Source organism: Methylobacterium sp. AC315 (assembly GCF_979253755.1).
In genome coordinates, this window is record NZ_CEEDEA010000005.1 from 277969 (window position 1) to 333176 (window position 55208).

Annotated in this window: 60 protein-coding genes (2 of these 60 only partly in view); 23 read left to right on the forward strand and 37 right to left on the reverse strand. The window is 68.5% G+C overall.

All coding sequences use genetic code 11. From position 1 onward, the window contains the following. The 7 genes from AC0IY0_RS11550 to AC0IY0_RS11580 form a co-directional block, all read left to right on the forward strand. Window positions 1-459, forward strand: partial view of a (5-formylfuran-3-yl)methyl phosphate synthase gene (locus AC0IY0_RS11550; RefSeq protein WP_471763838.1) — the 3' portion only. 243 nt of this gene lie to the left of the window's left edge; only the last 459 of its 702 coding nucleotides appear in the window; the start codon falls outside the window, past its left edge; its stop codon occupies window positions 457-459. Continuing rightward, window positions 456-1028 carry an amino acid kinase family protein gene (locus tag AC0IY0_RS11555; protein ID WP_471763839.1) on the forward strand — a complete coding sequence of 191 codons (573 nt, stop codon included), beginning with the start codon at window positions 456-458 and terminating at the stop codon, window positions 1026-1028. Before AC0IY0_RS11550 ends, AC0IY0_RS11555 begins: the two co-directional genes overlap by 4 nt. Beyond that, window positions 1025-2584, forward strand: coding sequence for a DUF6513 domain-containing protein (locus AC0IY0_RS11560; protein ID WP_471763840.1), 1560 nt, complete (start codon window positions 1025-1027; stop codon window positions 2582-2584). Before AC0IY0_RS11555 ends, AC0IY0_RS11560 begins: the two co-directional genes overlap by 4 nt. Before the next feature lie 3 nt (window positions 2585-2587). After that, entirely contained in the window at window positions 2588-3178 is a 591-nt protein-coding gene (locus tag AC0IY0_RS11565) for a DUF447 domain-containing protein (RefSeq protein WP_147938556.1), read from the forward strand. Window positions 3179-3293: 115 nt separating this feature from the next. Next, the gene (locus AC0IY0_RS11570) at window positions 3294-3827 is read left to right on the forward strand and encodes an SRPBCC family protein (protein WP_471763841.1); all 534 of its coding nucleotides are present in this window, start codon (window positions 3294-3296) and stop codon (window positions 3825-3827) included. 47 nt (window positions 3828-3874) lie between these two features. Continuing rightward, window positions 3875-4837, forward strand: a complete 963-nt coding sequence (locus AC0IY0_RS11575; protein WP_471763895.1) for a YncE family protein — start codon at window positions 3875-3877, stop codon at window positions 4835-4837. Window positions 4838-5280: 443 nt separating this feature from the next. Beyond that, window positions 5281-5547, forward strand: a complete 267-nt coding sequence (locus AC0IY0_RS11580; RefSeq protein WP_471763842.1) for a hypothetical protein — start codon at window positions 5281-5283, stop codon at window positions 5545-5547. Between the two features lie 133 nt (window positions 5548-5680). Here AC0IY0_RS11580 and AC0IY0_RS11585 read toward each other — a convergent pair whose 3' ends face one another. The 8 genes from AC0IY0_RS11585 to AC0IY0_RS11620 form a co-directional block, all read right to left on the reverse strand. Then, on the reverse strand, window positions 5681-5881 hold the full coding sequence (locus tag AC0IY0_RS11585; RefSeq protein ID WP_147906753.1) for a hypothetical protein: 201 nt from the start codon (window positions 5879-5881) through the stop codon (window positions 5681-5683). Window positions 5882-5952: 71 nt separating this feature from the next. Next, complete coding sequence (locus AC0IY0_RS11590; protein WP_147906752.1) at window positions 5953-7125, reverse strand: lipase family protein; 1173 nt, start codon at window positions 7123-7125, stop codon at window positions 5953-5955. 94 nt (window positions 7126-7219) lie between these two features. After that, window positions 7220-7420, reverse strand: coding sequence for a hypothetical protein (locus tag AC0IY0_RS11595; RefSeq protein ID WP_147906751.1), 201 nt, complete (start codon window positions 7418-7420; stop codon window positions 7220-7222). An 80-nt stretch (window positions 7421-7500) separates the two neighbouring features. After that, window positions 7501-7956, reverse strand: coding sequence for a response regulator (locus tag AC0IY0_RS11600; RefSeq protein WP_147906750.1), 456 nt, complete (start codon window positions 7954-7956; stop codon window positions 7501-7503). Window positions 7957-8147: 191 nt separating this feature from the next. Continuing rightward, window positions 8148-9020, reverse strand: a complete 873-nt coding sequence (locus tag AC0IY0_RS11605) for a dienelactone hydrolase family protein (protein ID WP_147906749.1) — start codon at window positions 9018-9020, stop codon at window positions 8148-8150. A gap of 83 nt (window positions 9021-9103) precedes the next feature. Then, window positions 9104-9508 carry a hypothetical protein gene (locus tag AC0IY0_RS11610; RefSeq protein ID WP_147906748.1) on the reverse strand — a complete coding sequence of 135 codons (405 nt, stop codon included), beginning with the start codon at window positions 9506-9508 and terminating at the stop codon, window positions 9104-9106. A 119-nt stretch (window positions 9509-9627) separates the two neighbouring features. Next, on the reverse strand, window positions 9628-10122 hold the full coding sequence (locus AC0IY0_RS11615) for a DUF192 domain-containing protein (protein WP_187193689.1): 495 nt from the start codon (window positions 10120-10122) through the stop codon (window positions 9628-9630). Window positions 10123-10197: 75 nt separating this feature from the next. Further along, window positions 10198-10803 carry a cold-shock protein gene (locus tag AC0IY0_RS11620; RefSeq protein WP_419830479.1) on the reverse strand — a complete coding sequence of 202 codons (606 nt, stop codon included), beginning with the start codon at window positions 10801-10803 and terminating at the stop codon, window positions 10198-10200. Between the two features lie 347 nt (window positions 10804-11150). Here AC0IY0_RS11620 and AC0IY0_RS11625 point away from each other — a divergent pair, with 347 nt between their 5' ends. After that, the gene (locus AC0IY0_RS11625; RefSeq protein WP_471763843.1) at window positions 11151-12164 is read left to right on the forward strand and encodes a heparan-alpha-glucosaminide N-acetyltransferase; all 1014 of its coding nucleotides are present in this window, start codon (window positions 11151-11153) and stop codon (window positions 12162-12164) included. Between the two features lie 232 nt (window positions 12165-12396). Here the strand turns inward: AC0IY0_RS11625 and efp are convergent, their stop codons facing one another. Next, window positions 12397-12963, reverse strand: coding sequence for an elongation factor P (gene efp, locus AC0IY0_RS11630; RefSeq protein WP_147853941.1), 567 nt, complete (start codon window positions 12961-12963; stop codon window positions 12397-12399). A gap of 234 nt (window positions 12964-13197) precedes the next feature. On the opposite strand from efp, the gene epmA reads away from it, so the two are divergent. The 5 genes from epmA (at window position 13198) to AC0IY0_RS11655 (ending at window position 17596) form a co-directional block, all read left to right on the forward strand. Next, window positions 13198-14253: an EF-P lysine aminoacylase EpmA gene (gene epmA / locus AC0IY0_RS11635; RefSeq protein WP_471763844.1), complete on the forward strand. Its 1056-nt coding sequence runs from the start codon at window positions 13198-13200 to the stop codon at window positions 14251-14253. After that, a complete protein-coding gene (locus tag AC0IY0_RS11640) occupies window positions 14250-15293 on the forward strand; it encodes a lysine-2,3-aminomutase-like protein (protein WP_471763845.1) in 1044 nt (347 codons plus the stop codon). The genes epmA and AC0IY0_RS11640 overlap by 4 nt, the downstream gene beginning before the upstream one ends. A 17-nt stretch (window positions 15294-15310) precedes the next feature. Then, entirely contained in the window at window positions 15311-15922 is a 612-nt protein-coding gene (locus AC0IY0_RS11645) for a glutathione S-transferase family protein (protein WP_419831080.1), read from the forward strand. Window positions 15923-16111: 189 nt separating this feature from the next. Then, window positions 16112-16759: an RraA family protein gene (locus tag AC0IY0_RS11650; protein WP_147906742.1), complete on the forward strand. Its 648-nt coding sequence runs from the start codon at window positions 16112-16114 to the stop codon at window positions 16757-16759. 9 nt (window positions 16760-16768) lie between these two features. Then, the gene (locus AC0IY0_RS11655; protein ID WP_147906741.1) at window positions 16769-17596 is read left to right on the forward strand and encodes a YdcF family protein; all 828 of its coding nucleotides are present in this window, start codon (window positions 16769-16771) and stop codon (window positions 17594-17596) included. Here AC0IY0_RS11655 and AC0IY0_RS11660 read toward each other — a convergent pair. The 6 genes from AC0IY0_RS11660 to AC0IY0_RS11685 all read right to left on the reverse strand — a co-directional run bounded on the left by AC0IY0_RS11660 (window position 17533) and on the right by AC0IY0_RS11685 (window position 20601). After that, complete coding sequence (locus AC0IY0_RS11660; protein ID WP_147906740.1) at window positions 17533-17841, reverse strand: DUF3253 domain-containing protein; 309 nt, start codon at window positions 17839-17841, stop codon at window positions 17533-17535. The two genes, AC0IY0_RS11655 and AC0IY0_RS11660, sit on opposite strands and share 64 nt — an antisense overlap. Continuing rightward, the gene (locus AC0IY0_RS11665; protein WP_147906739.1) at window positions 17838-18599 is read right to left on the reverse strand and encodes a DUF599 domain-containing protein; all 762 of its coding nucleotides are present in this window, start codon (window positions 18597-18599) and stop codon (window positions 17838-17840) included. Before AC0IY0_RS11665 ends, AC0IY0_RS11660 begins: the two co-directional genes overlap by 4 nt. Window positions 18600-18681: 82 nt before the next feature. After that, window positions 18682-18966, reverse strand: coding sequence for an acylphosphatase (locus AC0IY0_RS11670; RefSeq protein ID WP_147938543.1), 285 nt, complete (start codon window positions 18964-18966; stop codon window positions 18682-18684). A 56-nt stretch (window positions 18967-19022) separates the two neighbouring features. Continuing rightward, the gene (locus AC0IY0_RS11675) at window positions 19023-19871 is read right to left on the reverse strand and encodes a formate/nitrite transporter family protein (RefSeq protein WP_147938542.1); all 849 of its coding nucleotides are present in this window, start codon (window positions 19869-19871) and stop codon (window positions 19023-19025) included. A gap of 145 nt (window positions 19872-20016) precedes the next feature. Next, window positions 20017-20448 (reverse strand): gamma-glutamylcyclotransferase family protein, encoded by a 432-nt coding sequence (locus AC0IY0_RS11680; RefSeq protein ID WP_471763846.1) that lies wholly within the window; start codon window positions 20446-20448, stop codon window positions 20017-20019. Window positions 20449-20478: 30 nt separating this feature from the next. Beyond that, window positions 20479-20601: a hypothetical protein gene (locus AC0IY0_RS11685; protein WP_471763847.1), complete on the reverse strand. Its 123-nt coding sequence runs from the start codon at window positions 20599-20601 to the stop codon at window positions 20479-20481. A 3-nt stretch (window positions 20602-20604) separates the two neighbouring features. Here AC0IY0_RS11685 and AC0IY0_RS11690 point away from each other — a divergent pair, with 3 nt between their 5' ends. Continuing rightward, window positions 20605-20733, forward strand: coding sequence for a hypothetical protein (locus AC0IY0_RS11690; RefSeq protein ID WP_471763848.1), 129 nt, complete (start codon window positions 20605-20607; stop codon window positions 20731-20733). 110 nt (window positions 20734-20843) lie between these two features. Here the strand turns inward: AC0IY0_RS11690 and AC0IY0_RS11695 are convergent, their stop codons facing one another. From AC0IY0_RS11695 to AC0IY0_RS11705, 3 genes are all read right to left on the reverse strand, one after another. After that, window positions 20844-22847: an acetyl-CoA carboxylase biotin carboxylase subunit gene (locus AC0IY0_RS11695; protein ID WP_419830485.1), complete on the reverse strand. Its 2004-nt coding sequence runs from the start codon at window positions 22845-22847 to the stop codon at window positions 20844-20846. A 104-nt stretch (window positions 22848-22951) separates the two neighbouring features. Then, a complete protein-coding gene (locus AC0IY0_RS11700) occupies window positions 22952-23392 on the reverse strand; it encodes a hypothetical protein (RefSeq protein ID WP_147854217.1) in 441 nt (146 codons plus the stop codon). A 162-nt stretch (window positions 23393-23554) separates the two neighbouring features. Beyond that, the gene (locus AC0IY0_RS11705; RefSeq protein WP_147938539.1) at window positions 23555-24145 is read right to left on the reverse strand and encodes a L,D-transpeptidase; all 591 of its coding nucleotides are present in this window, start codon (window positions 24143-24145) and stop codon (window positions 23555-23557) included. 182 nt (window positions 24146-24327) lie between these two features. Here AC0IY0_RS11705 and AC0IY0_RS11710 point away from each other — a divergent pair, with 182 nt between their 5' ends. Continuing rightward, window positions 24328-25257 carry a histone deacetylase family protein gene (locus tag AC0IY0_RS11710; RefSeq protein ID WP_147938538.1) on the forward strand — a complete coding sequence of 310 codons (930 nt, stop codon included), beginning with the start codon at window positions 24328-24330 and terminating at the stop codon, window positions 25255-25257. Window positions 25258-25843: 586 nt separating this feature from the next. Further along, complete coding sequence (locus AC0IY0_RS11715) at window positions 25844-26461, forward strand: LysE family translocator (RefSeq protein WP_471763849.1); 618 nt, start codon at window positions 25844-25846, stop codon at window positions 26459-26461. Between the two features lie 18 nt (window positions 26462-26479). Here the strand turns inward: AC0IY0_RS11715 and ribB are convergent, their stop codons facing one another. The 5 genes from ribB to AC0IY0_RS11740 all read right to left on the reverse strand — a co-directional run bounded on the left by ribB (window position 26480) and on the right by AC0IY0_RS11740 (window position 32429). After that, window positions 26480-27556 carry a 3,4-dihydroxy-2-butanone-4-phosphate synthase gene (gene ribB / locus AC0IY0_RS11720; protein ID WP_471763850.1) on the reverse strand — a complete coding sequence of 359 codons (1077 nt, stop codon included), beginning with the start codon at window positions 27554-27556 and terminating at the stop codon, window positions 26480-26482. 155 nt (window positions 27557-27711) lie between these two features. After that, entirely contained in the window at window positions 27712-28809 is a 1098-nt protein-coding gene (gene aroC, locus AC0IY0_RS11725; protein WP_471763851.1) for a chorismate synthase, read from the reverse strand. A gap of 682 nt (window positions 28810-29491) precedes the next feature. After that, window positions 29492-30115 carry a DUF3578 domain-containing protein gene (locus tag AC0IY0_RS11730; protein ID WP_147906729.1) on the reverse strand — a complete coding sequence of 208 codons (624 nt, stop codon included), beginning with the start codon at window positions 30113-30115 and terminating at the stop codon, window positions 29492-29494. Window positions 30116-30128: 13 nt separating this feature from the next. After that, window positions 30129-31220, reverse strand: coding sequence for a catalase family protein (locus tag AC0IY0_RS11735; RefSeq protein ID WP_471763852.1), 1092 nt, complete (start codon window positions 31218-31220; stop codon window positions 30129-30131). 69 nt (window positions 31221-31289) lie between these two features. Further along, window positions 31290-32429: an anhydro-N-acetylmuramic acid kinase gene (locus AC0IY0_RS11740; protein WP_147906727.1), complete on the reverse strand. Its 1140-nt coding sequence runs from the start codon at window positions 32427-32429 to the stop codon at window positions 31290-31292. 124 nt (window positions 32430-32553) lie between these two features. On the opposite strand from AC0IY0_RS11740, the gene tyrS reads away from it, so the two are divergent. After that, window positions 32554-33825: a tyrosine--tRNA ligase gene (tyrS, locus tag AC0IY0_RS11745; RefSeq protein WP_471763853.1), complete on the forward strand. Its 1272-nt coding sequence runs from the start codon at window positions 32554-32556 to the stop codon at window positions 33823-33825. A 355-nt stretch (window positions 33826-34180) separates the two neighbouring features. Here the strand turns inward: tyrS and tatC are convergent, their stop codons facing one another. The 6 genes from tatC to argS all read right to left on the reverse strand — a co-directional run bounded on the left by tatC (window position 34181) and on the right by argS (window position 40562). After that, entirely contained in the window at window positions 34181-34981 is an 801-nt protein-coding gene (gene tatC, locus AC0IY0_RS11750) for a twin-arginine translocase subunit TatC (RefSeq protein ID WP_147906725.1), read from the reverse strand. Next, on the reverse strand, window positions 34978-35553 hold the full coding sequence (gene tatB, locus AC0IY0_RS11755) for a Sec-independent protein translocase protein TatB (protein WP_147938531.1): 576 nt from the start codon (window positions 35551-35553) through the stop codon (window positions 34978-34980). The genes tatC and tatB overlap by 4 nt, the downstream gene beginning before the upstream one ends. Before the next feature lie 86 nt (window positions 35554-35639). Then, on the reverse strand, window positions 35640-35915 hold the full coding sequence (locus AC0IY0_RS11760; protein ID WP_147906723.1) for a twin-arginine translocase TatA/TatE family subunit: 276 nt from the start codon (window positions 35913-35915) through the stop codon (window positions 35640-35642). 172 nt (window positions 35916-36087) lie between these two features. After that, complete coding sequence (gene nagZ / locus AC0IY0_RS11765; RefSeq protein WP_471763855.1) at window positions 36088-37095, reverse strand: beta-N-acetylhexosaminidase; 1008 nt, start codon at window positions 37093-37095, stop codon at window positions 36088-36090. Between the two features lie 310 nt (window positions 37096-37405). Further along, window positions 37406-38761: an SPOR domain-containing protein gene (locus AC0IY0_RS11770; protein ID WP_471763856.1), complete on the reverse strand. Its 1356-nt coding sequence runs from the start codon at window positions 38759-38761 to the stop codon at window positions 37406-37408. 49 nt (window positions 38762-38810) lie between these two features. Further along, the gene (gene argS / locus AC0IY0_RS11775; RefSeq protein WP_471763857.1) at window positions 38811-40562 is read right to left on the reverse strand and encodes an arginine--tRNA ligase; all 1752 of its coding nucleotides are present in this window, start codon (window positions 40560-40562) and stop codon (window positions 38811-38813) included. A 290-nt stretch (window positions 40563-40852) separates the two neighbouring features. Between argS and AC0IY0_RS11780 the strand changes: the two genes are divergently transcribed. Then, window positions 40853-41275 (forward strand): hypothetical protein, encoded by a 423-nt coding sequence (locus tag AC0IY0_RS11780; protein WP_471763858.1) that lies wholly within the window; start codon window positions 40853-40855, stop codon window positions 41273-41275. A gap of 24 nt (window positions 41276-41299) precedes the next feature. Here AC0IY0_RS11780 and AC0IY0_RS11785 read toward each other — a convergent pair whose 3' ends face one another. Continuing rightward, window positions 41300-42556, reverse strand: a complete 1257-nt coding sequence (locus AC0IY0_RS11785) for a deoxyguanosinetriphosphate triphosphohydrolase (protein ID WP_147906718.1) — start codon at window positions 42554-42556, stop codon at window positions 41300-41302. A 146-nt stretch (window positions 42557-42702) separates the two neighbouring features. On the opposite strand from AC0IY0_RS11785, the gene AC0IY0_RS11790 reads away from it, so the two are divergent. Then, a complete protein-coding gene (locus tag AC0IY0_RS11790; protein ID WP_147856233.1) occupies window positions 42703-43029 on the forward strand; it encodes a HesB/IscA family protein in 327 nt (108 codons plus the stop codon). Between the two features lie 151 nt (window positions 43030-43180). After that, window positions 43181-45118, forward strand: coding sequence for a hypothetical protein (locus AC0IY0_RS11795; RefSeq protein ID WP_471763859.1), 1938 nt, complete (start codon window positions 43181-43183; stop codon window positions 45116-45118). A gap of 55 nt (window positions 45119-45173) precedes the next feature. Here the strand turns inward: AC0IY0_RS11795 and AC0IY0_RS11800 are convergent, their stop codons facing one another. Genes AC0IY0_RS11800 through AC0IY0_RS11810 form a run of 3 tightly spaced genes read right to left on the reverse strand, consistent with a single transcriptional unit; the run spans window position 45174 to window position 47661 of the window. Then, window positions 45174-45908, reverse strand: a complete 735-nt coding sequence (locus tag AC0IY0_RS11800; protein ID WP_471763861.1) for an ABC transporter ATP-binding protein — start codon at window positions 45906-45908, stop codon at window positions 45174-45176. Continuing rightward, on the reverse strand, window positions 45889-46626 hold the full coding sequence (locus AC0IY0_RS11805) for an ABC transporter permease (protein WP_147906715.1): 738 nt from the start codon (window positions 46624-46626) through the stop codon (window positions 45889-45891). The genes AC0IY0_RS11800 and AC0IY0_RS11805 overlap by 20 nt, the downstream gene beginning before the upstream one ends. A gap of 51 nt (window positions 46627-46677) precedes the next feature. Next, entirely contained in the window at window positions 46678-47661 is a 984-nt protein-coding gene (locus AC0IY0_RS11810; RefSeq protein WP_147906714.1) for an ABC transporter substrate-binding protein, read from the reverse strand. Between the two features lie 194 nt (window positions 47662-47855). Here AC0IY0_RS11810 and AC0IY0_RS11815 point away from each other — a divergent pair, with 194 nt between their 5' ends. Next, the gene (locus AC0IY0_RS11815) at window positions 47856-48233 is read left to right on the forward strand and encodes a 4a-hydroxytetrahydrobiopterin dehydratase (protein WP_147906713.1); all 378 of its coding nucleotides are present in this window, start codon (window positions 47856-47858) and stop codon (window positions 48231-48233) included. Window positions 48234-48248: 15 nt separating this feature from the next. Here AC0IY0_RS11815 and AC0IY0_RS11820 read toward each other — a convergent pair whose 3' ends face one another. From AC0IY0_RS11820 to AC0IY0_RS11835, 4 genes are all read right to left on the reverse strand, one after another. Continuing rightward, complete coding sequence (locus AC0IY0_RS11820) at window positions 48249-48470, reverse strand: hypothetical protein (RefSeq protein WP_147906712.1); 222 nt, start codon at window positions 48468-48470, stop codon at window positions 48249-48251. A gap of 180 nt (window positions 48471-48650) precedes the next feature. Further along, on the reverse strand, window positions 48651-51716 hold the full coding sequence (locus tag AC0IY0_RS11825; protein ID WP_471763862.1) for an efflux RND transporter permease subunit: 3066 nt from the start codon (window positions 51714-51716) through the stop codon (window positions 48651-48653). A gap of 22 nt (window positions 51717-51738) precedes the next feature. Continuing rightward, the gene (locus AC0IY0_RS11830) at window positions 51739-52839 is read right to left on the reverse strand and encodes an efflux RND transporter periplasmic adaptor subunit (protein WP_419830499.1); all 1101 of its coding nucleotides are present in this window, start codon (window positions 52837-52839) and stop codon (window positions 51739-51741) included. Then, a complete protein-coding gene (locus AC0IY0_RS11835; RefSeq protein ID WP_419830500.1) occupies window positions 52836-53927 on the reverse strand; it encodes an efflux RND transporter periplasmic adaptor subunit in 1092 nt (363 codons plus the stop codon). Before AC0IY0_RS11835 ends, AC0IY0_RS11830 begins: the two co-directional genes overlap by 4 nt. 105 nt (window positions 53928-54032) lie before the next feature. Between AC0IY0_RS11835 and AC0IY0_RS11840 the strand changes: the two genes are divergently transcribed. Beyond that, on the forward strand, window positions 54033-54596 hold the full coding sequence (locus AC0IY0_RS11840) for a TetR/AcrR family transcriptional regulator (protein WP_419830501.1): 564 nt from the start codon (window positions 54033-54035) through the stop codon (window positions 54594-54596). Between the two features lie 437 nt (window positions 54597-55033). Then, window positions 55034-55208 carry the 5' end (the start) of a hypothetical protein gene (locus AC0IY0_RS11845; protein WP_471763863.1) on the forward strand. The gene runs 527 nt beyond the window's last position, so the window shows 175 of its 702 coding nt (coding positions 1-175); its start codon is at window positions 55034-55036; its stop codon lies off the right edge, out of view.

The window sequence follows — 55208 nt, forward strand, 5'->3', positions numbered from 1 at the left end:
GGCACCGGGATCGACTGGGTGAAGGCCGGCCTCGCCCCTGCGCAACGCCGCGATATCAAGGCGCTCGCTGCCCTCGCTCAGACCGCCCCCGGCCGCCTGATCGCGGTCCTGTTCGCCGAAGACGGCTCGGCGGCGGACCTCGTCCCGGCTCTGGTCCGGGCAGGATTTGCAGGTGCGATGATCGACACGTCCGGAAAGGCCGGCGTCCGCCTGACCGACCTCGTCGAGCCCCAGGCGCTCGCGGCCTTCACGACGGCCTGCCGGAGCCACGGGTTGATGAGCGGATTGGCAGGTTCACTCAGGGTCACCGACATCGCGACCCTCAGCGTGCACCGCCCCGACTATTTCGGTTTCCGCGGCGGCCTGTGCCGCGACCTGGACCGGCGCAACGGTATCGACCCGCTGCGGGTCGCCGAGGCCGTGCGCGCCCTGCGCCCGAACCAACGGGACGCCGCGTGACGACAATCCTCAAGATCGGCGGCAGCCTGGCGGCGGATTCGGACCGCCGCAGCGCCCTTCTGGCGGATGTAGCGGCAGGGCTCCACGGACGCTGCGTCGTGGTGCCCGGCGGTGGTGCCTACGCGGATGCCGTCCGTGCCGCCCAGATCCGCGAGGGCTTCGACGATGCGGAGGCCCACCACCGGGCGCTGGCCGCGATGGGTCGCATGGCGGCGGACTTTTGCTCAATCGAGCCCCGCCTCGCACGTAGCCCGGCGCCTTGGGCAGAGAACATCGACACTTCCTGGGTCTGGGACCCGACGAACTTGCAGGTCGGCGACCCTGACATCCCCGAGACTTGGGACGTCACATCCGACAGTCTCGCGCTCTGGCTTGCGCTACGGATGCGTGCCGCACGCTGCGTGCTGGTGAAGTCGGCCGACGCCTCATCACAGGAGGATGCCGATGGACTTGCCCAAAGCGGGCTGATGGATGCCGCCTTCCCCGCTTTCGCTGCACGCTACGGCGGCTCGATCGCGATCTGGGGACCGACCCGGAACGTCACACTCCGCCAGCGGGTGGCTGTTTGAGCGCCCTCGAGCACATCGTATTCGTCACCGGTCGCCTCGCCCGGGCGCGGCTCGAAAAAGTCGCGGCCGGTTTGCCGGCGACGATCCGGTGGAGCATCGCGGATGCCGGCGTTAAGGTCGCAGCGCTGATGACGGAAGAAATCATCCGCCGCCGGATCGAGATTCCCGAAGGCGCGACCCGGATCGTCCTTCCGGGTCGCTGCCGGGCCGATACCGCCCGGCTGGCCGAGCATTTTCATGTGCCGGTCGAGCGCGGCCCGGACGAGGTGGTCGATCTGCCGGCCTGGCTGGGGCTCGCCGGGCGCAAGGTGGACCTTTCGAAGCACGACCTGCGGATCTTCTCCGAAATCGTCGATGCCTCGAAGATGACCCCCGACGAGATCCTGGCAAAAGGGCTCGACCTGGCCCGCCGCGGCGCCGACGTGATCGACCTGGGCGGGCTGCCGGACACGACCTTCCCGCATCTCGAGGATTCCGTCGCTGCCCTGAAGGGCGCCGGCCTTCAGGTGAGCGTCGATTCCTTCTCTCTGGACGAGCTCGCCCGGGGCGCCGGGGCCGGGGCGGATTACCTGCTCAGCCTGAACATCGACACGCTCGACCTCGCGTTCGAGACCGACGCAGTGCCGATCCTGGTGCCCCTGCGCCCGGACGACCTGCCCTCGCTCGACCGCGCGATCGAGCGGATGCTGAAGGCCGGGCGCCCGTTCCTGGCCGACCCGATCCTGGAGCCGATCCATCACGGCTTCGTGGATTCAATCGGCCGCTACCGCGACACCCGTGCCCGCTGGCCCGACATCCAGATGATGATGGGCACCGGCAACCTGACGGAGCTGACCGAGGCGGATTCGCTCGGCGTCACCGCTCTGTTGGTGGGAATGTGCTCGGAACTGTCGATCGGCAATGTGCTGATCGTCCAGGTTTCGAACCACACCCGCCGCACTGTCGAGGAGCACGACGCCGCCCGGCGGGTGATGTACGCGGCCAAGGCCGACTCCGCCCTGCCGAAAGGCTATGGGCGCGCGCTGTTGGCCCTTCACGACAAGCGCCCGTTCGTGCAGACCGCTGCGGAAGTTGCCCAGGCTGCAGGCGAGGTCCGGGATCCGAATTACCGGATCGCGGTCGCCGAGGACGGGATCCACGTCTACAACCGCGACGTCCACAGGGTCGGCACCGACGCGATGGCCTTCTTCCCCGATCTCGACGTGACGAGCGACGGCGCCCACGCCTTCTATCTCGGAGCCGAGCTCGCCAAGGCCGAGACCGCCTGGCGGCTCGGCAAGCGCTACGTCCAGGACGAGGCCCTCGACTGGGGCTGCGCGGCCGACGCTGACGTCGAGGACTCGACCGCGTTCAAGAAGGCCGGACACACCCGCCATTCCGGTCCCGACGCGCCTCCGCCCGGTACCCGCGATGCACGGCTGGTGAAGCCCGAGGCGGATGCCGACGCCCCAAAGACGATCTCGGAAGTCGAGGTCCGCTACGAGGCGCAGCCAGAGAACCCGCAGCCCGCAACCAAGCTGGTCTGCGGCCGACTGGTGCCGGCGGACAGGGCCTGAGCGATGCCGCTGATCCTCGAGACCATCGTCACCACGCTTGCGCCGTCCGGTGAGCTGCATCTCGTGCCGTTCGGGCTGATCGGCGAGGAAAACGGCTACGTGCTGGCGCCGTTCCGACCCTCGCCGACCATCGTCAATCTCGAGGCCAATCCGTGTTTCGCGGCGTCGAGCCCGAGGGACATCCGGGTCATCGCGGGTGCGGTAACGGGCCGGCGCGAATGGCCGACCGTGGCGTGCGCGGTCATTGCCGGCCGGCGGCTAGCCGACAGTTTCGGCCATGCCGAGTTCCAGGTCGCATCGGTCGAGGACCAGGAGACCCGGCCGCGCTTCCACGGCCGCCTCGTGCATTCGGCCGCCCACGCACCGTTCATTGGCTACAACCGCGCCCAGGCCGCGGTGCTCGAGGCGGCGATCCTCTCGACCCGGCTCCACATGCTAGAGCCGGACAAGGTGTTGACGGAGATGGCCTACCTCGCCATCGCCATCACGAAGACCGCGGGCCCGCGCGAGCGCGAGGCCTGGGGCTGGATCGAGGACAAGGTCGCTGAGGCTTTCGGGGCCGAAGCGCGCATTCTCGGTCGGGACGCAAGCTAGATCCGTATCCGAGAAATCGAATGCGGCTCTAACACTCACTTGTGACACGCACTCGGACGTAGAACCGGTATCTCGATGCCGGACCGCGCCCCGGAGGCGGGAGGAGCAGGACACGATGAAGAAAATGACCCTGGCCCTGGCGGCCACGGCCGCCCTGGTGGCGGCGACCGCGCAGGCCCACGGCCCGACCCGGCGCAAGATTTCCGAGTCGATCGAGATCAACGCCCCGGCCGACAAGGTCTGGGCCGTGATTGGTGACGTTAAGAACGCCGACTGGATGGAGAACGTCACCAAGACCGAGGTCAGCGGCGACGTGCCGAACAAGTTCACGCGCACCCTAACGCTGAAGAACGGCAACCAGATTCAAGAGACTAGCAACAAGTACAAGCCGGACGAGAAGCTTTTCTCGTACTACATCGAGAAGGTCGATGTAAAGGACCTGCCGGCCAACGACTATTCTGCTACGATCACGGTCGAGCCCGCGGGCGACGCCAAGTCCAAGGTCGAGTGGAAAGCCGCCTTTTATCGCGGCTACATGAACAACGATCCGCCGCCCGAACTCAACGACGAAGCCTCCGAGAAGGGCGTCGGTGCCTGGATCAAGGTAAGCCTCGCCAACTTGAAGGCCAAGGTCGAGAAGGGCTCGTGAGCCTGCGCGGGTTTCGCAAAAGCGTCCTGCGGTTTTGCGATAAAAACCTGCGCCGTCACCGCAAATGGGGCCAGGCGGCGTTCGTCGCCGGCCTGTCCCTGACCGCGACGCACGCCCGCGCCGAACAGGCGCGGGAAGCGATCGTGACGACGCAGCTGGGCGGCGCGGTCGAAATTGTCGATCTCGCAGCCGGCAAGGTGGTGCGTAGCATCAAGCTCGACGGGGCGCCGGCAGGAATCGCCCTGTCGCCCGATCGCAAGCGGGCGTACGTCACGCGGCCCGAAGGGCACGGTCTCGCGGTGCTTGATCTCGATGCCGGCCTCGTTGCCGCAGAAGTGCCGCTGCCGGGTGGACCCTTGGGCGTCGCTGCCGATCCCATGGGCGTCAAAGTCTACGTGGCGGATTGGTACGGGCATCGCCTGTTCGTTTTGACCGAGCGCGACGGCCACCTGATCCCCGATGGCGAGATCGCGGTCGGCGCCTCGCCCTCCGGTATCGCCGTCTCACCGGACGGTGCGACGCTCTATGTGGCCAACCGGGAGGCCAACACGGTCTCCGTGGTCGATGCCAGGACCCGCAAAGAAACCAAGGTCATCCCCGTCGGGCAGCACCCGTTCGGAATTACCCTGGATGCTGCCACTGGCCGCGCCTACACGGCGAACGTCACGAGCGACGACGTCTCCGTGATCGACCTGGCGGCCGGACGGGAGATCAGCCGGATCCCGACCGGTCGGCGACCCTATGTGATCGCCCTTACGCAAGGGCGCGGCTTCGTGACCGATCAGTATGCCGGCAGCGTCACAGCCTTCGATCTCACGACTCTCAAGCCGCTCGCGGATATCGACGTCGGCGATCATCCCGAAGGCATCGCGGCCGACGTTGGCGGTCGCCTCTACGTCGCCAATTGGGGTGACAACACGCTGAGCGTCCTCGATGGACGGACGCTGAAGGTTCTGACGACCATCCCGACCGGGAACGGCCCCCGCGCGCTCGGCGACTTCCTCAGGTAGTGCAGCTGCAAGATCGTGGGTCGCCCCCGCACCTTCATCGCCCCGTTCAAGGGTGATGGCCGCTTCGAACTGTTCGCAATGACGGGCGTGTAGCAACGGCGATTGTGAGTAGCGAAAGCACGTCACCGGGCATCCAGACCAACGACGTGGCGTGTGAGCCCTGATCGGTCGACCGGAGGCGTCCTTGAATGGAACGCCGTGCCGGATAACCCCGACACAGAGCGGCAGCGCGGCAAGCGGGGCACAGCCTCGCGATCGGAGCGCGCCGGATCACTGAGGTAGCCCGCAAGGCCGATCCGGTCCGCACGCATTGCAATCCGCGCCCTCGGCTCGATCGGCGACGTAGCCTGCCCAAGGCTCCGAGAGTCCGCGCCCAAGAACCGAGCAGGCCGCGTGTGAAATGCGCCGAGGAACCTCGAAACGGTCAAGTCGCTTGCCCTTGCATGCCGGACACGACACCCGCAAAGAAGAAAACGCTGGCGAAGCCGAAGCGGGCTATGCCCGTCGTGAAACCACCTGCCAAGGTCGGCATGGCTACGCAGCTCGCCGCGATCCAGGACCGCTACCGTCGCGCCATGACTGCCGCCCTTGATCACCCGCATCGCGAGCAAGGCAATCTGATCCGCATCGCCTTGGCCGCCCTGCTGGCCGAGAAAGCCGCGCTCGGCGTCGCGGACGGTGAAGAGACGGCTGAGGCTGCGGAATCGTAGTTCCTGGCGCCCGTGCGAAGGCAACCGCCCGCCGCGAAAGCGTCTTGCCCGACCATTCAGGTAAGACGCTCCCGATCTATGCCGGGCCTCCGCAACCATCCATTGGGTCTAATCCACGGAACGAACCGATCGCTCAGTCCAGCTGACGGTTTGGCGCCCGACGGTAGGCGATGCGGGCGATGACAAGGGCGCCACCGATCTGGAGAAAACCGGATTCACCGAGATCCGCCGGCGCATAATGCGCCTGGATCAGCAATCGTGTCAGCGCGTTCAGCGCAAGGAGAGTCAGGCAGAAGGCTGCTGCAGCGAGCAGACTGGCGACGAACTCGGGCATGCTTCGTTTCCCGTGTCGAACACGGACAGAGTAGCAAGCCCTACGCCAAGGGAAAGGCGGGTGTTTGTCGATCAGCGCTTTCTACCTGGCGAAGCCGGAGTGGCTGCCTGGGCCGCCGGCGCCGCCAGTCGGGGCGTTTCCACCGAGAGGCGCTTCACCGGCCACCCGTCGCTCCAGCGCTCCATGTCTGCGAGCCGCGGATTGTTCTTCATCGCATTCGCGTCCGAGCCGGCGAAGGCAGCGGCAGCGGCGATGTCGAAGGTCTTCCAGAACCCGAGGTAGTCCAGCGCGTCGACGCGGGCGATATTGATCTGTGCGACCAGCGTCTGCTGTTCGCCGGTCAACGCCATATCGGCGGACCAGCGGAACGGCGGCGGCTTCGGGGCGTCCTTGGCCGCGTCCTTTGGATCCGGCCCCGGCTTGATCGCGCCGCCGTCATAGGCTGTGTCGGTTCCGGCGGGAGCCGCGAGCGTGGCCGTCAGAGCGGGGAAGCCGTGATCGTCCGAGAGGGCGCGCACGAACAGCTTACGCTCCAGCGGTACGGCACTCGCTTCACGCAGCAGCCGTTTCGCCGCGAGGTCCGCCGCCCGGGTATCCTTGTCGCCGACCATGGCGATGAGCAGGGTGGAGGACTCGATGCCGGACAGCTCCGTCAGCGCGATTCCCCGCGATTTGGGGCCGCTGGCGATGCCGCCCGGCGCGGCCATGAAGATCAGCTTCGGGACGGGGAGGCCATGCTGCTTGGCGTCGGCGGCCATGTCCATGGCGAGCGGGGCGCCAGCCAGGTGCCCGATCAGGGCGACGCGGCCGAGATCGGGTTTGGCGTCCGCGTCCGAGGCCAAATCCGCCAGCGCCGCTTTGACCAGGCTTTCGGCGAGGCCGGGTGCGTCGGCCGGGCGCGTCCGGTTCACGTCCTGAAAGCGCGGGTACAGCACAAGCCAACCCTGGCGGGTGAGATGGTCGATCCAGCCGCCGTAGCTTTGCGGATTGACCACGCCCCATCCGTGCAGGAACACAACCACGGGCCGGCCGGCCTCCGGGACGGCGCCCGCAGCGTGGAACGCGAACGTCGTCGCGGTCCCACGCCCGAGCAGACGCTTCACGATCGTCGCCTTGCGGTCGCCGAAACCGCCCGCCCCCTCAGACGGCTGCGGCGGCGGGGACGCGGCTTGGGCAACGCTCAACCCCGCAAGCGCCAGGATCACACCGGCGGCAAACGATCCGCGAAGAACATTGAGACGCATGAGGGGCTCGACTGAGAGACGCGTTGCGCCGGCAGGTCAGAGCGCGCTGAATAGCAGATTCATTGGCCTTGGCGACTCATCCCGACCTGATCGGTCAGGCGCCGCAAGCGCGCTCGGATTCCGGACGGTCCAGGCGCTCGGCCAGCGCCAGGATCTCGGCTGGGACGGCATCGGCGATGGGCCTGTAGTGCGCGCGCAACTCGTCGGTCACCGTGTCGAGGAGATCGGCCTCCTGATGGGCGTCCCAAGAGCGCCGACGCAGGGAATCGGCGTAGTTGGCAGCGACGATGAGCATGATTGATCTGAGCTGCCGACGGAGTTGCTCGGGATCGGGCGTCTTGCGCCCCGGGAGTGCCGTACAACCCGGAGTAGGTCTCAGGTTTCCAGACCCGGCATAATTAATTTTCCGCCCGGTCCGATCACCGCCGGGCCGGTCGACGCCGACGGACGACCGGCCGCCTGCTCGACCCAGGCCAGAATATCCTCGGCGCGCCAGGGCTTCGGGATGAAGGTCGCCGACATGCGCAGGTCGCTCGGCTGGTCGCCCGCATCCCCGGAGGTCAGCAGCACCCGGACCCGCGGCCAGGTCACACCGATGATCCGCGCAAGTTCGAAGCCGCCGATCGGTCCGGGCGTACGCACGTCGGAGAACACGACGCTGACTTCGTCCGCGCGGTCGTTGAGGATGGCGAGCGCCCGTTCGGCAGTCTCAGCCTCGATCACCGTGAAGCCGGTATCCTCCAGGAGCGTGGCCGCGAGGAAGCGCTCGTCGGGTTGGTCCTCCACGACGAGGATGACGGGCTTCTGTCCGGGCTGTACCGAGTCGCTCATGGGCCGGGACACTCTACAGGGGCTGAACGGCGGTCGCGACGATCGGTTCAATGCTCCGATCGCAGCGAATGGCCGGACCCGCGCAGGCACAGATCCTCCTGCGACCCTGGCATATTCGGCAAGTTGTGGCCGTGTCCCGGGAAGCACAGCCATCCAGGAACATCCTGGTAAGACCGCCAGGATCGGTTTGATCAGCCGACGCCGTTGGCTTTCAGGAAGGCGAGAGCGCGGGTCCAGCCGTCCTCGGCGGCGTCCTTGCGGTAGCTCGGCCGATAATCCGCGTGGAATCCGTGCGGCGCATCCGGGTAGATCACCAGTTCGACGCTCCTGCCCGCCTGCCTGGCCTTGTCGCGCGCTTCCTCTGCGGAGGCCGGCGGGATGCCGGTATCGGCGCCGCCGTAGAGTGCAAGCAACGGCGCGTGGATCTCGGCCGCGACATCTCCGGCTGTGCGCGGCTGGATAGCAGTCCGATCACCGCCGAGGGGGCCATACCATGCGACCGCCGCCTTCAGGTCGCGACGATGCGCCGCGTACAGCCAAGCGTCGCGACCACCGCGGCACCAACCCATCACGCCGAGCCGACCGGCATCGCCCTTGGCAGCGGAGGCGGCCCAAGCCGCGGTGGCGTCGAGATCGCCGATCCACTGCGCGTCCGGCGTCTTCGAGATGATGTCCCGGATGATGATCTTGGGATCGGTCATGGTCGAGAGGTCGCCCTGCCGTGCATATAGTTCGGGCGCGACGGCGCAGTATCCAGCCTTGGCGAGGCGACGGCAGATGTCTTTGATGTACTCGTGAACCCCGAAGATCTCTTCGATCACCAGCACGATCGGAAACGGCCCCGCCCCATTGGGTACCGCCCGGTAGGCGGGCATCGGACCATCTGCCGCGGGGATCTTGACCTCGCCGGCCTCGATACCGGTGGCATCGGTGTGAATCGCCTGCGCCTCGACACGGGTCGTCGCGACAGTCAAGCCACTGATGAGACTGGTCATCACGAAGCCGCGCCGCGACAATGGCGGTGTCATCAGCCCGTCGAGTTCGGCGTGATTGCTGTCTGCCATGATCTTCCCTCCCGCGGTCCTACGTAGAGGGCTATCCGCCGGCACCGGCCATGGTCAAATGCGTCCGCAGCACACCCGAACCTTCACGCGCCTGCCGCCGCCAGTGCGCGCCTGACCGGCTTGGCCGCGACACGGACCGTCGCCGGAGCCGCGCGGGGCTTCAGCACGTCGGCAAGCGTTACGAAGCTGTCCGGCGTGGATGCGTTCACTGCTCGGATCCCGTAGCCCAATGCAAAGGATCGAGTTAGGTCGGCATCGCGCGCGATTCCGAATTGGTCGAGCGCTGCCAGGAATGCCTCGCGAAACAGGCTTGGCCGGCACCAGGACTTTTCGGCCATCTGCAGCGGCCAGTCCCAAAGGTTTTCGGCCCGCCGCGTCGTAAGGCCGTCCCGGCTGATGAAGTAACCCGTGCAACGGTGCTCTAGCCCGTCCGCGCTCACCGACCAATCGTCGTTGCCGAACAGCTCGGCATCGGCCACGTTGCTCATGGGGTCCTCCGCGCAAGGCCGGCACTCCGAAGCGCCGGAACAATTCCGGAACATTGGCCCGGAACATCCCGACGGTCAAGGCCATTGTTCCCGCTGCGTTCACGCCAGACCCAGTCGCCTCAGCGACCCTTGAACAAAGGGTGCTCGATCCGGTCACCGGCCTGGATCCCGAGCTTGGCGGCCGTCCCGGCATTGAGTTCGAGTACGGCAGAGACAGGGCTGCCGGACGGGATGATCGCGGTCGATAGCGGCTCGGTGTCGGCGGCGATCCGGCTCACGGTCCCGTCCGGACGAATGAACAGCATGTCGAGCGGCAGATAGGTGTTCTTCATCCACATGGTCACGGGTTCGGCGCGTTCGAAATCGAACAGCATGCCATGCTCGGGCGCCATGTGCCGGCGGAACATCAGCCCGCGGGATCGGCCGGCGTCGTCACGCATCACCTCGACGTCGAACCGCTTCGGCCCGGCCTTGGTGGCGATGGTCAGTGGCTCTGTCTTGGCGGCGTTCTGCGGTGATGCGCTCTGGGCAGTGGCCTGATGGACGGAAAGCGGCGCGACCAGGATGAGGCAGGCGATGGCCGCCGCTTGCGGGACGCGGAATAGAACTCTCAAGGACAGCCTCTCGGGAAATGCGGTCGCGGGCGGTGTGCCGACCGCAGATTCAGATAGCGCGCGCGAAATGGGGCGTCAGTGAGAGGCCGGGAGCGCCCCGTCGACGAGACGGATCTCGGCCGCCATGACGCCCTTGGAGCCGTCGCCGTAGCGCACCAAAACGGCATCGCCCGGCTTGAGCTCGGCGATGCCGTAGCGGCGCAGGGTTTCCATGTGGACGAAAATATCCGGCGTGCCGTCGCCGCGGGTCAGGAAGCCGAAGCCGCGCAGCCGGTTGAACCACTTCACCACCGCCGTCTCCAGGCCACTCGTTGGCGTGACCGAGACGTGGGTGCGCGGCATCGGCATCTCGGAGGGATGCACGGCCGCGGACTGATCCAAAGTCAGAACTTTGAACGCCTGCCAGCCGCGCGGGCGCTCCACCGCCTCGACGACGATGCGCGCGCCTTCGCTGGCCGCCTGGAACCCGTCCCGCCGCAGGCAGGTGACGTGCAGCAGGATGTCGGGGGCGCCGTCGTCGGGTACGATGAAGCCGAAGCCCTTGGACACGTCGAACCACTTGATGCGGCCGGAGACCTCTACGAGGTCGAGTGCCTCGTCCTCACCGCCGGCCGCTTCGGCGACACGGCTGTCCTCGGTCCGATTGGGATTCTGCGGCCCGGATCCGCGTTCATCAGACATGGCCGAGCAACCTACACCGAATCACGCCGCGCGCTCTCACAGCAAGATTAACGAAGTCCTGATTCCCGGAAAGCCCATATGACCGGCATAGGAGCCCTCGCGAGTTGCAATCTTGCCTGGGGGAGGCAGGTCCGCAACAGTCGATCGGTCGCAGGGAGAGCGGAATTGGGCGTCCTGTCGCCACCAAGGCATCTGGATCGCCCGCCATATCGCGTCCAATCAGGTTTTTGCGACCTTCGTGCGCCCGTGTTCACGTCTTCGAGAGCAGTTTCGATCGCGGCAAGGGCGCGGCGCGATCACGAGCAGCGGTGGCGTCCGAGGTCCAGGCGTGGTTTGAGCCCATCGCCATGTCGATAGCCCCCGCACTTCCCACGCCCCCTGAGACGACCACGCGCGCCGCGCGGTCAGGCCGCTACCCGATCATCGACGCGGTGCGGGCGGCGGCCCTCGTGGCGATGGCGAGCTACCACACGCTTTGGGACCTCGGCTTCCTGCGGCTGACGGCCGAGAATTACGCGCTGACGGCGGCGGGCCACCGGGCGGCTGAGACGATCGCCGGGAGCTTCCTCACGCTCGTCGGCGTCGGACTAGTCTTGATGAACGGGCGCGGCATTCGTGCGCGCCAGACCGTGCTGAGGCTCGCGCGGATCGGCGGGGCTGCGCTCCTCGTGACACTCGGGACCTGGATCGCGTTTCCCGACGCGTACGTGTTCTTCGGCATCCTGCACTGCATTGCCGTCTCGAGCGTGCTCGGCCTGCCGTTCCTCTCCGCCCCTGTGGCGGTGACGGCGCTCGCCGCGATGGCGGTCTTCGCCGCACCGCTCGTGGTGCACGGGTCTCTGCTCGATGACCCGATCCTGTTCTTCCTCGGCCTTGGTTCCGGGACGCCGCGAACCAACGATTACGTGCCGTTATTCCCGTGGTTCGGGTTCGTCTTGTCGGGGATCGTCCTCGGGCGGCTCGGCCTGCCGATTCTTGCGCGGTCCCGGCTCGGCAACTGGGCGCCGCGTTCGGCACCTGGGCGTGCGGCGACGTTCTTGGGGCGCCACAGCCTGATCGTGTATCTCGTGCACCAGCCCGTGCTGCTGGGGCTGCTCACCGGTCTCGTCACCCTGACGGGACCGAACCCGATGGCTGGTCTCCGCGCGTTTCGGGCCGATTACGTGACGATCTGCACACGCACCGGCGGGGAGCCGCCGCTCTGCCGCATCGCGGCCCTGTGCACCTCCGATGCGCTGATCAAGGAGGATCTTTTCCGGGAGGATGGTCGCCCCTTCAGCCCGGCAGAGCGGTTGCGGGCACAGGCCCTATCGCAGGGCTGCTACGGGTCGATCGAGGCGGCCTCTCGAATGCCGAAGTAGGATACGAACCGCGGCAGCCTTGCAAGACAGCGCAGGGTGCGTCCAACCCACTGCCTTGGTCCAGCGAAGAACGTATCGCGGGCTTCGAAGGAGCCGCTCAGGGATCGTCGAACGATCGGGAGAACTCCTGATCACCACCCGCTTTGCGTCGGCATCCCAGGATCAGGGCGCGGGCAAGATAAGATCTCCAGCCCACGCCATGATCGTCTCGCAGTCAGAATCCCCTAGCAAATCAATCCTTGGCGCGCTCGACGTAGGCGCCGTCCGCCGTCATCACCACCACGCGGGTACCGGCGGCGATGTGAGGCGGCACGGTGGTGCGGACGCCGTTCGAGAGGGTGGCGGGCTTGTAGGACGAGGAGGCGGTCTGGCCCTTGAGCACCGGCTCGGTTTCGGTGACCTCCAAGGTCACCCGCTGGGGCAACTCGATGGTCAGCGGCACGTCGTTATGGCTCGACAGCATCACGGCCATGCCCTCCTGAAGGTAGGGGGCGGCGTCGCCGACCACGTCCGCCGGTACAGCGACCTGCTCGTAGCTCTCGGGGTTCATGAAGTGGAACCCCTCGGCGTCGCTGTAGAGGAAGGTGTGCTCGCGATCCTCCACGAAAGCCCGCTCGACCTGCTCGGTGGTCCGGTAGCGCTCGGACACCTTCACGCCGTCCGTGATGCGGCGCATGTCGAGCTGGGTCACCGGGGTGCCCTTGCCGGGATGGATGTTCTCGACGAACAGGATCACGTAGAGCTTGCCGTCCTTGTCGACGACGTTGCCCTTGCGGAGCGTTGAGGCGATCACCTTCACGGAATTCGGTCCTGCATTGACAAGGCGGGTCGGCACGCGCCAAGCGCGTGCACTGGATCTCAGGCCTCGCCACTATCGCATCTGCGGCGTGGTTGCCAGCCGGCGAACCTCACCCGGCGGTCTCGGCGAAAGGCACCGATGCTTCCCCGCGGTGGATCGGAGGCCAGCCTCGCGCCTGGGTCGCACTCAGGGCGGCTCGCTCGTGCCTGGGGCCGGCCATGCTGGAGACCGATTGTGACCGGAGCTGTCTCGCCCTGGTGGGCGCCCGACCGCCACGCCGACCGCAGGCCTCGCCTGCTGCTGCGCAACCGGATTCTGGCCGCGTTCCGGGCCTGGTTCGCGGAGCGGGACTTCGTCGAGGCCGAGACCGCCTGCCTGCAGGTCTCACCCGGCAACGAAGCGCATCTCTCGGCCTTCGCCACCGAAGCCATCGGCGGCAGTGGCGCGCGGACGCCGCTCTACCTGCACACTTCCCCGGAATTCGCCTGCAAGAAGCTGCTGGCTGCGGGCGAGACGCGGCTCCTCAGTGTCGCCCGGGTGTTCCGAAACCGTGAGCGCGGCCCTCTGCACCATCCTGAATTCACCATGCTGGAATGGTACCGCGCTGGCGTGCCCTACACGGCGTTGATGGCCGATTGCGCCGAGCTTCTGGCGCTTGCCGCCGAGACCGCCGGCACACGCCGGTTCGACTACCGGGGCCGGGACGCCGACCCGTTCGCCGCGTGCGAGCGGCTGACCCTGGCTGAGGCGTTCGCGCGCTTTGCCGGCATCGATCTGCTGGCCACACTATCGCCGGATGGCGAGACCGACCGCGACGCCCTTGCCGGCGCCGTGGAGGCGGCGGACCTGCGCGTCGCCCCGGATGACACGTGGGCGGATCTGTTTTCGCGGGTTCTGGTTGCGCGGATCGAGCCGCATCTTGGTATCGGGCGCCCGACGATCCTGTGCGAATACCCGATCAGCGAGGCGGCCCTGGCCCGCCCGGTGCCGGACGATCCGCGGGTCTCCGAACGGTTCGAGCTCTATGCCTGCGGTGTCGAACTCGCGAATGCCTTCGGAGAATTGACCGATCCGGTCGCCTTACGCCGCCGTTTCAACGCGGAGATGGCGGTGAAGCTGCGCGTTTACGACGAAGCGTATCCGATCGACTCCGACTTCTTCGAAGCATTGGCCGTAATGCCCGACGCGTCGGGCATCGCCCTCGGCTTCGACCGCTTGGCCATGCTGGCCTGCGGCGCGAATCGCGTGGACGACGTGATCTGGACGCCGGTGGTGGAGACCCTGCCGTGAACCGCACGCTGCGCAGCGCCGCCGACCTCGCCGAGGCCGGCCTGCTGTCCGGCCCGGAGGCGGAGGCGCTGCACGATGTGCTGGCGCGCTACGCCGTCTCGGTCACCCCGGACATGGCCGAACTGATCGACCGGGACGATCCGGCGGATCCGATCGCCCGTCAGTTCGTGCCGCGGGCCGAGGAGGCCGTCGCCGCCCCGGAGGAGCGCGCCGACCCGATCGGCGACGAGGCGCACGCTCCGGTTGTGGGCATCGTCCACCGCTATCCGGACCGCGTGCTGCTGAAGCCGCTGCACATCTGCCCGGTCTATTGCCGGTTCTGTTTCCGCCGGGAGATGGTCGGGCCGGACGGCCTCGGCTCCCTGACCGACGCGGAGCTCGATGCCGCCCTTGCCTACATCGCGCAGGACCCGCGGATCTGGGAGGTCGTCGTCACCGGCGGCGATCCGTTCGCGCTCTCGCCCCGCCGGCTCGGCGCGATCGCCGACCGGCTGTCGGTGATCGCGCATGTCCGGGTGATGCGGATTCACACCCGCGTGCCGGTTGTGAAACCCGACCTCGTCGGCGACGATCTGGTGCGGTCGCTCAAGCGGTTCGGGCGCGCGGTGTTCGTGGCGCTCCACGCCAACCACCCGCGTGAGTTCACCGGGGCCGCTCAAGAAGCCTGCGCCCGGCTGGTCGATGCCGGGATCCCGATGGTCAGCCAGTCGGTGCTGCTGCGCGGGGTCAACGACGATCCCGCGACCCTCGAGGCGCTGATGCGGACCTTCGTGGAGAACCGGATCAAGCCCTACTACCTGCATCACGGCGACCTGGCTCCGGGCACCGGCCACCTGCGCACCAGCCTCGACGCGGGACAGGCGCTGATGCGCGCCCTGCGCGGCCGCCTCTCGGGTCTGGCCCAGCCGACCTACGTGCTCGACATTCCCGGCGGCCACGGCAAGGTGCCGGTCGGCCCCGGGTACCTGCGCGAGGCAGGCGACGGGACGCGGGTCACCGATCCGAACGGGTGCGAGCACGCCTACCCGCCGAAAGTCTGAGGGAGGTCTTGGTGACGATGCGCAAGCTCTGGGGGCGGCTCACCTCGGTGAACGTGCAGAAGGCCGTCTGGGGACTCGACGAGGCCGGACTCGCCTATGAGCGGATCGATGCCGGCGGTGCGCATGGCATCGTCGCCGATCGCGCCTACCGCGGCAAGAACCCGAACGGGCTCGTTCCGACCCTCGAGGAGGATGGGTTCGTTCTCTGGGAGTCGAACGCCATCCTGCGCTACGTGGCCTCGACAGCTCCGACCCTGGCGCTGCCGGCCGATCCGCGGACCCGCGCCCATGTCGATCAATGGCTGGACTGGCAGGCCACCACCTTCACGCCCGCGATGCGCGACGCGTTCTGGCAGCTCTACCGCTCGCAGAATCCCGACCGGACGGTGGTCGCCGCCTCGATGACGCGGACGGAGGCGCTGGCGGCCATGCTGGACGCGCATCTGACGGACCGAGATTACATGGTGGGCGACGGCTTCGGCATCGCCGACATCGCGCTCGGCTGCGCCGCTCATCGCTGGCTGAACCTGCCGGCCGAGCGCATCGAACGCCCGGCCCTGCGCCGCTGGTACGAACGGCTCGCCGGCAGGCCCGGTGCGGCTCGGGCGCTCGGCGAGCCGATCGCCTGAGACGCGGGCCGGCGTGACACCGCCAATCCGATGACGGTTGACGGAGCGTCTGTCCCACCGGATGTTTCTTGGGACCGGGCCGACGTTCGGCGCATCGAGGGATCAAGCGCGGCCTTGTCGGCGCGCCCGCGCGATCCACCTTGACGGCACCGCGCCGATCCGTCCGGCGGCCCCTCACGGAACATCCCGATGGCGATCGACCCGACCCTGCGCGATGCGCTCTCCGCCGTAACGCCGGCCAGCCTGGCGCGGGCATTGACGCGCGCCGGGATCAAGGCGTTCAGCCCGCGCGGCCTGACGGCACGGGGCGGCAGTGCCATCGGCCCTGCCTATACCCTCCGGATGATTCCGGCCCGGAACGATGCCGCCGGTGACCTCGCTGCCGCGATCGACGCCGTTCCGGAGGGTGCCGTGCTGGTCATCGATGCCGCGGGTTCCGGCCTCGCCCTCCCCTTCGGAGCGATCGTGGCGGCGCGGCTCGCCCAGCGCGGCGTCGCCGGCTTGATCACCGACGGCGCCCTGCCGGATCCCACCGGTCTGCCGGTCTGGTCCGCGCAAGAGGCCGGCAGCGAGACCCTCGCCCTGGTCGGCGCGCAGGAACGCGTCTCATGCGGCGGGGCCGCCATCCATCCCGGCGACATCGTGGTCTGCGGGTCCGGCGGGATCGTCGCGCTACCGGCCGACCTCGCCGAGCGGGTCGCCCTGGAGGCCGTCGAGCAACAGCGCCTGGACCTGTGGATCCAGCGCGAGGCCGAGAGGGGCGAAAACCTCGCCAGCCTGCTTCCGCCGGACGCCGCGGCCCTGGCCCGGTTCGAGGCCGAGACGAAGCCGGCTTGAGGCCTACCGATGTTCTTCCCGCTTTCGAAGGTCGTCTACTTTCTGATCACCCCATCGAATTTCTGCCTCTTCGCCGTCCTGATCGGCCTCGGTCTGGTGGCGGTGACGCGCCGGCGACGCTCCGGTCTGGGGCTCGCCGGTCTCGGCCTGCTGGGCCTGATACTGGGCGGTTTGTCACCGCTGTCGGACATGGCGATGTTGCCGCTGGAGCAGCGCTTCGCGCCGTACCCGGACGACGGGCCCGCGCCGACCGGGATCGTCGTGCTCGGCGGTGCCATCGAAGCGGGTCCGTCCGAGGTGCGGGATCAGGTCATCGTCAATGATGCCGGCGAGCGGCAGATCTACTTCGCCGACCTCGCCCGCCGTTTCCCCGGGGCCCGGCTGGTCTTCTCCGGCGGCAGTGGCTTCATCGGGGGCGGCATTTCGGAGGCCGACATCGTCAGTCGCCAGGCGGATGTCATCGGGCTGCCGCGGACGCGCATGATCCTCGAGAACCGATCGCGCAACACCTACGAGAACGCGATGTTCTCCGCTGCGCTGGTTCAACCGAAGCCCGGCGAGCGCTGGTTGCTCGTGACGTCGGCCTGGCACATGCCCCGGGCGATCGGGTGTTTCCGGAATGCGGGTTTCACGGTCGATGCCTTCCCGGTGGATTACCGGACCCGGGGCTGGGGCGACGTCGCCCATTTCCACGGCTTCGCTTCGGAGGGGCTCCTCCAGCTCGATCTGGCCGTGAAAGAGTGGATCGGCCTCGCGGTCTATCGCCTCGCCGGCTACACGCCGGATTGGCTGCCCGGGCCGGAGCCGGTCGCCGCACCCGGCAGCGCCAGCCGGTAGATCCCCCGGAAGTCGTCCGGGTCCACCGGCTTACCCTTGCGCAGGATCGCGACCCGGCCCGCATGGGCGAGCCGCACCGCCACCCGGCGCACCGGCTGCATCAGCGGGCCCCATCCGTCCGGATGCGGACCGCCCAGGGCCCTGGCCACCTCCGACGGGCAGATCGTCTTGCCGGCCCCACGCTCGGCCACGAGGCCAAGCAGGGTTTCCTCGATCGTTGCCTCGTCAGCTTTGGTCGTGGTCATATCCGTGCCTCTTCGGCGGGGGCCAGGAGCGGACCCTCGTGCGGCCCTTCACCGGCCTCCAGCAACGCCTTGCGGATCTCCGAGGCGAACTGTCGACGCCACATGATGATGACCACGGAGGTTGTCGAGGCGAGCAACACATATGGGCTGATGAACCAGCCGAGATAGGCCAGCGCGAAGAAGAACGCGCGCTGCCCCCGGGCGAAATGGCGCCCCGCGCTGACGTTCATCGCCGCCACCCGGCGGACGGCCCGCAGCATCTCGGTGTCGCTGGCGCCGGACCCCTTCGACGGCACGGCCCCGAGCAGGATCGCCGCGTAGTTGAACAGCCGGTAGGCCCAGGCGAACTTGAAGAACGCGTAGACGAACACGAATGCGAGGCCGGCGACCTTCAACTCCCAGGTGGTCCGGTTCGCCACCGTGCCGAACGGCAGGGTCGCGAACAGGTTGAGCACGTCGTCGCCGGAGCGCGACAGGGTCAGCACCGAGCCCAGCGCGATCAGCGAGGTCGAGGCGAAGAAGGCGGTCCCGTTCTGCAGCGAGGCGTTGATCTGCGTGTCGACCACCCGGTTGTCGCGGCCGATGACCTGCCGGGCCCAGTTGGACCGGTGGACGTTCATGATCTGGCTGAGGGAGACCATCCGACCGCGCAGGCGCCCGACCGACAGGCCGTACGCCACCCAGGCGAGGATGAAGTACACCAGGGCCCCGATATCGAGGGGCGAGAAGGCGGCGCTGCCGGTGGTCGGGTCGGTCATGATCTCGGAGCGCCAGGGAAGCGGATTCGGATACGGCCTGACGGCCATACCAGTCCGGCCCGCCGCGCAGAACCCGCCCGGATCAACCCCGCAGGATGTCGAAGCCGTGCGTCTCGGGCGGATCGCCGCCTTCCTGCACGATGACCTCGCCGACGCGGGCGTGGGGCGGGCCGGAGCGGCATAATGCGATCATCCGGTCCACCGCATCCGGGGCGCCACAGAACACGGCCTCGACCGAGCCGTCGGCGCGGTTGCGGACGAAGCCGGTCAGATCCAGCGCACGTGCTTCGGCCTGGGTCCAGGCTCGGTAGGAGACGCCCTGGACGCGTCCCTTGACGATTACTGAGACGGTGCAGGTCACGCTCATCGGATCGGCACCGCCTCGCAACAAGCCCGCGCGAACGGCGCGGGCTGCCATACAGCTTATTCGGCCGCCATCGGGCGACGCACGCCGGCGCCGACCCGGGCTGAACGCGTCTCGCCCGTACGGACGTGGGTCGAGTAGAGCATCAGGCCGGTGAAGGCGAGGCCGCCGACGATGTTCCCGAGCAGGGTCGGGATCTCGTTCCACAGCAGGTAATCCATGACGGTCAGGTGGCCGCCCATGAGGATCGCCGATGGGAACAGGAACATGTTCACGACCGAATGTTCGAAGGTCATGAAGAAGAACACCGTGATCGGCATCCACATGGCGATCACCTTGCCGGGCACCGAGGTGGACAGCATCGCCCCGATCACGCCGGTGGAGACCATCCAGTTGCACATCATCGCGCGCACGAAGAGCGTCAGCATGCCGGCGGCGCCGTACTTCTCGTAGCCGAGGGTGCGCGCCTCGCCGATGCCGGCGATCGCCTTGCCGACGGCGTTCGGCTCGGTGGCGAAGCCGAAGGTGAACACGATGGCCATCATCAATGCGGTGGTGAGCGCGCCGGCGAAGTTGCCGAAGAACACCAATGTCCAGTTCCGGGCGATGCCGGCCACGGTGACGCCCGGGCGCTTATCGATCAAGGCGAGCGGCGTGAGCACGCAGACGCCCGTGAACAGATCGTAGCCGAGCAGGTACAGCATCGAGAAGCCGACCGGGAACAGCAGCGCTCCGACCAGCGGCTGACCGGTGGTCTGGTTGATCGTCACCGCGAAGGCGGCCGCGAGCGCCAGGATCGCGCCGGCCATGTAGGCCCGGATGAAGGTGTCTTTGGTGGCCATGAAGACCTTCGATTCACCGGCATCGACGGCCTTCTTCACGAAATCGGCGGGCGCCAGATAGGACATGCGAACCTCTCCCGCGCACGCGGCCGCCGATCGCCGTTGACCGAAGGGCACGCTGCGCAATCACGACAGCTGACCGGGGCGAAAGGCTGGTGTGGCTGCCCCGGTCGATCGCGAGCAAGCAGGTTGCGTACCAACTGCCGCCCGTTCAGGCGGGCGGTCCGCGCATCCAGGTACTGAGTTCGCGGATATAGGCCGGCGGAAGCTGGGCGGCACGCGCGGCCGCCAGCACGGCGTCGAGGTATCCGGGTCTTGGCCGGCCCGGTGCGGTGGAGCGGCCGAGATAGATCAGGGCGCGCTTGGTGCCGGCGGCCGTGGTCACGGGCAGCGTCACCTTGGCGTAGAGCCCGCCCGCGACGCCCTCGTAGCGGTCCAGCGCCGGGATGTCGTCGAGCGCCAGCTCCCACAGGACTCCGTGCACCACCCGGGCGGGATCGCGCACCACCGAGGCGTAGCCCTCGCGCATGACGATGAAGCGATGCCGTTTCAGGCAGCCGCCGCCGATCAGCCGCGAGACCGGGCAGCGCAGGGCCATCGCGGCGGCATCCATGTTCGCGCCGTAGGCGAAGTAGAGGGGCATACCGCAGCGATCAGCGGCCGACCGGTCGAGTCACTTCCCCGATTCGCGCTCGTTGCGCTGCACGGCCCACTCGTTCGCCCGCATCGCCGCGTAGGCCACGGCGAGGGTGACGGCGGGAATCACGAACGTCACGAAGATTTCGCCCGAGCTCATGGCTTGAAGCTCCGCAGCACGCGCCTGCCGATCGCATGTAAGCCGATGCCTGCGGAAAGCCAGATCGCCGCGAAGAATGCGGTGGCCGGACGCAAGGTCGGCGCGCTCGCGACTCAAAACTCATGGCCGTGATCGGCGTTACGAACCCGATCACCACGAAAGCCACCGCGATGTTGTTCAGCGCGGTGGCCAGGAGCTTCGTCTGCTCGTTGTGAACCGCAGTCACGACGAGCGCGCTGCGATCAGGCGAATTCGAGGATCACCGCGTCGACCGCGAGGCTGTCGCCTTCCTTGGCGTGGATCTTCGCGACCGTGGCGTCGCGCTCGGCGCGGAGCATGTTCTCCATCTTCATCGCCTCGACCACCGCGATCGGCTCGCCGTTCTTCACCTCCTGGCCCTCGGTGACCAGGATCTGCTTCACGAGGCCCGGCATCGGGCAGAGCACCTGCTTGCCCGAGCCGGCCTGCTCCTTCACCGGCATCAGCGCGGCGAGTTCGGCTTCCCGGCGGGTGTAGACCCGGGCCTCGGCGGCTGCGCCGGCATGCTGCAGGAACACGCCGTTCAGCAGGCCGCGCACCTGGATGGCGACGCGCTCGGAGCCGATCGTTCCGATCCAGACCGGCTCGCCCGGGCGCCACGCACTCGCCACCGACAGCGCCGTGCCGTCATCGCGGGTGACGATCAGGTCCTCGCCCTCCGGCTCGATGGTCACCGCGTAGGATTGGCCGGCCAGGATCACGACGCGGTCCCGCTCGAACGCGAACAGGCCCGGCGCGCGCATCTGCCCGGAGATGCCGCGCTTGCGCTGGTTCAGCTTGTGGTCGATCGCCGCCGCCGCGGCCATCATGCGGATCGCCACCGCACCCGCGGGCTCCGGGGCGACGAAGCCGTTCGGGAATTCCTCGGCGATGAAGCCGGTGGAGAGCTCGCCCTCCTGCCAGCGCGGATGCGCCATCAGTGCGGAGAGGAACGGGATGTTGTGGCGGATGCCGTCGATCGCGAAGGCGTCGAGCGCGTCGCCCTGCGCTGCGATCGCCTCAGCCCGGGTCGGCGCCCAGGTGACCAGCTTGGCGATCATCGGATCGTAGTGGATCGCGATCTCGCCGCCCTCCTCCACGCCGGTGTCGTTGCGCACGATCGCGGTGCCCTGACGGCCCTCCTCCGGCGGCCGGTAGGTGGTCAGACGTCCGATCGAGGGCAGGAAGTTGCGGGTCGGATCCTCGGCGTAGACGCGGCTCTCGACGGCCCAGCCGTCCAGCTTCACCTGTTCCTGGGTGAGCGGCAGCGATTCACCCGCCGCGACCCGGATCATCAGCTCGACGAGGTCGAGGCCGGTGATCATCTCGGTCACCGGGTGCTCGACCTGGAGACGGGTGTTCATTTCGAGGAAGTAGAACGACTTGTCCTGGCCGGCGACGAACTCGACCGTGCCGGCGGAATCGTAGTTCACGGCCTTGGCGAGGGCGACGGCCTGCTCGCCCATCTTCCGGCGCGTCTCGGCGTCGAGCAGCGGCGACGGCGCCTCCTCGATCACCTTCTGATTGCGGCGCTGGATCGAGCACTCGCGCTCGCCGAGATAGATCACGTTGCCGTGCTTATCGCCGATCACCTGGATCTCGATGTGCCGCGGGTCGGTGATGAACTTTTCCACGAACACCCGGTCGTCGCCGAAGGACGAGGACGCCTCGGACTTGGCGCGGGCGAATCCCTCGGCGACCTCGCCCGACGAATGGGCGATGCGCATGCCCTTGCCGCCGCCGCCCGCGGAGGCCTTGATCATCACCGGGTAGCCGATGCCGTCGGCGATCTCGACGGCGTGCTCGGGGCTCTCGATCACGCCGAGGTAGCCCGGGACGGTTGAGACGTTGGCGGCGGCGGCCGCCTTCTTGGATTCGATCTTGTCGCCCATGGCGGCGATGGCGCCGGGATTGGGGCCGATGAACACGATGCCGGCGGCCTCGAGGGCCTTCGGGAAGGCCTCGCGCTCGGACAGGAAGCCGTAGCCGGGATGGACCGCCTGGGCGCCGGTCTGCCGGCAGGCCTCGATGATCTTCTCGATGACCAGGTAGGACTGCGCCGCGGCGGCGGGGCCGATATGGACCGCCTCGTCGGCCATCGCGACGTGCACCGCATCGCGGTCGGCGTCCGAATAGACTGCCACCGTCCTGATGCCCATCTTCCGGGCGGTCTTGATGACCCGGCAGGCGATTTCGCCCCGGTTGGCGATCAGGATCTTATCGAACATCGCTGGCGCATCACTTTCGAGATCGCCGGATTGCACACCGGCTTGACTGTCCCGATAGATCAGTTGCGCCGCGGACGGAAGCTGCGCCTTGGTCGAAGGGTCGCTCAGGCGGCGAGCGCGAAGGTGAGGCGCGGAGCCTGGGCCGCCTCACGGGTCCAGCGGTTGGCGTCCAGCGCGAAAGCCATCAAGGTCTCGGCGCTGCCTTCCGCCTCACGGACGATCTCCATGGCGATCCGGGCGCCGACCGGGCTCGGGCCGTCCCGGCCGCTAAGCGAGCTGGCGAGCCAGGCGGCGACATCCCGGTCGATGTAGCCGGTCGGGCGCAGGCCCCAGACGGCGAAGTCGACCACCGAAGCCACAAGAAAGTCCGCGAAGGCCTCGGAGCCGATCACGGCCCGCTCCAGGGCGATCAGCATGTCGGCTTCGTCGCGGCTCATGATCCCCTCCGGCAGAACCTCGCGCTTGAGGACCAGCAGGTCCTCGTCGCTGATCGCGCCAGTGGAAACGGCATGGTTGCAGAACTGTTGAACGGAGATCATGGTCATGGCTGCCTGCTCCTCCGACCTTTGCTGCGGTCGGTGTTTGTCCCGGTGTGATTTGAACTTACGGGACGGCACCCCTGCCGGAAGTTAACGGCAAGATCTGAACGGAAGTTCAGGTAAACACGGACCGAGCAAGCAGGCTTATTGGGACGTTGACCAGTTGCGTTACCGGACGATGACCGTGGCTCCGACCGGGGCACGATCGAACAGGTCCACCACGTCGATGTTGCGCATGCGGATGCAGCCCGACGAGACCGCTTGGCCGATCTTCTCCGGCTCGTTGGTTCCGTGGATCCGGTAGAGCGTGTCCTTGCCGTGATCGGACAGGTAGAGGGCGCGCGCGCCGAGCGGGTTCATCGGTCCGCCCTCCATCGCGTGAACGTGCGGCCAGCGCCGGATCATCTCGGCCGGAGGGTTCCAGGCCGGCCACTCGGCCTTGCGGGTGACCGTGGCTGTCCCGGTCCAGCCATAGGCCTCATCACCCACCGTGACGCCGTAGCGGATCGCCTTGCCGTCCGGCAGCACGAGGTAGAGCTGGCGCTCCCTGGTCTCGACGACGATCGTGCCCGGAGGCTGTCCGGTCGGATCGCTCACCTGGTAGCGCGCGAAGTGCGGATCGAACTCGGCGTCGGGCACGAGCGCCATGAACTCGGCGTCGCGGGCCGAAACCTTCGGGTCGGGCACGGCCTTGAACGTGCAGCCCGCGAGCAGGACGACGCAGGCGATGGCCGGGATGAGACGCGGGATGAGACGCATGCGGCTGTTCTCGGACCTCCTCCGCGCCGCCGGGCATGCGGCCCGGCCGCAATGCGCCCGCGGAAGATTCGAGCAACTATAACCAGGGCGGGCACGCACCCGTAGTCCGCGCGTTCCGCCCATGGCACATTGCCGGCTCTTGTTGCAGGCGCGCGACAGGACCGCACCCGGGAGCGACCGTCGTGACCACCCTGTACGTCAGCCATCCCGCGAGTTTCGACCACGAGGTGCCGGAGGGCCATCCGGAGCGGCCGGCGCGGATGCGTGCGATCGAGCGCGCCCTGGAGGACGAGCGCTTCGCCGGCCTCGTGCGGGTCGCGGCGCCCAGGGCGGAGATCGAGGTGGCCACCCTGGCGCATCCGCGCGAGTACGTGGACGCATTGGTGGCGGCGGTCCCGGAGCACGGGATGGTCGGGATCGATGCCGACACCATCCTGTCCGCCGGTAGCCTGGAGGCGACCCTGCGGGCGATCGGGGGCGCCAACCATGCCCTGGATTCGGTCATGGCCGGCGAATGCCGCAACGCCTTTGTGGCGATGCGCCCGCCCGGGCACCATGCGGAGCGGACCCGCTCGATGGGCTTTTGCCTGTTCAACCACGCCGCCATCGCGGCCCGCTACGCCCGGCAAAAGCATGGTGCCGAGCGCGTCGCGCTGGTCGATTGGGATGTGCATCACGGCAACGGCAGCCAGGACATCTTCTGGGACGATGGCAGCGTGCTCTACTGCTCGACCCACCAGATGCCATTGTATCCGGGCAGCGGCGCCGCCTCGGAGCGCGGCGAGAAGGACACGATCGTCAATGTTCCGCTGCGGCCCAACGACGACGGCGAGGTGTTCCGCGAGGCGTTCGAGGCCGGCATCCTCTCGCGGCTGGAGACCTTCCAGCCCGACGTGATCGTGATCTCGGCGGGCTTCGATGCTCACCGCCTCGACCCGCTGGCCAATCTCCGGCTGGAAGCGGAGGATTTCGGGTGGGCGACCCGCAAGTTGATGGACTTGGCCGAGCGGTCCGCCGGCGGCCGGATCGTCTCGGTGCTCGAGGGCGGCTACAGCCTGGAAGGCCTCGCCAAATCCGTGTCCGCCCATGTCGACGCACTCATGGGCCGGTAGGCCCAGACCTATCGAGATGTTCGAGCAAAGGTCGGCACAGGACTGTCCCGCTTGGCCAGTGACCCCTGGTCTTTGCCGAGGGCGTTCTGAAAACTGCCTCGTCATCCCGGGGCCGCGAAGCGGAGCCTAGGATCTAGAACCAGTGTTGGATCAGTGACTTGCGCCGTACGGGGTTCTGGATCCCGGGCTCGCCTACTGCGCCCCGGGATGACAGGGCAGCGGCTGAAATGTCCGCGGAACCCTGGGATCCGCGGAGGAAGCATAACCGCGACCGGTCTGTTCCTTCCCCGCCCACTTCTCGGCGGTCACCTTGGCGAGAGCTGGTCGCATGCCCTCGGACCTAGCCTGCGCCCTCCAAAACGCTTGGTCCCATGGCCGAAGCGCCTCGCGTGCAGAGCGATCCAAACACCTCGAAACGGCTGACCGGTAGGCCCCTCGCGTGTCCGGTTGCCGCCGGCATCCGGCACGCCATAGTCGGGTCCACCAACGGGCAGGCGAATCGCGCGATGTCACAGAGAATGATCGGCGCGAGACCGGAGGCGGCCCGCCCGGCCGCCGCAAGCCCGTTGGACCCGGGCTCGGCGCGATGACGTCGGCCGGCTTCCTCACCTACGCCTTGGCGCTCGGCGTCGCCGCCGCGGTGCCCGGCCCCGGCGTCGTCGCCCTGATCGCGCGTGCTCTCTCTTCGGGCTTCAAAGCCGCCATGGCCTTCGCGGTGGGGCTGGTCCTGGGCGACCTCACGTTCCTGTCCGCGGCGGTGTTCGGGCTGGCCCTGATCGCGGAGACTTTGGGCGAACTGTTCTTGGTCGTCCGGCTCTGCGCCGGCCTGTATCTCGCCATCCTGGCGGTCCGGCTCTGGCGTTCGGCCGGCCGGACCGACCGGGTGGAGGGCGGCCCGGCCGACCGGCCGCTGGCGAGCTTCGTCGCCGGGCTCACCGTCACCCTGGCCAACCCCAAGACGATCGTCTTCTACCTCGCCGTACTGCCGACGCTGATCGACCTTCGCACCATCACGACCGGGGACTACGCCACACTCGTCGGCCTGACCGGATCGGTGCTCGCTGTGGTGATGACGCCCTATGCCGCCCTCGCGGCACAGGCGCGGGATGCCTTGAGCGAACCTGCCTTCCGCGCCCGGCTGAACAGGGGCGCCGCCGCCATCATGGCAGGCGCCGCATTCTGGACCATCGCGCGCCGTGCCTGAGGCGCGTCCGGCCTCGGATCACCCCTCCAGCGGCTCGTCGCCCAGGAGTTCGATACCGAAGCCCGAGAGGCCGACATACGAGCGCGCCGAGGTCGCGAGGTTGCGGATCGACACGATTCCGAGGTCTCGCAGGATCTGGGCGCCGAGGCCGACCTCGCGCCACTGGCGGGCGCGCAGGGCCTCCGTGCCCTCCTCGGTGGCACTCTTCATGGGAACGCCCGCCGTGCCGTCGCGCAGGTAGACCAGCACCCCACGACCCTCGGACGCGAAGCGCTTGAGCACGGCGTCGATCTGCTTGCCGCCGCCGATCACGTCGGCGGCGACGTTGGAGCGGTGCAGGCGCACCAGCACGTCCTGGCCGTTGCCGATCTCGCCCATCACGAAGGCAAATTGCTGGATCGTCTCGAACGGCGTGGAGAACGCGTAGGCCGTCACGTCGCCGTGGTTGGAATGGACCGTGAAGTGCCCGACCCGCTCCACCAGCCGGTCCCGGGCCTGCCGGTAGGCGATGAGGTCGGCGACCGAGACGCGCTTGAGGCCGTGCGTCTCGGAAAAGGCCTCGATCTGCGGGCCCTTCATCACCGTGCCGTCGTCGTTTGCGAGCTCGCAGATCACCCCGACCGGGGGCAGTTCGGCGAGCTTGCACAGGTCGACCGCGGCCTCGGTATGGCCCGAGCGCATCAGCACGCCGCCGTTGCGGGCGATCAGCGGGAAGACGTGGCCGGGGCGGACGAAGTCGCCGGCGCCCATGTTGCCGTTGGCGAGCGCCCGCACGGTGTTGCAGCGCTGCTCCGCGGAGATGCCGGTGGTCAGCCCGTGCTTGGTGTCGACCGTGACCGTGAACGCGGTGCCCAGCGGCGCGTCGTTCGAGGCCACCATCGGGTCGAGATGCAGCCGGCGGGCCTCATCCTGGGTGATCGGCGCGCAGACGATTCCGCAGGTGTTGCGGATGATGAACGCCATCTTCTCCGGCGTGCAGAGCGAGGCGGCGACGACGAGATCGCCTTCGTTCTCGCGGTCGTCATCGTCGGTGACGACCACGATCTCGCCGCGGGCGAAGGCTGCGATGGCCTCGGTAACGGTGCAATGGGGCACGGATCGCTCTCTCGTCTCGCATCTCTCCGCCCCGCGCGGGGTGGACAGGCCCGGCTCGCCCGCGCCGGAAAAGGGTCCGGCGCGGGCGAGACTGTGAAATCGTGGATCCGAAGCGCTCGGTCGATCGCGGGGCGATCGGCCTCGGCTGCGGCGCGTCAGGCGGCTCCCACCTGTCCGCGATGACGTAGATAGTGATCGGCCAGCACGCAGGCCATCATGGCCTCCGCCACCGGGACGGCGCGGATGCCGACGCACGGATCGTGGCGGCCCTTGGTGATCAGGTCGACCTCGGCCCCGTCGCGGGTCACCGATCGGCGCGGCGTCAGGATCGAAGAGGTCGGCTTCACGGCGAAACGCACCACCACCGGCTCGCCGTTGGAGATGCCGCCCAGGATGCCGCCCGCATGGTTGGCCATGAACCGCGGGCGCTCGCCGTTGCCGCTGCGCATCTCGTCGGCGTTGTCCTCGCCGCGCAGGGCGGCGGCCGCGAACCCGTCGCCGATCTCGACGCCCTTCACGGCGTTGATCGACATCATGGCTGCGGCGAGATCCGCGTCGAGCTTGCCGTAGACCGGGGCGCCCAGGCCCGGCGGCACGCCCTCGGCCACGACCTCGATCACGGCGCCGACCGAGGAGCCGTCCTTGCGAATGCCGTCCAGATAGGTCTCGTACAGGGCGGCCGTCTCGGGGTCGGGGCAGAAGAACGGGTTGTTGCCGACCTCTTCCCAGTCCCAGCGCGACCGGTCGATGGCGTGCGGTCCCATCTGCACCAGGGCGGCCCGGATGGTGATGCCCGGAATCACCTTGCGCGCCACCGCACCCGCGGCGACCCGGGCCGCGGTCTCCCGGGCCGAGGAGCGGCCGCCGCCGCGATAGTCGCGGATGCCGTACTTGGCATCGTAGGTGTAGTCGGCGTGGCCGGGCCGGTAGCTGTCGCGGATCTCGGAATAGTCCTTCGAGCGCTGGTCGGTGTTCTCGATCATCAGCGCGATCGGCGTGCCGGTCGTGAACTGACGCCCGCCGGTGCGGTCGTCCGAGAACACTCCCGACAGGATCTTCACTTGGTCGGGCTCGCGGCGCTGGGTGGTGAAGCGCGACTGGCCGGGCTTGCGGCGGTCGAGTTCCGCCTGGATCTCGTCGGCCTCCAGCGCCAGCCCGGGCGGACAGCCATCCACCACGCAGCCGAGCGCGACCCCGTGGCTCTCGCCGAAGGTCGTGACGCGGAACAGGTGGCCGAAGGTGTTGTGAGACATGACGCGGCCCGTCTAGCGCGGGAGCGCCGGTGGCACAAACGGCAGGTGATGCATGCGATCGTTCAGTTCGCGATCAACCCGCCGGGCTGGCATTCGATACGAGCCTGAGGAAGCTCGCCGCATTCAGCGCTCGTTGGCCCGCTTCGCAAAATGTAGCGCCCCAAACCCGAGGATAAGCGCTGCCGCGGGAACGCTCAGCAGGACGAGGAGATTCACGATGCTCATGACACCAACTCCTTCAGGAAGCGCCGCACAGCGTAATATCGGCTCGCGCTCGCGATCCAGCAAACAATCGCGATGCAAACAACCCCGGGGATCGGAACGCTCGGCGGACTCGATGTGTACAAAACTGCAAAGATTGACGGAGTCCACCAACGGCGAAGATCGATCCAGCGATCGCATTGACATAATTTGCGGTCAGCTTTGTTCGCCCATTAACAATAAGAATGGTCCGCGGAGAGGGTCTGTTTTTGAAGAGCGATCTGTCCATCTATCGTGACTCGAGCTTATTGCTCGGCATTTTCACCTCACCAGAGCCCTATGGGAAGGTGAATTTCAGACGAATTCGTTGCCCGTCATTAGATCGCACTCTGTCGATCAGAGTTTATTATATGGCGATCGATTTTCTATAAACCGAATGTTTATTTCATGCATTTATCTATAATTCAATACGAATGGTTGTTTATGCGATTGAAAGGCCTTCTTTGGCCTCTCCCCGTTCGAGACCACCCCGCCCCTTGAGCGCCCGATAAGCCGCCACGCCCGCCGCCAGATCCGCGCGCAGCCGCCGCTCGTCGCCGAGGTCGTCGAGGGCGTAGGTCAGGCCGAGGATGTGCGCGGCCTCGTAGCCCTCCGGCAACTCGCCGGCGCTGCCGAGGGTGATGCACCGGTTCGGCAGGCGCTCGGCGAAGTCGGCGAGGCGTGCGCGCAGGGCATCCCCGCTGGCCCGCAGGTAGGCCTCGGCGCGCGGCCCGTGCTCGCGGATCGCGGCGACGGTCCCCTGCGCCAGCGACAGGTGGACGACCGGGCGGTGCGCCGGGAACAGGTAGACGAGATAGTAGCCCCGCGTCGCACTGGTCGTGACAGCCGGGTCGAACACCGCCAGCCACGGGACGGCGGCCCAACGGGTGCCCCGGCCGGGACTGCCCTTGACGAGGAACGGGCCATCGATCGGTTCGAGGGCTGCCCGCAGCTCATCCGGCGCCCCGCGTCGGATTACCGCCGCGAGGGGATGCCTGGCCGGCGGATCGAGGCGGGCGAGCGGGTATTCCTCGACGATCCGGCCCAGGGCGTGGCCGAGGCTCACCCACCCGCCGGCATCACGCCGGTACCTGCTCGATGGACGTCGGTTCCGTCTCCGGCGTCTGGTTGCGGCCGTGGCGGAAGTTGGAGAGCGCCTGATAGGTCTTGAGCCGTGCCCGCATCAGTGAGCCCAGGGGGCGATGCGCCGCCAGGCTGTGGGCCGGCCGGAAGGACAGCACGTCGTCGGCGTAGCGCGTCCGCGCCTCGGACCGGGCATCCTGGGCCGGCAGGACGAGTCGCGCCACGGTGCGGTAGGGGCTGGCCGCCTCGTTCCAGCGCTTCGATGCATCCTCGACCGGCATGTCGTCGAGGTTGGTGCAGAGTTGGACGCGGAGTTCGAAGACGGCCGCATCGCCCGCGAAGAAGGCACCGACCGCGTGCCGGAACGCGTCCGGGTCCTGGCCCGGATGCAGCTCCTCGTCGGCCAGGGCCTGCTGCCGCGCGCCGGCCGGGAAGGCCGCGATCTTCGCGACATGATCGCCGTAGCGGAGCGCGGCCTGGGAATAATACGGCTCGGCCAGCGGGTGCAGAGGCTGGTGTCCGAAGAAGTCCAGCAGCGCCGAGCTCTCGCCGGTCGCCGACTTCACCACCGCGTCGGCCGCCCTTGCGATGTGAGACACAACGGACTTTACGGCCTCCGGCGCCTTCGTGCCGGCTTCCAGCTGCTTCATGCTGCTCAGGAAGCCCTTCGCGTCCGGGTTCGGGAAAACCGGGCCCGTGGCGAGCACGAAATCCTGCGTGGCGGCCCCGTGGCCGGGTAGCGTCTCGCCCGGGACGCCCAGGACCTTGATCGCCATGCCCCGATGGGTCGAGACGCTGTCCTTCAGCAATTCCCCCGGCCCCTGCGCGAAGCGCACGATCACCGGATAGGTGCCGCCTTTGGCGAACAGACCCTGCTTCAGCTCGGGCGGGAGGTCGTCCGGCACCTGAAGCTCGCCCGTGACCACGCCGCTGACCTTGGCGTGCGACGCCCGCACCGCATGGCCGTAGCGCGCGGCCGTCGTCTCGCTCTCGCGGGTCATCGACGCGATGATCGCATCGATCGTTTCGGCCTCATCAGGCGCGGGCGTCTCGATGCCGTCGTGGTAGCGCAGGTAGGTCTCGGCCAAAGTCTCGGATCCCGATCGCCTCGATCCAAGTCCAACAGACGGGCCGTTCGTCGGGTTCGGGCCTCGCGATCAGGCAATCGGTCGCGCCAGCACCCCGCCGGTCTTCGGCTCGCTCACCCCGGTGGTCGAGGGGAACGTGATCGGGAGGCCCCGGAGGGAGCGGACCGCCAGATACGCGAAGGCCTGCGCCTCCAGGTAGGCCGACGACCATCCGATGGCGTCAGCAGTCGTGATCTCGGACCTCAGGTGATAGTTCAGGAGCCGCACCAGCTCGCCGTTGCGCGCGCCGCCGCCCGCCACGATCCAGCGGGTCGGGATCTCGGGGGCGTGGTCCAGGGCCCGGGCCACCGCCCGCGCCGTGAAGGCCGTGAGCGTCGCGGCGCCGTCCTCCGTGGAGAGCTGACCCGCCAGCTTGTGCGAGAACCAGTTCCGGTCGAGGGATTTCGGCGGGCGGCGAAAGAAGAACGGGTGCATCAGCAGCCAGGCGAGCAGCGGCTCGTCGGCGCGGCCCCGGGCGGCGGTACGGCCGCCGTCGTCGAGGTTCTTGCCCTCGCGCTCCTGCATCCACTCGTCGATCAGGGCGTTGCCGGGTCCGGTGTCGAAGGCGATCACGCCGCCCTTGGAATCGATCAGCGTGGCGTTGGCGACGCCGCCGATGTTGAGGATGCCGAACGGTCCGTCGAATCCGGAGGCCTGCGCCAACGCCTTGTGGAACACCGGCACCAGCGGCGCCCCCTGCCCGCCGGCCTCAATGTCGGCCCGGCGCAGATCGGAGACCACCGGGATGCCGAGCCGGGTCGCCAGCGCCTGCCCGTCACCGATCTGGATCGAGATGCGCTGGTCCGGCCGATGAATCACGGTCTGGCCGTGGAAGCCGATCACGTCGACCGTGCTCGCGTCCAGGCCGTTCTCGGCGAGGAACCGTTCGACGGCCTCGGCATGGGCCTGGGTGACGAAGGCCTCCGCCTCAGGCAGCCGGCCGGGCCGGTCGCCCGGATGGAGCACCGATTCCGCATCCTTGGTCGCCACCCGCAGGAGCGCCTTCTCGTCGTCGGAGTAGCCGCGATAACCGGTCGGCCCAAGCGGCTCGAGGAAGTTGTTGTGGCCCCTCACCACGTGGACCCGCTCGCCGTCGGTCTCGATCAGCGCGATGTCGACGCCGTCCAGCGAGGTGCCGCTCATCAGTCCGATCGCGCGCATCATCGCCATTGTGCTCGACCCCGTGCCTTTCGGCGAACGCCCTGCTAAGAGCGCGCCGTATCCTGAACCCCAGCGCGAGCTAGCACGCAGAGCCTTTGCCTGTCGCGCCGGCTGGCGACCCGAGACCGCAGCCATGAATGCCGAGAGCTTCGCGCCGAAATCCGACTTCCTGCGGATCCTCACCGAGCGCGGCTATATTCACCAGACCTCCGATCTCGCCGGGATCGATACCGCGGCGCTCGAAGGGCGGCTGACGACTTACGTCGGCTACGATTGCACGGCGCCCTCGCTCCATGTCGGGCACCTGCTGTCGATCATGATGCTGCACTGGCTTCAGGCCACCGGGGCTAAGCCGATCGCCCTCATGGGCGGCGGCACCACCCGGGTCGGCGACCCGTCCGGTCGCGACGAGAGCCGCAAGATCCTGACCGTCGAGCAGATCGACGCCAACAAGGCCGAGATCCGCAAGACCTTCGACCGGTTCCTGCGCTTCGGCGAGGGCGCCGGCGATGCCGTGATGGTCGACAACGCCGAGTGGCTGACCAAGCTCAACTACATCGAGATGCTGCGCGACATCGGCCGCCATTTCTCGGTGAACCGCATGCTGTCGATGGACAGCGTCCGGATGCGCCTGGAGCGCGACCAGGAACTGTCGTTCCTGGAATTCAACTACATGATCCTGCAATCCTACGACTTCGTGGAGCTGAACCGCCGCTACGGCTGCACCCTGCAGATGGGCGGCTCGGATCAGTGGGGCAACATCGTCAACGGCATCGATCTCGGCCGGCGCATGGGCACGCCCCAGCTCTACGCCCTGACCTGCCCGCTGCTGACCACCTCTTCGGGCGCCAAGATGGGCAAGACCGCCGCCGGCGCGGTCTGGCTCAACCCGGACATGCTCAAGCCGTACGATTACTGGCAGTTCTGGCGGAACACCGAGGATGCGGACGTGGTCCGCTTCCTGAAGCTGTTCACTTTGCTGCCGATGGAAGAGATCGCGCGGCTCGCGGCGCTGGCCGGCTCCGAGATCAACGCGGCCAAGACGGTGCTCGCCACCGAGGCCACGGCGCTGATGCACGGCCGCGAGGTGGCGGAAGCCGCCGCCGAGACCGCCCGGAAGACGTTCGTCGAGGGCACCCTCGCGGCGGATCTCCCCAGCGTCACCGTTCCGGCCGCCACCCTCGAAGCCGGACTCGGCGTGCTCACCGCGTTCGGGCCGGACATCGCCAAGCTGGTGCCCTCGACCAGCGAGGCGCGCCGCCAGATCAAGGGCGGCGGGCTGCGGGTGAACGATGCCGCCGTGACGGACGAGAAGGCGGTGCTGACGCCCGCAGACCTGACTCAGGACGGGGTGATCAAGCTGTCCTTCGGCAAGAAGCGTCACGTGCTGCTGCGAACGGCGTAGGGCTCCGACGAGGTGGCTGTTTCGCATCCCTCAAGAATCAAGAGTGATTGGGGCCGGTTCGCTCGACTGGACTCTCGGCCCGTGTGCTGAATGGTTGGGACGGGCGGGGCAGGACGCGCGCAACGGCACAAGCCTCCTCCTTGTCATCCCGGGGCCGCTTAGCGGAGCCCGGGATCCATACACGCTGACAGCTTAAGGCCTTGCACCGTTGGCGTTTATAGGTTCCGGGCTCGCCTGCGGCGCCCCGGAATGACACGGCGATCGATCTTGCCGTCTTGGCATCGTCGGCACGCCGGAGGTCACAGGTCAGCGGTGAAACGCATTCCGAACCGTTGATCGCTGCCGACGCCGATCCTTACGGATCCAACCCTTCCGCGGCCCGACGCGCCGCGCGCAGCTTCTCCACGCGCGAAACGGAGAACACCGAGGCCTCGTAGAGGATTAGCATCGGCAGCGCGAGCGAGAGCTGGGAGATGACGTCCGGCGGGGTCAGCACTGCGGCCACGACGAAGACGAGAACGATCGCGTAGCGGCGCTTCTCGCGCAGGAACGCCGCGTCGATGATGCCGATCTGGCCGAGCAACGTGAGGATCACAGGCAACTGGAACGCGATGCCGAAGGCGAAGATCAGCGTCATGATCAGCGAAAGGTACTCGTCGACCTTGGGCAACAGCTTGATCGTCGGCTCGCCGGCCACGCCGACCTGCTGCAGCGACACCGAGAACTTGATCAGCAGCGGCATAGCCAGGAAGAAGACCACCAGCGCGCCCAGGATGAAGAAGATCGGCGTGGCCACGAGGTAGGGCAGGAACGCCTTGCGCTCGTTCCGGTACAGGCCCGGCGCCACGAACGCGTAGATCTGCGTGGCGATCACCGGAAAGGCGAGAAACGCGGCGCCGAACACGCTGAGCTTGATGTTGGTGAACACCTGCTCGAGGAAGTGCGTCGCGATCAGTTCGGCGTTCTGGACCCCCACGATCGAGACGTAGGGGTAGACCAGGATGTTGTAGATATCCCGGGAGAAGAAGAAGCAGCCGAAGAACATCACCACGAAGGCCGCCAGCGACTTGATCAGCCGCGCGCGCAATTCGATCAGGTGTTCGAGCAGCGGTGCCCGGGACGCTTCGATCTCGGCCTCGTCGGCGTCGCTCATCATCGGGCAGTGGCGCCGTTCTTCGGGTCCAGGGGAGCGTCGTGCGGGGTCTGAGGTTCGGGCGGCGGTCCGTAGGGATCGTCGACCGAGCCCGGGACCGGAAGCGGGGCCTCAGGCGGCACCGCGTCGGTATGCGGCGCAGCGTCAACGGCACCGGGGTCCGCATTGGCCGGTGCGACGGCGTCCTGCTCGGCCTTGAGCTGCGCGGTAGCGTCGGCCAGGGAACGCGTGTCCGCGACCGGCTTCTCGGGGCCGAGGGGCTCGGAACCCTGGCGGGCGGCGACCCGGCCCTCCACCGCACCCTTCAGCTCGTCCCGGATCGTCTGGACCGGATTGAAGCCGGAACTCGCGGTGCGGACCGTGTTGCGGATGCCGTCGACCTCCTTGCGGACCTCGTCGAGTTCGGCTTCGCGGATCGCCTCGTTGAACTGCATCTGAAACTCGCCGGCCATGCGGCGCAGTTTCGTGGTGATCTGCCCGACGGTGCGCAGCGCCTTCGGCAAGTCCTTCGGCCCGATGACGATGAGGGCGACGCCGCCGATCAGCATCACCTCGCCCCAGCTCATGTCCAGCATGTCGTCGACGGTCCCGCTGCCCTGGGATCCGGACCTCGATCCGAACCCCGTCAGGCTCTACACCACAGCGCGCGCCCTGACAGTCCTCAGACCGGCTTACGCTCGCCGCCGGGCAGATGGCTCGCCGGAACCGCGGTCCCGGGGCTCGTCTCGGCGGCGTGGGGGATGGTGCGGACCGGCTCGTTCGGCGGAGCGACCGGCTGGCTGCTGACCGGCGGCGTCTCGTCCTCGGCCATGCCCTTCTTGAACGCTTTGATGCCCTTGGCGACGTCACCCATCAGGTCCGAGACCTTGCCGCGTCCGAACAGCAGCATGACGATGACGGCAACGATGACCCAGTGCCAGATACTCATGCTGCCCATGGCAACCTCCTGCGTGCGCCCACCTGGCCGCGCCCACTTGCCTGCGCTCCCATATGGGGGCGGGACGCCACGGCCGGTTGAAGAATTCCGGGCGAACCTAGGGATCGTACCGCCCGAACACAAGCAGAGGCGGCATCAGGGACAGTGGATGCCCGCGGTGGAAGGCCGCGGATCAGGCGGCGGTCGCGAGCGCGGCCGCGAACCGGGCCCGGGCTTCGGGCACGTCGAGCCCGTCGCCGGCACGGTCCAGGCATGCCAGGGCTGCAGCGGCCCGCCTCGCGGCGGCGCCGTCGAGAGTCGGTGCCGCCTCAGCGACGGCCCGCATCTCGTCCATCGCGCCGTTGCAATGCAGGCCGACATCGATCCCCGCCGTGAAGGCGGCTTCGGTTCGGTCGCGGAACGTGCCGGTGAGCGCGTGCATCGACAGGTCGTCGGTCATCAGCAGGCCGTCGAAGCCGATGGCGCCGCGGATCACGTCGCGGATGACGGTCGCCGACTGGGTCGCCGGGCGGTCGGGATCGATGGCCGTGAAGACGACATGGGCGCTCATCGCCATCGGTAGGTCGGCGAGCGCCTGGAACGGCCGGAAATCCTGAGCGGCTAGCGCCGCCAGGGTCGCCTCCACTACCGGCAGGCCGTGATGGCTGTCGCAGGCGGCGCGGCCATGGCCGGGCACGTGCTTCATCACCGGTAGGACGCCGCCGGCCATCAAGCCTTCCGCGACGGCCCGGCCGATCTCGGCCACCCGATCCGGGGACGATCCGTAGGCCCGGTCGCCGATGATGTCGTGCGATCCCGGCGCCGGCACGTCCAGGACAGGCGCGCAATCGACGTTGATGCCGACCTCGGCCAGGTCATGGGCCATCAGCCGGGCCCCGAGCCGCGCGATCGCGGTGGCACTCCCGTTCAGGCGTCCGTAGCGGCCGCCCGCCGGGTAGGCCGGCCAGTGCGGCGGGCCCATGCGCTGGACCCGGCCGCCCTCCTGATCGATCAGGATCGGGGCGGCGTCGGAACCCAGGCAGTCCCGCAGCGCCGCCGTCAGCGTCCGGACCTCGTCCGGCGTGCCGATGTTGCGCTTGAACAGGATGAAGCCCCAGGGCCGAACGTCCCGGAAGAAGGCGGCCTCCTCGACGGAGAGCGTCTTGCCGGCGCAGCCGAGGATCAGGGCACGGGCGGTCATGCGGGGTTCTCGGTGGCCGCTTGGGTGCGGCGGAGGATATGTCGGGTTCGGCGAATCGGTGGCGGCAGAGTCGGGCGGGAACAGGGAGGCGGCAAGGCGAAACCGCGGGCCTGAAAGATTGGAGCCCGTGTCCGAGACCGAGTGTTGCGGGCGGGACTCGCGTGCACCGCCCCCCTCAGATCAGCCCCTGCCCTCTCAGGCTGGGGCGCAACACGCCCGCCCCTAGCCGACGTTCACGTCCGGCGGCGAGGCGTCGACCTCGTAGTGCACCAAATCCGGAGCCTGACCGGTGGCCGGCGCTACCGCGGCCTCAGTTCTTGGCGACGAAGCACTGCCCGCCCTCGCCCTGGAGGGTGCTGCACAGGCTGGTTGCCTCGTTCTTGGCCAGGGGCCCGACGCGGACGCGGAAGATCGTCTTGCCGTTGACCTCTGCCTGGCGGATCAGCTCGGGCTTGCCGGCAAGGCCGCTGTACTTGGCCTGCATCTGCTTGAGCGCCGCCTTCGCCTCGGCGGCGGAGCTGCGGACGCCGAGCTGGACCGAGAACCCGCCGACCGAACCCGTCTTGACGGTGTCGTCGACGGCATCCGGGGCGTCCGGGGCCGGCGTGGCCACGGTGGCGACCCGCTGCGCGGCCTTCGGGGCCGGCTTGACGGCGACGGACTTCGGCGGGGCGGCATCGGCCGCCATGGAATTCGGCGCGGCCTGGACCGGCTCGGGATCCGGCGCCGCCAGGGAGGCGGCGGCCTGGCGGCCGGGCTTGGACTTGGTCTGGGGTGGCTCGTCGGTGGGCAACACCATGGTCGGGATCGGGGCCGGCGCGGCGTCGGCCTGGGCCTCGCGCTGGACCGGCGCGGGGGGCGCCTCCGGCTTCACCGCGACGGTGCGGACCCGGCGCGGCTCGCCGAACGCCTCGAACGGGCCGTTGCCCGGCGTGGTGCCGCTCTGCGCACCGCCGGCGGGACCGGTCCCCTGCGCCGCGCGGGCCGCCTCGGCGACGTCGATGGGCTGCTCCTCGCGGTTGACGATCTTGATCTGGGCTTCCTTGGTCTTGCCCTTGGTATCGTAGATCTGCCGGTTCTGGTCCGGGATCTCGACGCCGTCGGCGACCTTCGGGGCGACCTTGAGCGGGGTCGAATCCGCCTGGACCACGGGTACGCCGCCGGCGCTGCCCGAGCCCTGCAGGCCCTTGTAGGTGAGCGCTCCCGTCACCGCCACGGCGACGATGGCGATGCCGGCGCCGACGGACGCCAGACGGCGGCGCGGGTTCACCCGGCGCAGCGAGCGACCCTCCGCGTAGTCCGCGGCGGCGGCCTCCTGCGGATCCCCGGCTTCCGCGCCGTACGCGACCGGTTCCTCGTGGGTGTCGCGCTCTACTGAGGCCAAGTACTGGTCGAAGGCGTCGGCAGGGTTCGACTTGGGCGGCTCGGGGGCGAAGCTCGGCTCGACCCGGCCGTCCCAGTTGGCCTGCGGCTGCGCGGGCGCCGCGCCGCGCATCTCGTCGCGGGCCGCCAGGAGCGCACGGAACGGGTCATCCTGTCCGACGATCCGCGCCAGCTCGGCCAGCGGATCGGGCTTGGCGCCCCCCGGGGGAACACGCCCCTGCTCCTGACGCAGATCGCGCGCAAGGGCGTCCAAATCGACCTGAGCGCGCGAAGCGTTCGTCATGGCAGCATCCTCACATCACGGCCGGTCACCGGCCCGATGCATATCGAGCCTATCGCATCTCATCCGGCGCGGTCACACCGAGCACTGCGAGGCCGGCCGCGAGGGTACTCCGTAGAGCCTCGACGAGCGCCAGCCGCGCCCAGGTCGACTTTCGGTCGGTTGCATTAACAAACCGTAATTGCGGCAAGTCTTTGCCCTTGTTCCATAAAGTATGGAGCGCGGCCGCCGTCTCGTAGAGGTGGAACGCGATCCGGTGCGGCTCGTGCGCCACGGCCGCCGATTCGAGCACGCGGGGATATTGGGCGATCAGCCGCATCACCTCGACCTCGCCGGGATCGGTCAGGAGGCTGAAATCGGCCTCGCGCAGCAACGCCGCCACGGACAGGTCCGCGCCCGGGAAAGCCTCGCGCGCCTGCCGCTGCACCGAGCGGACGCGGGCATGGGCGTATTGGACGTAGAAGACCGGGTTGTCCTTCGACTGCTCGACCACCTTGGCGAGGTCGAAATCGAGGGTCGCGTCGTTTTTCCGATAGAGCATCATGAACCGAATCGCGTCGCGGCCGACCTCGTCGATCACGTCGCGCAGGGTCACGAACTCGCCGGCCCGCTTCGACATCTTCACGGGCTCGCCCGCGCGCAACAGCCGCACCAGCTGGCACAGCTTCACGTCCAGCGTCGCCTTGCCGTCGCTGACCGCCTTCACGGCCGCCTGCATGCGCTTGACATAGCCGCCGTGGTCGGCGCCGAGCACGTCGATCAGCTCGGTGGCGCCCGCCAGGTACTTCGCGCGGTGGTAGGCGATGTCGGAGGCGAAGTAGGTGTAGGATCCGTCCGACTTCAGCAGCGGACGGTCGTTGTCGTCACCGAAGTCCTTGGTACGGAACAGCGTCTGCTCGCGATCCTCCCAATCCTCGGGCAACTGGCCCTTGGGCGGCGGGAGGCGGCCCTCGTAGACCAGCCCACGCTCGCGCAGCTCCTCGAGCAGCGCCTTCACGGCGCCGCTCTGCTGGAGGGTCCGCTCGGAGAAGAACACGTCGTGCCGGATGCCGATCGCCGCGAGGTCGGCCCGGATCATGTCCATCATCATGGCGAGGGCCGTCTCGCGCACGGCGGGGAGCCAGTGCGCTTCCGGCTGATCGAGGAGTGCGCGGCCGTGGGTCTCGGCGAGATGTGCGCCCACGGGCTTGAGGTAATCGCCCGGATAGAGCCCTTCGGCGATCGCGAACGGCTCGCCCAGAGCCTCGCGGTACCGCTGGTAGGCGGATCGGGCCAGGACGTCGACCTGAGCCCCGGCGTCGTTGATGTAGTATTCGCGCGTCACTTTGCGGCCGGCTGCGACCAGGAGGTTGCACAGGGCGTCGCCGAAGACCGCGCCGCGGCCGTGGCCGACATGCATCGGCCCGGTTGGGTTGGCCGAGACGTACTCGACGTTGATCGGGCCCCCGGGAAGCTGCGCGCGGCCGAATTGGTCCGGATCGGAGAGCGCGCTGCGGATCACATCCTGGAAGAGTCCGGGCACCAGCCGCAGGTTGATGAAGCCCGGGCCGGCGACGCTGGCCTCCAGGATGCGCGGGTCGGCGCGCAGTTCCGTGGCCAGGGCCTCCCCGAGGGCCTTCGGGTTGGTGCGGGCCTCCTTGGCCAGGACCAGCGCGGCGTTCGTGGCCAGATCGCCGTGCGTCGTGTCGCGCGGCGGCTCGACGACGACGCGGCCGAGGTCGAGGCCCTGGGGCAGCTGGCCGGCGCGGGTCAGCGCCTCCACGGCCTCGCGCACACGCGCCTCGAACAGGGCGAAGATGTTCATCGGTCTCGGTCTCGCTCGCGCGGGGATGCTGCCGCAGGGCCGTCTCGGCCCGCGCCCGCCGGGAGCCGTCTAGCAAGGGGGCGGGAGAGTGTCACGGCGGCGGTACGGGCCGGCCGGTCCGCGGAGCAAGCCGGCGTTAACCGCGCCGCTGGAACGATCGGGCATTCGGCCGGACCAGCGCAGTTTATCCCCACGCGATGACTACCGACGCCCCCCGGACCATCTTGTCTTGGGTCCCATGAGTCTATGTGATCGACAGGATCGCAAAATTCTGGATCTTGGAGATCTTCATGAAGACCTTGATGTTGGCGGGCGCGGCCCTCTGCGCGGTAGCCCTGGCGGCACCGAGCGCCGAGGCCAGGGGCTTCCGGGGCGGAGGATTCCACGGCGGCTATGGCGGCTATCACGGCGGTTTCGCCGGGCGCGGCGGTTACGGCCGCGGCTTCAGCTATGGCCGTGGCTACGGGTATCGCGGCGGCTACGGACGCGGCCTCGGTTACGGGTTGGCCGGCGCGGGCATCGGCCTGGGGCTCGGGCTCGCCGCCGGCAGCGCGTACGGCGCCTACGGTTACGGTGGCGGCTATGGCGGCGGCTATGGCTATCCCGCGGCCTATGGTGGCTACGACTACGCCTACCCGGCCGCCTATGGCGGGTACGGCGGATACGGTTCTGGGGGCTGCTATGGCAGCTTCACCTGCGGCTGCGGCTGCTGATCGCGTTCAATGCCCCGCCGGATCTCACGGTTCGGCGAGGGGAAGGCCCCGGCTCGGCAACTCCCAGTACAAGTCGGGCGTCGTCGGATAAAGCTTGCGATGGGCCAGCACCGCGTAGGTGTCGGTCATCCCGGCGATGTAGTCGGCGACTCGCCGGGCGATGCGCCCTTCCGGTGCATCCGCCAGGCCGGCGCTCCACTCTTCGGGCATCCGGGCCGGAGCCATCGTGAACGCCGCGAACAGGTCATTCACGATGGCGTCGGCCTTCTTGCGCACCGCCACGACACCGGGATGCCGGTACATCCGGGTCCAGAGGAACCGCATGATGTCGGCATCCGCTTCCGCGATGGCCGGCGAGAACACGATGACCGGCTCGGACGCGTGTCGGATGTCCTCCACGCGTCCGGGATCCAGTGCGGCGATCCGGCGGCCGCCCTCGCGGATCACATCCTCCACGAAGCGGGTGATCACGCGCCGGGCCAGCTCATGAATGACGCGGGACGGGTCAAGGCCCGGATGCAGGCGATCGATCTCGTCGAGGATGTCGGCCAGGAACGGCACCGCGCGCAGCTCCGGGATCTCGAACAGGCCGGCGCGCAGACCGTCGTCGAGGTCGTGCGCCGCGTAGGCGATGTCGTCCGCCAGGGACGCCGCCTGCGCCTCCGGTCCGGCCTGGCTCCACAGGTCCAGCGGGTTCAGGACGTCGTATTCGAGGATCGCGGCCGGGATGCCGCGCTCGACGTAGCGTGCCGTCGGCTTACCGTCCTCTGTGAGCAGCGGGCCGTTGTGCTTGACCAGCCCTTCCAGGGTCTCCCAGGCCAGGTTCAGCCCGTCGAAACCTGCGTAGCGCCGTTCGAGCCGCGTGACGATGCGAAGCGCCTGCGCGTTGTGATCGAACCCGCCATGGGCCGCCATGCAGGCCTCCAGCGCATCCTCGCCGGTGTGGCCGAAGCAGGTGTGGCCGAGGTCGTGACTCAGCGCCAGAGCCTCCGCCAGATCCTCGTCGAGACCGAGCGCCCGGGCGAGCGCCCGCGCGATCTGGCTGACCTCCAGGGTGTGTGTCAGGCGGGTGCGATAATGATCGCCCTCGTGGTGCACGAAGACTTGGGTCTTGTGCTTCAGGCGGCGGAACGCCGTGGAGTGGATGATCCGGTCCCGGTCGCGCTGGAAATCGCTACGTGTCGGCGAGGAATCCTCGGCGATCAGCCGTCCGCGCGTCCGCGCAGGATCCGTGGCGTAGGCCGCCCGCCAGCGCTCACCGTTCGGCCGCACGGCGTCCATCCTCGATCTCGCGCAGCCTGATCATGACCCCTCCCCGCCCGGCGCGTTGCGGCGCGGGCCTCGAACCCATATCTTGTAGGCTTAGGCGTGCTCGGCAACAGCCGGGCGACGCCGTCCACCGAACAGCTGCGTGGCCAGAGCTAAAGATGGCTGAGATCACCCTGACCCCCCGCGCCGCCAAGCGCATCAACGAGATCATGGGGGCGGAGCCCCCGGGCGCGTCTCTGCGCATCAGCGTCAACGGCGGCGGCTGCTCCGGATTCTCCTACGCGTTCGACATCGCCCGGTCCCGGGAGGCGCAGGACGTGGCGATCGAGCGCGACGGCGCCACCGTGATCGTCGATCCCGTGTCGCTGGAATACATGTCGGGCTCGACCATCGACTTCGTCAACGACCTGATCGGCCAGTCCTTCAAGATCGAGAATCCGCTGGCGACCGCATCCTGCGGCTGCGGCACCTCGTTCTCGCTCTGACCGGTCGCAACGGTCCTCCTCGAGGAAGGCCGTTGCGCGCCTACGACACTGGAGCCGGCTTAGGGCCCGCGCCTCCGGTGTCCGATTGCCTCGGCCGGTAAAACGCGGCACCCATGCGGTACCCCCGCCGAGCCGTGATCCGGACCCTCCCATGATCCATCCGAAGGTCCGATCCCGCCTCCGGTCGGCGTTGGCCGCGACCTGCGCCTTCGCCTGCCTCGCCGGGGCGGCGGCACCGCCACCCCTGGCGGCTCAGGAAGGCGCCGCTGCGGTCCAGGACGTGACGATCACCGACGTCATGCTGCCGCTCGGAGGGACGATGCTCCGGGCGCCGAAGTTGACGGCCAGCGGCACGCGCCTGTCCAAGGATGAGCTCGCGGCGATCCTCAAGCCCGATTCGGCCGAGCCCTGGGAATCCCGGCTGGCACGGCTCGACGCGGGCAGCCTGACGATCCCGGTGCTGAGCTCCGAGCATGCCGGCCCCGGCAACGACCGCCAGACCGTGACCTACCGCGACGTGGTCCTCCGCGACGTGAAGGCCGGACGCGTGGGCGAACTCACGGCGGCGGGTGCGACGGTCAGCGCCGTCACGGGTCCGAACCGTGGCGACGGCACCTACGGACAAGTCCGGGCGACCGACCTCGACCTCGCGGCGCTGAATCGGCTCTACACCGTTCCAGGCGACGGCAAGGGCCCTGTGCAGAAGGTCTACGGCACGATCCAGGTCTCGGACGTGACCTATTCCGACGCGCGCGGCACCACCGTGAAGATCGTGCGCCTGAACGGGCGCGACCTCGGCGGCCGACAGGTGCCGGACGGCTGGAACGGCGCGTTCGAGATCGTGGCCGCCGGCTTCCAGGGGCCCAACGACCGTCGGACCTTCGCGGCCTCCGCCGCCGACCTGATCGAGGCCACCACGTTGGGCAGCCTCGACATGCAGGGCTTGAGCGTCAGCAACACCGATCCGCAGGGACCGGTCCTGTTCGAGATCGCTCGGGCGACCTACGCCGCCGGGTCGGATGCGGGCACGGTCCTGGAGAACATCACGCTCGCCCGCGGCAGCCTGCGCGCGCATCTCGCCCGCCTCGCGCTGGCGGACGTCTCGCTCGCGCCGACCATCGCGGCTTTGCGCAACGCCGCGGCCGATCCCGCCAGTCGGTCCGGGTTCAGCGATGCCGAGATGCATCGGCTGACACCGGCACTGGGCGGCCTGACCCTGACCGATCTGAGCATCGACCTCCCGCTCGACGCCGAGCTTCCCAAGGCCGTCCCGCCGGATCCCCGCGCGCCCCCCCGCGCCTCCGCGCCCGGGAAGCCGACGATGGGTCGGCCCACCGACGGAAGGCTTTCGGAGCCCAAAAACGCGACCGTGCCGCCCGGCGACCCGCTTTCCGTCACGATCACACCGGCGCCGACACGCCGGGTGGCCCTGCGGGAAGCCAAGCTGTCCTTCGGCCCGCCGCAGGACGGCGTGCCGAATGCCGGACGGCTGACCCTCACCGGCCTGAGCCTCCCGGCGGAGTTCGTGGCCGGCGCGCCGATCATCGGCGCGCTACCGGCCTACGGCTATCGGGATCTCGACCTCGATCTCGTGGCCGACGCGGCCCTGGACGGCAAAGCCCGCGACCTGTCGCTGCGCGAAGTCACGATTTCGGGGCGCGAGATCGGGACTGTCCGGCTGTCCGGAACCCTCGGCGGCATCGGACCGGAGCTGTTCAACGGAAGCCTGCCCGCCGCCACGATGCTGATGTTCACGGGGAGCGCCAAGAGCCTCGATCTCACGGTCGAGAATGCCGGCCTGTTCGAGCGGTTCCTCGCCGCGCAATCGAAGGATCTCAGCCTGCGACCGGACGAGCTGCGCAAGGAATACGTCACCGCCAGCCTGCTCGGTGTGCCGGTGATCCTCGGCAACACGGCGGCGGCCAAGGGCATCGGGGCGGCGATGGGCCAGTTCGTGATGAAGCCGGGTAAGCTCGTTCTGCACGCCAAGTCGAAGGAGCCCGCCGGCATCGGCTTCATCGATATCGGCGCGGCGCGCTCGCCGGCAGCCCTGCTCGACCGGATGGACGTGGACGCCAAGGCGAACTGACCCCTCGGTCCATGTGTCCGCGCACCGTCCGCGCACCGTCCGCACGGCGTGCAGGCTACTCCGCGATGATCCCCGGATGTTGCGCCGCCAGGGCGGCCCGGGTGGTTTCGGCCCAGGCACGGTCGCGCTGTTTGCGCGGGCGGTCGAGCGTGACGTTCGCTATGAGCGTCGCCGGCCGCTTCGAGACGAGCAGCAGCCGGTCCGCGATCCCGATCGCCTCGGCGACGTTGTGCGTCACCATCAGGACGCTCATGCCGGCCGAATCCACGGTATCGACCACCAACCCGCGCAGCTCGGCCGCCGCGGCATCGTCCAGGGAGACGAACGGCTCGTCGAGTACCAGAACGCGCGGCGCGTCGGCGAGCGCCCGGGCCAGCGCGACGCGCCGCTGCATCCCGACCGACAGGGCCTTCGGGTAGCTGCCGCGCCAGGGCGTCAGGCCCAGCTTGGCGAACAGGGCGTCGAGGTCGCGTCCGCGCCGAGTCCGCGGCAGGCCCAGCCGGACATTGTGCTCGACGCTGCGCCAGGGGAGCAGGCGCGGCTCCTGAAAAACCATGCCGGCGTGATCGGCCCCGGAGACGCGGCCCTCGAAATCGGTGTCGAGGCCGAGCAGGATCCGCAGCGTCGTGGTCTTTCCGGCGCCGGACGGCCCGATCAGGCAGACGATCTCGCCGGCTCCGACCGCGAACGAAAGGTCGCGGACGGCTTCCACCGGCTCGGCGCCCTTCGAGCGGTAGCGCTTCGCGTCGATCGCGACCTGCAGGACGGGTTCAGCGCCAGCGGCGGACATGCGCTTCGAGCCGCTGGAGGAGGAGGACGTCGATGCCGATCATCACGGTCATGAAGACGAGGCTGTAGCCGATGATCGCGGCCACGTCGGTGCTCTGCACGAAGTAGTAGTTGATCGCGAAGCCGACCCCGTCGGGCCGCCCCAGCAGCTCGACCACCAGGACGATCTTCCAGGCGAGCGACAGGCCGGAACGGGCCGCCGTGACCACGTAGGGCTGGAGCTGCGGCACCAGCACGTCCAGCGCCCAGGTGCGCCGGTCGAACCGGTAGGCCCGGGCCATCTCGTCCAGGCCGGGATCGAGGTTGCGGGCGCCCTCGCGCACGATCACCGCGACGTTCGGCAGCTTGTTGAGCACCACGGCCAGGATCGCGGCGGTCTCGGTCAACCCGACCCAGACGTAGGCCAGCACGGTGATCACCAGCGCCGGTGTGTTGAGGAGGACGAGGAGCGGCGTGTCGAGGGTCAGGTCGGCGGCCTTTGAGCGGCCGAGCGCCACCCCCAGCAGGATCCCCAGCACCATCGCCACCGCGAAGGAGATCGCGACCCGCAGTAGCGTCATCCCGACATTGTGGAACAGGTCGCCGCGCTCGGCCTCCTGCAGGATGAAGCGCAGCACCGCCATCGGAGCCGGCAACAGGCGCGAGCCAGCCTCCAGCGCGGCGAATTGCCAGGCGGCGAGAAGGACGATGAGGGACGCGATGCGGGTTAGCGCGCCCATGCGGTTCCGGCGATCCGGATTCCCGCCCTGAACGCCAGCCTGGCGGGCAGCTCAGCCATCGCGTCCGTTGTCGTAATAGAGGTCCGGCGGCAGCCCGGCGCCCTTGCCGACGAGGCGGGCACCGCCGAGCCGGGACATGACGGCGTAGAGCTTCTCGGCGTCGGTTCGCTCCGCCGCCACCGTCCGGCGCGGGATGCCGGCCAGGAAGTCGCGCTTGAGAGCCTCGAACGTCGCTTCGTTCTCGGCTGCCATCAGCGGGCGCACGATCTCCCAGGTGCTCGGGTCGGAGGCCAGCATATCCTTGGCGGACCGGGATGCCCGGGCGAAGCCCGCCACGGCCTCGGGCTTCTCCTTCACGATGGCATCCTGGAACAGGTAGCCGATCAGGGAGACGTCGCCGGCGACACCGAGCGCGTGCATGATGTCCTCGGCGCCGACGAGCCGGCGGAAGCCCTTGGCCTCGAGCCGGGCGCAATAGGTCCAGTAGGTCAGCGCCGCGTCGAGGGCGCCCTGTTCCAGCTTCAGCGTGATCAGCGGCGGTGCGCCGTACGCGATCTCGGTGGCGCGCTCGAGATCGATGCCGGCGGCATCCCGGGCCTGCGCCCTCAGCAGCAGCCAGTTCTTGTCGAGGGGGCCGCCGGCGACGCCGAAACGCTTGCCGTCGAGGTCCTTGAGGCTCTTGATCGGGCTGTCGGCCGGCACCATCACGGCGCCCTCCGAGGTCGAGTACGGGATGAAGCGCACGGCCTGGCCGTCGTTGCCGAGGCGGGCCGCCCAGAGCAGGTCGCCGATGATCGTGTCGACCTGTCCGCCGATGAAGCTGATCCGCGCCGCGTCGTTGCCGGCGAGCTTGACCGCGTCGAGCTGGAAACCGTTGGCGGTATCCAGGCCGCGGGCCTTGATCACCGCCGCCTCCCAGGTCGAGGTGCCGAACGGTAGGCTCCCCAGGCGGATCGCCGGCACGTCCGCCCGCGCCGCCCGCAGGCCGAGGCCGCCGAGCAGGCCGCCGGCGAGCATTGCGCGCCGTGACAGCATCACGCCTTCTCCCATCGTATTGTGCGGTCTTGGACGATCGCAGACTTGGGCGTGGACTTGTCCTGACGCCGTTGGAAAATGGTCATAGGGCCCGCATGGCGCTCCGTCCACCGGGGCCGGCGCCCCTGCGCGCTTGCGCGCCGCCGACGGCGCGGGCACCCTCGGCCTCCGACGGAACGAAAAGGACGAGGCGAATGACCGAACGGCGCGAAGGCGTTCTGGACGAGGCGGCCGTGGAAGCGCGGCTCAAGGCGGAGCTACCGGACTGGCGGCTGGAGGACGGCTGGATCCGCCGCACCTACAAGACGGCGGGGTGGAAGGGCACGCTCATGGTGATCAACACGGTGGGCCACCTCGCCGAGGCCGCCTGGCACCACCCCGACATCACGGCGTCCTACGCCTGGGTCGAGGTTCGGCTGATGAACCATGCGGCCAAAGGCATCACCGAAAAGGATTTCGCCCTGGCCAAGAAGATCGAAGATGTCGTGTCCTGGCAGCCGGCCCTGGAGGGACAGGGTCTGGAGGGCACGCCGTCGGATCCGCGCTTCGCCTACATCAAGTACGACAAGTAGCGGGGCCGCATCCGGTCACTGCGGCTCCTTCACCCGGCGGCACTCGGTCTTGAGGTAGGCGGACTTGCCGATCTCGTCGCGCCGCTCGGTGCGGGCGATGATCTCCTGCCAGCCGGTGGCGCAACCGAGCTCGTTGGCGACGCGGACCTTGCGCACCTCCAGCGCTTCGGCATCGGTGCAGGCCTCCTGGGCGATCCCGTTCGCGCAGACCAGGACGACGGCGATGAAGGCGTTCATGCGGGCGGTGCTCCTCGGCTCCAGGCGCCTTACGCGTCGGAACAGCCGGGAGTTTCCAGCCACTGCGCGGCAGGCATGCGGGGGGAAAAGATTCACGGTCGGCCCGCCCTGAGGGGGCGGAGGGGCGGGCCGACCGCTCATCGCAGCGTAGGCCACGCTGCGATCCGTGATGTCGGATGCTCAGGCACTCTGCACCGCGTGCCGGTCGCGGCTCTCAGGCCGGATCCGATAGCAGCCGACATAAAGGGCGGGCAGGAACAGGAGTGTCAGGACGGTCGCCGCCAGGATACCGCCGATCATGGCGAATGCCATCGGTCCCCAGAACACTTCCCGGGCAATCGGGATCAGGCCCAGGCTGGCCGCGGCGGCAGTGAGCAGGATCGGCCGCATCCGGTGGTGGGTCGCCTCGTAGACCGCATCCCAGGGTGCGATGCCCTCGTCCCGGAACTCCTCGATCTGGCTCACCAGGATCACGGCGTTGCGGATGATGATGCCGATCAGCGCCAAAATCCCGAGGATCGCCACGAAGCCCATCGGCTTGTCGAACAGCAGCAGCGCCGGGACCACGCCGATCAGCCCGAGGGGCGCCACGGCGAAGACCAGCAGCATCCGGCCGACGCTCTGGAGCTGCACCATCAGCAGCAGCGCCATGGTGAGCAGCATCACCGGGACGACGGCGGCGATCGGACCCTGGCCCTTGGCTGATTCTTCCACGGCGCCGCCCGTCTCCAGCGCGTAGCCCTCGGGCAGCGCCTTCGCGTAGGCGTCGATGCCGGGTTGGAGGGCGGTCACGATGGTGGCCGGCTGCGTGGTGTCGCGGATCGTGGCCCGCACCGTCACGGTCGCCAGCCGGTTCCGGCGCCAGACGATCGGCTGTTCCAGGTCGTAGCCGATCCGCGCGAAGGACAGCAGCGGCACGACGGAGCCGTTCGCGAGGCCGACCTGCAGCGATTGGAGAGTATCGAGCGAGGATCGCTCGATCGCCCGCGCCCGCCCGACGACGTTCACGAGATAGATCGAATCGCGCACCTGGGTGATCGCTTGGCCACCCTCGATGCCGTTGAGGATACCGGCGATGTCCTGGCTGGTGACCCCGAGCTGGCGCGCCTTGTCCTGGAGGATCTCGACCCGCAGGACCTTGCCGGGCTCGTTCCAGTCGAAGGTCGGCACGTCGAGACGTTTGTCGGCGGCGACCACGTTGCCGAGGTCGAGGGAGAGGCGGCGCACCGTCTCCATGTCCGGGCCGCTGAGGCGGTACTGGACCGGGCGCCCGACCGGCGGGCCGAGGCTCAGGGGCTGGATCAGAACATCGGTGCCCACGAAGTCGCGCCGGCCGATCGCCTGCAGCCGCGTCATGACCTGATCGCGGATCTCCAGGGATTTCGTCACGACCACGATCTGGCCGTAGAACGCGTTGGAGAGCTGCTGGTCGAGGGGCAGATAAAAGCGCACGGCGCCCTGGCCGACATAGGACGACCAGCTCGTCACGTCCGGATCGTCCTTCAGCTTCGCCTCGAACCGGTCCATCTGCGCCTTGGTCTCGGCGATGGTGGCGTTCTGCGGCAGCGTCAGGTCGACCAGCACTTCTGAGCGATCCGAGGACGGGAAGAACTGCTGCTGGACATGGCCCATCCCGACGATGGCCAGCGCCATCAGCGCCAGGCAAAGGGCAACCGTGGTCCAGCGCCAGGCCATCGCGAGCTTGAGCATCGCCAGGAACAGGCGGGTGAACAACCCGCGCTTCTCGGCATGGTGCTTCACGGTCTTGGGCAGCAGCGTCACGCCGATCAGCGGGGCGAACAGCACGGCCACCACCCAGGAGACCAGCAGCGCGGCGGCCAGCACCACGAACAGCGAGTAGGTGTATTCACCCGCGCCCGAGCCGTTGAAGCCGATCGGCAGGAAGCCCGCCACCGTCACGAGCGTGCCGGTCAGCATCGGGAAGGCCGTCGAGGTGTAGGCGAAGGTCGCCGCCTTGCGGAGCGTGTCGCCCTGCTCCAGCCGGGCGACCATCATCTCGACCGTGATCATGGCGTCGTCGACAAGGAGGCCCAGCGCGATGATCAGCGCGCCGAGCGAGATGCGCTGGAGCGTCACGTCCATCATCTGCATGACCACGAAGACGATCGCCAGCACCAGCGGGATCGACACCGAGACCACCAGTCCGGCGCGCACGCCAAGACTGACGAAGCTGACCGCGAGCACGATCACCACGGCCTCGACCAGCGCCTCGGTGAAGCCACCGACCGCGTGCTCGACCTGCTTGGGTTGATCCGACACCAAGTGGACGCCCACGCCCACGGGAAGCGTCGCCTCGATCCGCCGCATCTGCGCCTTCAGCGCCTCGCCGAAATGCAGCAGGTTGGCGCCCGGCCGCATGGCGATGGCGAGGCCGATGGCGGCCTTGCCGTCGACCCGGAACATCGGGGCGGGCGGATCCTCGTAGCCGCGGCTGATCTCGGCGATGTCGGCCAACCGGAAGAACCGGTCGTTGACCCGCAGGTTCACGTCCTGCAGCGAGGCCTCCGAGGTGAAGGAGCCGCTGACCCGCAGCGAGACGCGTTCCGGCCCGGCCTGCACCACGCCGGAGGCCGACACCGCGTTCTGGGCCTGAAGCGCCTTGATCAGCGCCTGGAAGTCGATGCCGTAGCCGGCGAGCTTGCGGGTCGAGAAGTCGAGATAGATGGTCTCGGCCTGGGTTCCGATCAGCTGGGTCTTGCCGATGTCGGGGACCCTGAGCACTTCGGTTCGGATGCCCTCGACGTAGTCGCGCAGCTGGCGGTAGGTCAGCCCGTCAGCCGTGAAGGCGTAGATGTTGCCGTAGACATCGCCGAACTCGTCGTTGAAGAACGGGCCCTGCACGCCGTCCGGGAACTGCCCCTTGATGTCACCAAGGCGCTTGCGGACCTGGTAGAAAGCCGGCTGAACTTCGGACTTCTTCAGCGTGTCGCGGAACTGCACGAACACCGTCGACGAGCCCGGCGTCGTGTAGCTGCGGACGTAATCCAGGGCGTTGAGCTGCTGCAGCTCCTTCTCGATGCGGTCGGTGACCTGATCGAGGGTGTCCTTGATGGTGGCGCCGGGCCACGTCGTCTGCACGACCATGGTCTTGATCGTGAAGGGTGGGTCCTCCTCGCGGCCCAGGCGGCTATAGGCCATCACGCCCGCCACGAGCGAGACCGCCATCAGGAACCAGACGAACGAGCGGTGCCCGAGCGCCCAGTCGGAGAGATTGAAAGCCTTCACGGAAAACCCTCGTCCGACCGGATCAACGGGCGTCGTCGGTCAGGCGGACGGCCTGGCCTTGCTGCAGGGCGTGGACGCCGGCGACGACGACCCGCTCGCCCGGTTCGACACCGTCACGGATGGCGACGCGTCCGGCCTCGACCGTCTCCGGGTTAGAGGCCAGGGTCACATCCCGGCGCGCCACCGATGTTCCGGCCGCATCGACGACCCAGACCGAGCGGCGCGGGCCGTCTTCCAGCAGCGCTGCGGCGGGCAGGAGGACGTGGCGCGGCACCGTGCGGGAGAGCGCCACGTCGATCGTCGCACCCAGGCGGAAGGCCGGGCCGGGATCGTCGAGCGTGATGCGGATGCGCCGGGACCGTGTCCCGGCCTCGGCGAGCGGCGCGATCTCCCGGACGCGCCCCCGGGCCGTCAGCTCGGGCGCGCTCTGGAGCGACACCGTGAACACCCCATCCGCCGGCAGCGCGCCGACATATTGCTCCGGAATGTCGACGACCGCCTCGCGGATTTCCGGCCGGGCGACGGTGACGACGCCCTGTCCGGCGCTCAACACCTGCCCGATCTCGGCAAGGCGCTGGGTGACGACGCCGTCGAACTCCGCCTTGAGCTCGGTGTAGCCCATCTGGTCCCGGGCCTTCTGAAGGCTCGCTGCCGCCTGATCGAGCCGCGCCTTCGCAGTGTCGCGCTTGGCCACGGCCTGATCGAGGGTCGCCTGCGAGACGTTGTTGCCCGACATGAGCCGCCGGGCGCGCGCCTCGGCGGCGTCGGCATTCTCGGCCTGCCCCCGGGCATCCGCGAGATCGGCCTCGGCGCGGGTGAGGTCGAACCGCGTGACCACGGTGTCGAGGGCAGCCAGCCGCTGCCCCTTGGTGACGATGTCGCCGACGGTCACGTCGCGCGCGATCATCCGGCCGGGGATCTGGAAGCCGAGCTGGGACTGGTAGCGCGGCTCGACCGTCCCCGCGAAGGGGCCGAACATGACGGCGTCCTTCGGCACGGCGACCTGCGTGAGGACCGGCCGCACGGGTGCAGGCGCGGCCTCAGCGTTCTGGTCATCGTGTCCGCCGCATCCGCCGAGAATCACCGCACAGGCGGTGAGAGTCAGAACCGCACGCGTGCTCATGGGTTGCTCTCGACGAGGTTGGCAGCAACCTCCTGTCCGGGACGCAGAAATTGAATACCTGCGATCACGACGCGCTCGCCCGGCTCGATCCCGCCCTTCAGGGCGATGACATCCGGCCCGTATTTATCGATCTCGACGGCGCGGACCGACACGGTTCGGTTGCCGGGATCGTAGACCCAGACCGCGGGGCGTCCGCCGTAGCGGTAGAGCGCGGACCAGGGCAGGATGACCGCATCGTGTGGCGCAAACCGCCCGTGGCCGATGACAACCGCGCCGAGCCCCATGGCCGGCGGCGTCTGTTCCAGCCCGATCTTGACCCGTACCGTGCCGCTCGACGCATCGACCGTCGGCGAGATCTCGCGGACCGTGCCGTTCACCGAGATCGACGGGTTCGTCTGCAGCGTGACCGTGATGGTCTTGTCGCCCGGCGGCCGGGCGGTCAGCGATTCGTAGACGTTGAACACCGCATCCCGGGGGCCGTCCTGCGCCAGCACCAGGACGGTCTGGCCGGACTGGACCACCTGGCCGACCTCGACGCTGCGGCTCGTGACGATCCCGGAGATGCCGGCGCGCAACTCGGTGTAGGAGAACTGCTCCTGCGCGGTCCCCAGCGCGGCTTTGGCCGAATCGAGCGCCGCCTGCGTGGTCCGCAGCTCCTGCTCGGCATTGTCGTAGCTCGGCCGCGTCGTGTACCCGCCGGCCAGGAGCTGCTTCTGACGCTCGAACGCCATCTTGGCTTGGGTCAGCAGCGCTTCGGCCGAGGCCACGGCGGCCTTGGCGTTGTCGAGGTTCGCCCGCTGGGTCAGCGGCTCCAGCACCGCGAGGACCTGATCGGGCTCGACGTGGTCGCCGACCTCGACCCGACGCTCGGCGACCTTGCCGTTCGTCCGGAACGAGACATTGACCTGCGCCTGAGCCTGGATGTCGCCGGTGAGCACGACCTCCGAGGCGACCGGCGTACGCCGCGCCTCGACGATCCGGACCCGCACGAGCGCCGAATCGGGCTCCGCCGCCGGTTCGGCCGCCCGGGCCGCTGGTGCCAGCGCAATCGTCGCGAGCACGAGAGCTGTGTATCGTTGAGCGAACATGCGGATCTTGTCGGCGGCCGTTGCAGACGAAGGGCGCCCAACGGCGTGACGCGGTCCTACTACATCGCTTACATACCGTCCAGTCGGTTTCTAAAATGGTGACCTATGCGTGCGAAACGGCAGCGGCTGGCGGAACGGCCGGAAATCATCCTGGAGGCGGCCGATGCCGTGTTGCGCAAGGGCGGCGCACGGGCCTTGACCATCGATGCGGTCGCGGTCGAGGCCGGTCTCAGCAAGGGCGGCGTCCTGCACCACTACGCATCGAAGGATGCGCTGATCCTGGCCCTGGTGGCCCGCAAGCTCACCGAGCTGCGTGAGGAAATCGTCGCCTGCGAGGGTGAAGTTCCGCCCGGGCCGTCGCAATTGCCGATGGCGATGGTGGCGCATGTCCGCTCGCATTACTGCGACGACGACGAGTCATCGCGGGCGCTGCTCCTGGCGTCGATCGAGTATCCCGAAGCTCTGAACGATTACCGGGCCTTCGTGGCCGATCAACTCGACCGGCTCGGCGGGATGAACAGCACGTGCCCCGGCGAGGGCTCGGTGCTGTTCTTCGCGATCCTCGGGGTGATCATGGGCCGGACCCTGGGATTCCATCAGCTCGACCTGGACGAGTTGAAGCCGATGTTCGACGTCCTGGAACGCATCGCCCGCAAATCGGACGCGTAGGCTCGCCGCGCACCCGGGCCTTTGGTTGTGGACGGCGCTTCGCGATGGCCGCCCCCCTGGCGGAGGCAGATCGAGAGCATCCTACTGAACGCCGGCCGCCGGCCTTCGGATTGAGGCCGACGCAAACCGGACGTGTGTGCAGGTGACGGACCTTGCAATGCGGATCGCACGGCGCCGCGATGGTCACGGCGCCCGGAAAGATGTACGCGCTGAGCCGCGGTCATCGAGCCTGTAAAGCGCGCGGCTGCTTCATTCCTGTATCGCTGGACCGAAGCCGTCAGAAGACTCTCAGCACTGTCACGCCCGTGGCTGACAAGGGCTTTGCGTGCGGGTCGCGATTTTCCGTGCGATGACGTGTGTTCGTCATGCGCCCCTGAGTCCGTCGGCTGAACGAGCGCGTTGACTGCCATCCCGTTACTCGCCGCCAGCGTAGCGTCATGAACGAACACGTCGCGATCTCGCCGCCCGACGACCTGCGCCGTGCCCTGGCGCGCACCCTCTACGAGCATGACGGCAGCGGGATCGCCGATTACCCGGCGTGGGACGATGACGCCCTCGATACGCATCACCCCGGGCTGCGCGAGCGCTATCTCGAACGCGCCGACGCCCTGG

Bases quoted from the DNA above. Each gene is read 5' to 3' on its own strand.
- AC0IY0_RS11565 (WP_147938556.1), top strand. From the start codon at position 2,588: ATGCCGCTGATCCTCGAGACCATCGTCACCACGCTTGCGCCGTCCGGT.
- AC0IY0_RS11570 (WP_471763841.1), top strand. From the start codon at position 3,294: ATGAAGAAAATGACCCTGGCCCTGGCGGCCACGGCCGCCCTGGTGGCG.
- AC0IY0_RS11580 (WP_471763842.1), top strand. From the start codon at position 5,281: ATGCCGGACACGACACCCGCAAAGAAGAAAACGCTGGCGAAGCCGAAG.
- AC0IY0_RS11585 (WP_147906753.1), bottom strand. From the start codon at position 5,881: ATGCCCGAGTTCGTCGCCAGTCTGCTCGCTGCAGCAGCCTTCTGCCTG.
- AC0IY0_RS11590 (WP_147906752.1), bottom strand. From the start codon at position 7,125: ATGCGTCTCAATGTTCTTCGCGGATCGTTTGCCGCCGGTGTGATCCTG.
- AC0IY0_RS11595 (WP_147906751.1), bottom strand. From the start codon at position 7,420: ATGCTCATCGTCGCTGCCAACTACGCCGATTCCCTGCGTCGGCGCTCT.
- AC0IY0_RS11600 (WP_147906750.1), bottom strand. From the start codon at position 7,956: ATGAGCGACTCGGTACAGCCCGGACAGAAGCCCGTCATCCTCGTCGTG.
- AC0IY0_RS11605 (WP_147906749.1), bottom strand. From the start codon at position 9,020: ATGGCAGACAGCAATCACGCCGAACTCGACGGGCTGATGACACCGCCA.
- AC0IY0_RS11610 (WP_147906748.1), bottom strand. From the start codon at position 9,508: ATGAGCAACGTGGCCGATGCCGAGCTGTTCGGCAACGACGATTGGTCG.
- AC0IY0_RS11620 (WP_419830479.1), bottom strand. From the start codon at position 10,803: ATGTCTGATGAACGCGGATCCGGGCCGCAGAATCCCAATCGGACCGAG.
- AC0IY0_RS11625 (WP_471763843.1), top strand. From the start codon at position 11,151: ATGTCGATAGCCCCCGCACTTCCCACGCCCCCTGAGACGACCACGCGC.
- AC0IY0_RS11645 (WP_419831080.1), top strand. From the start codon at position 15,311: ATGCGCAAGCTCTGGGGGCGGCTCACCTCGGTGAACGTGCAGAAGGCC.
- AC0IY0_RS11650 (WP_147906742.1), top strand. From the start codon at position 16,112: ATGGCGATCGACCCGACCCTGCGCGATGCGCTCTCCGCCGTAACGCCG.
- AC0IY0_RS11655 (WP_147906741.1), top strand. From the start codon at position 16,769: ATGTTCTTCCCGCTTTCGAAGGTCGTCTACTTTCTGATCACCCCATCG.
- AC0IY0_RS11660 (WP_147906740.1), bottom strand. From the start codon at position 17,841: ATGACCACGACCAAAGCTGACGAGGCAACGATCGAGGAAACCCTGCTT.
- AC0IY0_RS11665 (WP_147906739.1), bottom strand. From the start codon at position 18,599: ATGACCGACCCGACCACCGGCAGCGCCGCCTTCTCGCCCCTCGATATC.
- AC0IY0_RS11670 (WP_147938543.1), bottom strand. From the start codon at position 18,966: ATGAGCGTGACCTGCACCGTCTCAGTAATCGTCAAGGGACGCGTCCAG.
- AC0IY0_RS11675 (WP_147938542.1), bottom strand. From the start codon at position 19,871: ATGTCCTATCTGGCGCCCGCCGATTTCGTGAAGAAGGCCGTCGATGCC.
- AC0IY0_RS11680 (WP_471763846.1), bottom strand. From the start codon at position 20,448: ATGCCCCTCTACTTCGCCTACGGCGCGAACATGGATGCCGCCGCGATG.
- AC0IY0_RS11685 (WP_471763847.1), bottom strand. From the start codon at position 20,601: ATGAGCTCGGGCGAAATCTTCGTGACGTTCGTGATTCCCGCCGTCACC.
- AC0IY0_RS11695 (WP_419830485.1), bottom strand. From the start codon at position 22,847: ATGTTCGATAAGATCCTGATCGCCAACCGGGGCGAAATCGCCTGCCGG.
- AC0IY0_RS11700 (WP_147854217.1), bottom strand. From the start codon at position 23,392: ATGACCATGATCTCCGTTCAACAGTTCTGCAACCATGCCGTTTCCACT.
- AC0IY0_RS11705 (WP_147938539.1), bottom strand. From the start codon at position 24,145: ATGCGTCTCATCCCGCGTCTCATCCCGGCCATCGCCTGCGTCGTCCTG.
- AC0IY0_RS11715 (WP_471763849.1), top strand. From the start codon at position 25,844: ATGACGTCGGCCGGCTTCCTCACCTACGCCTTGGCGCTCGGCGTCGCC.
- aroC (WP_471763851.1), bottom strand. From the start codon at position 28,809: ATGTCTCACAACACCTTCGGCCACCTGTTCCGCGTCACGACCTTCGGC.
- AC0IY0_RS11740 (WP_147906727.1), bottom strand. From the start codon at position 32,429: ATGGCGATGATGCGCGCGATCGGACTGATGAGCGGCACCTCGCTGGAC.
- tyrS (WP_471763853.1), top strand. From the start codon at position 32,554: ATGAATGCCGAGAGCTTCGCGCCGAAATCCGACTTCCTGCGGATCCTC.
- tatC (WP_147906725.1), bottom strand. From the start codon at position 34,981: ATGATGAGCGACGCCGACGAGGCCGAGATCGAAGCGTCCCGGGCACCG.
- tatB (WP_147938531.1), bottom strand. From the start codon at position 35,553: ATGCTGGACATGAGCTGGGGCGAGGTGATGCTGATCGGCGGCGTCGCC.
- AC0IY0_RS11760 (WP_147906723.1), bottom strand. From the start codon at position 35,915: ATGGGCAGCATGAGTATCTGGCACTGGGTCATCGTTGCCGTCATCGTC.
- nagZ (WP_471763855.1), bottom strand. From the start codon at position 37,095: ATGACCGCCCGTGCCCTGATCCTCGGCTGCGCCGGCAAGACGCTCTCC.
- AC0IY0_RS11770 (WP_471763856.1), bottom strand. From the start codon at position 38,761: ATGACGAACGCTTCGCGCGCTCAGGTCGATTTGGACGCCCTTGCGCGC.
- argS (WP_471763857.1), bottom strand. From the start codon at position 40,562: ATGAACATCTTCGCCCTGTTCGAGGCGCGTGTGCGCGAGGCCGTGGAG.
- AC0IY0_RS11780 (WP_471763858.1), top strand. From the start codon at position 40,853: ATGAAGACCTTGATGTTGGCGGGCGCGGCCCTCTGCGCGGTAGCCCTG.
- AC0IY0_RS11785 (WP_147906718.1), bottom strand. From the start codon at position 42,556: ATGGACGCCGTGCGGCCGAACGGTGAGCGCTGGCGGGCGGCCTACGCC.
- AC0IY0_RS11790 (WP_147856233.1), top strand. From the start codon at position 42,703: ATGGCTGAGATCACCCTGACCCCCCGCGCCGCCAAGCGCATCAACGAG.
- AC0IY0_RS11795 (WP_471763859.1), top strand. From the start codon at position 43,181: ATGATCCATCCGAAGGTCCGATCCCGCCTCCGGTCGGCGTTGGCCGCG.
- AC0IY0_RS11800 (WP_471763861.1), bottom strand. From the start codon at position 45,908: ATGTCCGCCGCTGGCGCTGAACCCGTCCTGCAGGTCGCGATCGACGCG.
- AC0IY0_RS11805 (WP_147906715.1), bottom strand. From the start codon at position 46,626: ATGGGCGCGCTAACCCGCATCGCGTCCCTCATCGTCCTTCTCGCCGCC.
- AC0IY0_RS11810 (WP_147906714.1), bottom strand. From the start codon at position 47,661: ATGCTGTCACGGCGCGCAATGCTCGCCGGCGGCCTGCTCGGCGGCCTC.
- AC0IY0_RS11815 (WP_147906713.1), top strand. From the start codon at position 47,856: ATGACCGAACGGCGCGAAGGCGTTCTGGACGAGGCGGCCGTGGAAGCG.
- AC0IY0_RS11820 (WP_147906712.1), bottom strand. From the start codon at position 48,470: ATGAACGCCTTCATCGCCGTCGTCCTGGTCTGCGCGAACGGGATCGCC.
- AC0IY0_RS11830 (WP_419830499.1), bottom strand. From the start codon at position 52,839: ATGAGCACGCGTGCGGTTCTGACTCTCACCGCCTGTGCGGTGATTCTC.
- AC0IY0_RS11835 (WP_419830500.1), bottom strand. From the start codon at position 53,927: ATGTTCGCTCAACGATACACAGCTCTCGTGCTCGCGACGATTGCGCTG.
- AC0IY0_RS11840 (WP_419830501.1), top strand. From the start codon at position 54,033: ATGCGTGCGAAACGGCAGCGGCTGGCGGAACGGCCGGAAATCATCCTG.